Annotated in this window: 46 protein-coding genes; 20 read left to right on the forward strand and 26 right to left on the reverse strand. The window is 63.1% G+C overall.

Translation table 11 applies throughout. The features are described from left to right. Positions 1–1,007: TadE/TadG family type IV pilus assembly protein (locus VNZ93_RS12055; protein ID WP_325704911.1), on the reverse strand; the 1,007-nt coding region annotated here is incomplete at its 3' end. A 340-nt stretch (positions 1,008–1,347) separates the two neighbouring features. On the opposite strand from VNZ93_RS12055, the gene VNZ93_RS12060 reads away from it, so the two are divergent. Both VNZ93_RS12060 and VNZ93_RS12065 read left to right on the forward strand, forming a co-directional pair. Next, positions 1,348–2,319, forward strand: coding sequence for a tripartite tricarboxylate transporter substrate binding protein (locus VNZ93_RS12060; protein WP_325704914.1), 972 nt, complete (start codon positions 1,348–1,350; stop codon positions 2,317–2,319). A gap of 35 nt (positions 2,320–2,354) precedes the next feature. Continuing rightward, entirely contained in the window at positions 2,355–3,092 is a 738-nt protein-coding gene (locus VNZ93_RS12065; protein WP_325704915.1) for a cyclase family protein, read from the forward strand. 30 nt (positions 3,093–3,122) lie between these two features. Here the strand turns inward: VNZ93_RS12065 and VNZ93_RS12070 are convergent, their stop codons facing one another. Further along, positions 3,123–4,442 carry a pilus assembly protein gene (locus VNZ93_RS12070; RefSeq protein WP_325704918.1) on the reverse strand — a complete coding sequence of 440 codons (1,320 nt, stop codon included), beginning with the start codon at positions 4,440–4,442 and terminating at the stop codon, positions 3,123–3,125. 383 nt (positions 4,443–4,825) lie between these two features. Between VNZ93_RS12070 and clpS the strand changes: the two genes are divergently transcribed. Together clpS and clpA are read left to right on the forward strand one after the other, a co-directional pair. Next, entirely contained in the window at positions 4,826–5,161 is a 336-nt protein-coding gene (gene clpS, locus VNZ93_RS12075; RefSeq protein WP_325705038.1) for an ATP-dependent Clp protease adapter ClpS, read from the forward strand. A gap of 115 nt (positions 5,162–5,276) precedes the next feature. Beyond that, the gene (gene clpA / locus VNZ93_RS12080; protein ID WP_325704922.1) at positions 5,277–7,724 is read left to right on the forward strand and encodes an ATP-dependent Clp protease ATP-binding subunit ClpA; all 2,448 of its coding nucleotides are present in this window, start codon (positions 5,277–5,279) and stop codon (positions 7,722–7,724) included. Between the two features lie 166 nt (positions 7,725–7,890). On the opposite strand, the gene VNZ93_RS12085 is transcribed toward clpA, so the two are convergent. Next, positions 7,891–9,621, reverse strand: a complete 1,731-nt coding sequence (locus VNZ93_RS12085) for a B12-binding domain-containing radical SAM protein (RefSeq protein ID WP_325704925.1) — start codon at positions 9,619–9,621, stop codon at positions 7,891–7,893. A 290-nt stretch (positions 9,622–9,911) separates the two neighbouring features. Here VNZ93_RS12085 and VNZ93_RS12090 point away from each other — a divergent pair, with 290 nt between their 5' ends. The 3 genes from VNZ93_RS12090 to VNZ93_RS12100 all read left to right on the forward strand — a co-directional run bounded on the left by VNZ93_RS12090 (position 9,912) and on the right by VNZ93_RS12100 (position 13,405). Beyond that, on the forward strand, positions 9,912–11,231 hold the full coding sequence (locus VNZ93_RS12090) for a gallate dioxygenase (RefSeq protein ID WP_325704928.1): 1,320 nt from the start codon (positions 9,912–9,914) through the stop codon (positions 11,229–11,231). Positions 11,232–11,456: 225 nt separating this feature from the next. Beyond that, the gene (locus tag VNZ93_RS12095) at positions 11,457–11,639 is read left to right on the forward strand and encodes a hypothetical protein (protein WP_325704931.1); all 183 of its coding nucleotides are present in this window, start codon (positions 11,457–11,459) and stop codon (positions 11,637–11,639) included. 233 nt (positions 11,640–11,872) lie between these two features. Further along, entirely contained in the window at positions 11,873–13,405 is a 1,533-nt protein-coding gene (locus VNZ93_RS12100) for a DUF3300 domain-containing protein (RefSeq protein ID WP_325704934.1), read from the forward strand. A 54-nt stretch (positions 13,406–13,459) separates the two neighbouring features. Here VNZ93_RS12100 and VNZ93_RS12105 read toward each other — a convergent pair whose 3' ends face one another. Continuing rightward, positions 13,460–14,089 carry a glutathione S-transferase family protein gene (locus tag VNZ93_RS12105; RefSeq protein WP_325704937.1) on the reverse strand — a complete coding sequence of 210 codons (630 nt, stop codon included), beginning with the start codon at positions 14,087–14,089 and terminating at the stop codon, positions 13,460–13,462. A gap of 193 nt (positions 14,090–14,282) precedes the next feature. On the opposite strand from VNZ93_RS12105, the gene VNZ93_RS12110 reads away from it, so the two are divergent. Both VNZ93_RS12110 and VNZ93_RS12115 read left to right on the forward strand, forming a co-directional pair. Next, the gene (locus VNZ93_RS12110; protein ID WP_325704940.1) at positions 14,283–14,999 is read left to right on the forward strand and encodes an AzlC family ABC transporter permease; all 717 of its coding nucleotides are present in this window, start codon (positions 14,283–14,285) and stop codon (positions 14,997–14,999) included. Then, positions 14,996–15,346 carry an AzlD domain-containing protein gene (locus VNZ93_RS12115; RefSeq protein WP_325704943.1) on the forward strand — a complete coding sequence of 117 codons (351 nt, stop codon included), beginning with the start codon at positions 14,996–14,998 and terminating at the stop codon, positions 15,344–15,346. The genes VNZ93_RS12110 and VNZ93_RS12115 overlap by 4 nt, the downstream gene beginning before the upstream one ends. A gap of 3 nt (positions 15,347–15,349) precedes the next feature. Here VNZ93_RS12115 and VNZ93_RS12120 read toward each other — a convergent pair whose 3' ends face one another. The 4 genes from VNZ93_RS12120 to VNZ93_RS12135 all read right to left on the reverse strand — a co-directional run bounded on the left by VNZ93_RS12120 (position 15,350) and on the right by VNZ93_RS12135 (position 18,327). Then, positions 15,350–15,778, reverse strand: coding sequence for an HIT family protein (locus tag VNZ93_RS12120; protein ID WP_325705041.1), 429 nt, complete (start codon positions 15,776–15,778; stop codon positions 15,350–15,352). Between the two features lie 68 nt (positions 15,779–15,846). Next, positions 15,847–17,097, reverse strand: a complete 1,251-nt coding sequence (locus VNZ93_RS12125; RefSeq protein ID WP_325704946.1) for a GNAT family N-acetyltransferase — start codon at positions 17,095–17,097, stop codon at positions 15,847–15,849. Between the two features lie 21 nt (positions 17,098–17,118). Then, positions 17,119–17,847, reverse strand: coding sequence for a glycerophosphodiester phosphodiesterase family protein (locus VNZ93_RS12130; protein ID WP_325704949.1), 729 nt, complete (start codon positions 17,845–17,847; stop codon positions 17,119–17,121). A gap of 12 nt (positions 17,848–17,859) precedes the next feature. Beyond that, a complete protein-coding gene (locus VNZ93_RS12135; RefSeq protein ID WP_325704952.1) occupies positions 17,860–18,327 on the reverse strand; it encodes a RidA family protein in 468 nt (155 codons plus the stop codon). Between the two features lie 126 nt (positions 18,328–18,453). Here VNZ93_RS12135 and VNZ93_RS12140 point away from each other — a divergent pair, with 126 nt between their 5' ends. Then, on the forward strand, positions 18,454–19,302 hold the full coding sequence (locus VNZ93_RS12140) for a cell envelope integrity EipB family protein (protein ID WP_325704955.1): 849 nt from the start codon (positions 18,454–18,456) through the stop codon (positions 19,300–19,302). Positions 19,303–19,312: 10 nt separating this feature from the next. Here the strand turns inward: VNZ93_RS12140 and VNZ93_RS12145 are convergent, their stop codons facing one another. Beyond that, positions 19,313–20,572 (reverse strand): DNA polymerase IV, encoded by a 1,260-nt coding sequence (locus tag VNZ93_RS12145; RefSeq protein WP_325704958.1) that lies wholly within the window; start codon positions 20,570–20,572, stop codon positions 19,313–19,315. A gap of 28 nt (positions 20,573–20,600) precedes the next feature. Continuing rightward, positions 20,601–20,948: a DUF3572 domain-containing protein gene (locus VNZ93_RS12150; RefSeq protein WP_414710058.1), complete on the reverse strand. Its 348-nt coding sequence runs from the start codon at positions 20,946–20,948 to the stop codon at positions 20,601–20,603. Positions 20,949–21,034: 86 nt separating this feature from the next. On the opposite strand from VNZ93_RS12150, the gene VNZ93_RS12155 reads away from it, so the two are divergent. Continuing rightward, a complete protein-coding gene (locus VNZ93_RS12155) occupies positions 21,035–21,406 on the forward strand; it encodes a response regulator (protein WP_325704964.1) in 372 nt (123 codons plus the stop codon). A gap of 12 nt (positions 21,407–21,418) precedes the next feature. After that, positions 21,419–22,792, forward strand: coding sequence for a PleD family two-component system response regulator (locus VNZ93_RS12160; protein ID WP_325704967.1), 1,374 nt, complete (start codon positions 21,419–21,421; stop codon positions 22,790–22,792). 380 nt (positions 22,793–23,172) lie between these two features. On the opposite strand, the gene rpmG is transcribed toward VNZ93_RS12160, so the two are convergent. The 5 genes from rpmG to topA form a co-directional block, all read right to left on the reverse strand. Beyond that, positions 23,173–23,340 carry a 50S ribosomal protein L33 gene (gene rpmG, locus VNZ93_RS12165; RefSeq protein ID WP_325704970.1) on the reverse strand — a complete coding sequence of 56 codons (168 nt, stop codon included), beginning with the start codon at positions 23,338–23,340 and terminating at the stop codon, positions 23,173–23,175. Positions 23,341–23,521: 181 nt separating this feature from the next. Further along, positions 23,522–24,265: an NUDIX hydrolase gene (locus VNZ93_RS12170; RefSeq protein ID WP_325704973.1), complete on the reverse strand. Its 744-nt coding sequence runs from the start codon at positions 24,263–24,265 to the stop codon at positions 23,522–23,524. Position 24,266: 1 nt separating this feature from the next. Further along, positions 24,267–24,701: a DUF983 domain-containing protein gene (locus VNZ93_RS12175; protein ID WP_325704976.1), complete on the reverse strand. Its 435-nt coding sequence runs from the start codon at positions 24,699–24,701 to the stop codon at positions 24,267–24,269. After that, positions 24,698–26,980 carry a ribonuclease R gene (gene rnr, locus VNZ93_RS12180; protein WP_325704979.1) on the reverse strand — a complete coding sequence of 761 codons (2,283 nt, stop codon included), beginning with the start codon at positions 26,978–26,980 and terminating at the stop codon, positions 24,698–24,700. The genes VNZ93_RS12175 and rnr overlap by 4 nt, the downstream gene beginning before the upstream one ends. Positions 26,981–27,009: 29 nt before the next feature. Next, positions 27,010–29,775 (reverse strand): type I DNA topoisomerase, encoded by a 2,766-nt coding sequence (topA, locus tag VNZ93_RS12185; RefSeq protein ID WP_325704982.1) that lies wholly within the window; start codon positions 29,773–29,775, stop codon positions 27,010–27,012. A gap of 212 nt (positions 29,776–29,987) precedes the next feature. On the opposite strand from topA, the gene VNZ93_RS12190 reads away from it, so the two are divergent. Continuing rightward, positions 29,988–30,170 carry a hypothetical protein gene (locus tag VNZ93_RS12190; RefSeq protein ID WP_325704985.1) on the forward strand — a complete coding sequence of 61 codons (183 nt, stop codon included), beginning with the start codon at positions 29,988–29,990 and terminating at the stop codon, positions 30,168–30,170. A 1-nt stretch (position 30,171) separates the two neighbouring features. Here the strand turns inward: VNZ93_RS12190 and dprA are convergent, their stop codons facing one another. The 4 genes from dprA to VNZ93_RS12210 form a co-directional block, all read right to left on the reverse strand. Next, complete coding sequence (gene dprA, locus VNZ93_RS12195) at positions 30,172–31,299, reverse strand: DNA-processing protein DprA (protein ID WP_325704987.1); 1,128 nt, start codon at positions 31,297–31,299, stop codon at positions 30,172–30,174. Next, a complete protein-coding gene (gene plsY, locus VNZ93_RS12200) occupies positions 31,296–31,919 on the reverse strand; it encodes a glycerol-3-phosphate 1-O-acyltransferase PlsY (RefSeq protein ID WP_325704990.1) in 624 nt (207 codons plus the stop codon). The genes dprA and plsY overlap by 4 nt, the downstream gene beginning before the upstream one ends. A 70-nt stretch (positions 31,920–31,989) precedes the next feature. Further along, positions 31,990–33,297, reverse strand: coding sequence for a dihydroorotase (locus VNZ93_RS12205; protein WP_325704993.1), 1,308 nt, complete (start codon positions 33,295–33,297; stop codon positions 31,990–31,992). A 2-nt stretch (positions 33,298–33,299) separates the two neighbouring features. Next, positions 33,300–34,253 (reverse strand): aspartate carbamoyltransferase catalytic subunit, encoded by a 954-nt coding sequence (locus VNZ93_RS12210; protein ID WP_325704996.1) that lies wholly within the window; start codon positions 34,251–34,253, stop codon positions 33,300–33,302. A gap of 122 nt (positions 34,254–34,375) precedes the next feature. Here VNZ93_RS12210 and VNZ93_RS12215 point away from each other — a divergent pair, with 122 nt between their 5' ends. Beyond that, a complete protein-coding gene (locus VNZ93_RS12215; RefSeq protein ID WP_325704999.1) occupies positions 34,376–35,974 on the forward strand; it encodes an acyl-CoA dehydrogenase family protein in 1,599 nt (532 codons plus the stop codon). Positions 35,975–35,978: 4 nt separating this feature from the next. Here the strand turns inward: VNZ93_RS12215 and ruvX are convergent, their stop codons facing one another. Next, the gene (gene ruvX, locus VNZ93_RS12220; protein WP_325705002.1) at positions 35,979–36,467 is read right to left on the reverse strand and encodes a Holliday junction resolvase RuvX; all 489 of its coding nucleotides are present in this window, start codon (positions 36,465–36,467) and stop codon (positions 35,979–35,981) included. A gap of 97 nt (positions 36,468–36,564) precedes the next feature. On the opposite strand from ruvX, the gene VNZ93_RS12225 reads away from it, so the two are divergent. Further along, positions 36,565–37,341: a type II CAAX endopeptidase family protein gene (locus VNZ93_RS12225; RefSeq protein WP_325705005.1), complete on the forward strand. Its 777-nt coding sequence runs from the start codon at positions 36,565–36,567 to the stop codon at positions 37,339–37,341. Positions 37,342–37,351: 10 nt separating this feature from the next. On the opposite strand, the gene VNZ93_RS12230 is transcribed toward VNZ93_RS12225, so the two are convergent. Next, complete coding sequence (locus VNZ93_RS12230; protein ID WP_325705008.1) at positions 37,352–37,759, reverse strand: hypothetical protein; 408 nt, start codon at positions 37,757–37,759, stop codon at positions 37,352–37,354. A 137-nt stretch (positions 37,760–37,896) separates the two neighbouring features. On the opposite strand from VNZ93_RS12230, the gene VNZ93_RS12235 reads away from it, so the two are divergent. Then, complete coding sequence (locus tag VNZ93_RS12235) at positions 37,897–39,003, forward strand: hypothetical protein (RefSeq protein WP_325705011.1); 1,107 nt, start codon at positions 37,897–37,899, stop codon at positions 39,001–39,003. A 101-nt stretch (positions 39,004–39,104) separates the two neighbouring features. Then, complete coding sequence (locus VNZ93_RS12240; RefSeq protein ID WP_325705014.1) at positions 39,105–39,344, forward strand: hypothetical protein; 240 nt, start codon at positions 39,105–39,107, stop codon at positions 39,342–39,344. Positions 39,345–39,379: 35 nt separating this feature from the next. Here the strand turns inward: VNZ93_RS12240 and VNZ93_RS12245 are convergent, their stop codons facing one another. The 3 genes from VNZ93_RS12245 to VNZ93_RS12255 all read right to left on the reverse strand — a co-directional run bounded on the left by VNZ93_RS12245 (position 39,380) and on the right by VNZ93_RS12255 (position 41,196). Then, positions 39,380–39,679: a DUF2218 domain-containing protein gene (locus VNZ93_RS12245; RefSeq protein WP_325705017.1), complete on the reverse strand. Its 300-nt coding sequence runs from the start codon at positions 39,677–39,679 to the stop codon at positions 39,380–39,382. 89 nt (positions 39,680–39,768) lie between these two features. Further along, on the reverse strand, positions 39,769–40,266 hold the full coding sequence (locus VNZ93_RS12250; protein WP_325705020.1) for a hypothetical protein: 498 nt from the start codon (positions 40,264–40,266) through the stop codon (positions 39,769–39,771). 135 nt (positions 40,267–40,401) lie between these two features. Beyond that, positions 40,402–41,196: a DUF2189 domain-containing protein gene (locus VNZ93_RS12255; protein ID WP_325705023.1), complete on the reverse strand. Its 795-nt coding sequence runs from the start codon at positions 41,194–41,196 to the stop codon at positions 40,402–40,404. Positions 41,197–41,400: 204 nt separating this feature from the next. Here VNZ93_RS12255 and VNZ93_RS12260 point away from each other — a divergent pair, with 204 nt between their 5' ends. Next, complete coding sequence (locus VNZ93_RS12260) at positions 41,401–41,928, forward strand: hypothetical protein (RefSeq protein ID WP_325705025.1); 528 nt, start codon at positions 41,401–41,403, stop codon at positions 41,926–41,928. A 125-nt stretch (positions 41,929–42,053) separates the two neighbouring features. Continuing rightward, positions 42,054–42,632, forward strand: a complete 579-nt coding sequence (locus tag VNZ93_RS12265; RefSeq protein ID WP_325705028.1) for an NAD(P)H-dependent oxidoreductase — start codon at positions 42,054–42,056, stop codon at positions 42,630–42,632. Positions 42,633–42,640: 8 nt separating this feature from the next. Here VNZ93_RS12265 and VNZ93_RS12270 read toward each other — a convergent pair whose 3' ends face one another. After that, positions 42,641–43,498, reverse strand: a complete 858-nt coding sequence (locus VNZ93_RS12270) for an SDR family oxidoreductase (RefSeq protein WP_325705030.1) — start codon at positions 43,496–43,498, stop codon at positions 42,641–42,643. A 4-nt stretch (positions 43,499–43,502) separates the two neighbouring features. Further along, a complete protein-coding gene (locus tag VNZ93_RS12275) occupies positions 43,503–43,778 on the reverse strand; it encodes a GNAT family N-acetyltransferase (protein WP_325705033.1) in 276 nt (91 codons plus the stop codon). Between the two features lie 161 nt (positions 43,779–43,939). Here VNZ93_RS12275 and VNZ93_RS12280 point away from each other — a divergent pair. Beyond that, positions 43,940–44,601: hypothetical protein (locus VNZ93_RS12280; protein WP_325705035.1), on the forward strand; the 662-nt coding region annotated here is incomplete at its 3' end.

The following is a 44,601-nucleotide window of genomic DNA, read 5'->3' on the forward strand; positions in this document are numbered from 1 at the left end:
TTGAACGGGGCGACCGGCGACAGCATCTGGAACGCCATCTGCAGCCCGATTGTCACGTTGGTGTTGCCGGTCGGCGTCATCGCGTCGATCTTGCTGTTCAGCGAAGTCCAGCTGTTGGTCAACGTCATCATTTCGGTCGGACAATTGCTGGCCTGGTGCGCGGAATAGAGCGTCGACTTGGTGCCGACCGAGGTGGCCGTGTTGTTGACGTCGTAGTTCTGGTCGCGATCCCACACGCAGCCGTTCCAGTTATTCTTGCTGCTGGGCGTCCATGTCCGGCTCGCGTTTTCGCAGCTTGTTTTCGTCGTGTATTGCGTGCGGCTGCAGGTCCCGTTCGTCTCCTCCCATTCGTCCCAACGGATCCAGGTGGCGTTCTTGTTGCTGGTGCCGACATTGACGTCGGTTGCAAACGGCACGATGCCGACCTTGATGTCGTCGGGCTTCTTCGCTGCGTTTTGCAGCGTCTTGAGAAGGTCTTTTGCGGCGAGCTTGAGCTGCGTCATCTTGTTGGAGGACGACATCGAGCCGGTATTGTCGAGCGCGAGGATCAGTTCGAGCCGCTTCATGCCCCAGACCACTTCGGTCTTGGTTCCGATCGACATCGTGGGCTGCCACATGCCCGTAAATGTCGTCGGCACCTTCGCGGAGGCATCGATGTTGAGCTTGAAGCTGCCGCTGTCGACGGTCGTGAACGTCGTCGTCACGACAAGATCGATCGCCTGCGGGTAGTTGAAGTTGGCCTGCACCAGTGCGGTCGCCTTGCTCGCGAGTTGCGCTTCCGGCAATGTCTGCGCCTGCTTTGACAGGATCAGGCCCGCCGCGTCGATTGCGGCCTGCAGCGCGGCCTTGGCGGAATTGGCGCGGCTGTAATCGACCGCGGCGCCAACCCCTCCGATCACCGGGACGGACGCAAGTGCGAATGTCATGATCACGTTGCCGCCCTTGGCGGCGCCGAAATCGGCAACGAGTTGACGAGCCCGTTTCAGCAATGCAGCTGCGTCGATCATGGCGATGACCCTGAAAGTGGTGGCGGGCCGAGCATGACGACGTTGCGTCAAGTTGCGGTAAATTCAATGCGCGTTCTGACCAAATGACGCGTCTTGTTCCGGCCTATGTTGAATTTGCGGTGACGCGATCGCCGCGCATTGCGGCGGGCCCGTTTACGTTTCGTTAGTTGTCCATTCAGCCGCGCACGCGACCAGCCGTCGTCCGCGCCCGGCCGGGTACTAGAAATTCCGGGTAATGTACTGCGGCGGCGGGGTTGCCGAGCGGCAGGCGCCTGACCTACGCTCGCACCAAAATAACGGAATACATTTCCGATCAACGGAAAATATCAGGGAGGCCAACGTGAAGACTTTCGCGCACGCGTTGTTGCTTGTTCTGTTTTCGACACTGACGACGGTGGCGTCAGCCGATCCCACGTATCCGAACCGCGCCATTCGCTGGGTTGTCCCGTATCCCGCAGGAGGCGGGTCTGACGCACTTGCGCGGATGATCATGCCGGAATTGTCCAAGCGCCTCGGTGTACCGGTTGTAATCGAGAACAAGCCGGGGGCGGCCTCCGCTATTGCCGCGTCCGAAGTCGCGCGGTCAGCGCCCGACGGATACACGATCCTCAACGCCGACGTCGGAACGCTGGTCTACAACCCGGCGCTGTTCAAGAAACTTTCGTACGATCCGGCGAAGGACTTCAGGCCGGTATCGCTGCTCATTCGCCTGCCGACCATTCTCGTTATCGGTCCGGGCTCTCCGGCGAACTCCGTGAAAGAGCTGTTCGAACTCGTCAAGGCGCAACCCGGCAAGATCAGTTACGGCTCGGCCGGGCCGGGCAGTCCACATGCCATGGCCATGGAATTGCTGAAGGCCAAAGTCGGCCTCGACATGGTGCATGTGCCGTATCGCGGTGGTGCATTGAGCCTGCAGGATGTCGCGTCGGGTCAGATCCCGATGACGATGACCGATTTTGCCGGCGGCGGTGGGATGATCAAGAGCGGCAAGGTCCGTCCGCTTGCTGTTGCGACTGCAAAGCGGATGGAGCAGTTGCCGGATGTCCCGACCTTCGAAGAACTCGGCTATCCCGGAATTCATGCGGCTGTGTTTACCGGCATCGTCGTTCCAGCGGCCACGCCGAACGACATCGTTGTGAAGCTTCAGAAAGGACTGCAAGAGGCAGTGGCTGAACCAAGCGTAAGAGCGCGGCTCGTCGAGACCGGGCATGAGCCGATCGGAGGCACGGCCGAACAATTCGCCGCGTTTCTCCAGCAGGAGACGCCCTCCTGGCACAAGCTGATCAAGGATCTGAATCTCTCGCTTGACTGAGCGACTAAGCGACACAAAACGAAGGCATTGTCTCGATGTGTGATTGCCCCAATCCGGCCAAGCGCGCCTGGCGTGGCTGGCTGCCGCTTCCGCCTCAGAGCGGCGAGAGCGGCATCGGTCCATGGATCGATCTCACGCACAGACTGACGGAAGATCTGTCGCGGTCACCGGCATTTCCGCGACCGACTATCCGGCAGATCATCGCGATGCCAAAAGACCCCGCGAACGTCACCGAAATCCAGATGGTGTGTCACCACGGCACTCACGTGGACGCGCCGCGTCATTTCATGCTGGATGGACCTTCCTTCGACCAAATCCCGCTTGATCGTCTTTACGGTCCCGCAGTGGTCTGGCGGATCGAGAAGGGACCGTTCGCAGTGATCACCCCGGAAGATTTCGAGGAGGCGCATCCGAAGGTGAGGGCGGGCGACATGGTGCTGCTCGACACCGGCTGGGCGCAACACGTTAATTCAGACATATACGAAGATCACGCTTCACTATCGCCCGAGGCGGCGGAGTGGCTCGTCGATCATCAGGTAAAGCTGCTCGGAATCGACTGCAGTACACCGGACCTGACCTCTCACAAGCGACCGGCGAGTTTTACATGGCCCGTCCATCAGATCCTGCTGTCGCAGGGCGTGCTGATTGCGGAGCACCTTACGAACCTGCGGGCGCTCGCAAACAGCCGCGTTGAAGCGATGTTCCTTGCGCTGCCAGTCGCGGGATCGGACGGCGGTCTGTCGCGTGCGGTGGCGCGGCCGATGACCGGCTAGACGGCCGCGCGCAAGTGCCGTTCCCGAACGCTATTTCGCGATCCGGAGATTGGCGAGGTTCTGCGCGATCGATGCGAACACGGCGTTGAGTTCTTCCGCCTTGTCCACGTCGTAGAACCAGTCCGGCTTGGTCGCGCAGTTGCGCAGGAGGTTCGCGTTCCCGTCGATCACGCGGACCGTATAGATCTTGATATTGGCGGCCTTGGCATTTGCGCACGCCTTCTCGGTCCGCGAGTCAATCGACGATGTCGAGGTGGTGAACCGGTTCTGCGTGTTCTGCCCGTCGGTCAGGAGGACGATGACCTTGTCGAGATCCGGGGCCGGGCTCGGCGCATTCATCGGCTCGACCGGCGAGATCGCTTGCCACGCCCACGCCAAGCCGATGGTCACGTTGGTATTGCCGGACGGCTGCATCGCATCGATCTTTGCGTGCAGCGCGCTCCACTCGCTGGTCAGCGGCATCATCGCTGTCGGACAATTGCTCGCCTGATGCGCGCGGAATTTGGTTGCCTGTCCGCTACCGGGTGCAGAGTTCTGCACATCGAAGTTCTGATCGCGGTCCCAGACGCAGCCATTCCAGGTGTCGTGGGAGGCGACAGTCCAGGTCCTGCCGGCGTTTCGGCATGCCGTCCTCGACTTGTAGGACGTGCTGGAACAGGTGCCGTTTGCGTCTTCCCACTGTTCCCAGTCGATCCAGGACTCATTCTTGTTGGCCGTGCCGACATTGACGTCGGTTGCAAACGGGATGATCGAAACCTTGACGTCGTCCGGCTTTTTGGCCGCGGCCTGCAACGTGTTAAGGAGATTGTGCGCCGCGGTCTTAAGCGCCGTCATCTTGCCGTTCGATGACATCGATCCGGTATTGTCGAGCGCCAGCGCAATGTTGAGCTTCTTGATGCCCCAGATGATTTCCGATGTCGCCGAGACCGTGAGTTCCGAGGTCCCGAGCAGGGTTGCAAAGCGGGTCGGAACCGTCGCGGTGCTGGTCAGTTTCAACGTGAAGCTGCCCTGCTGCGCGCTGAAGTGGTGATCGAGCGTGACATTCTGCGCTTCCGGCCGATTGAACTGCGCATTGAAGATTGATGTCGCGGAGGGCCCGATGGTGTCGGATGCCATGCCGTCAACGCTCTTGGAGAGGATGAGGCCCGTGGAGTCGAGTGCGGCCTGCATCGCGACCTTGGTCGCGTTGGCGCGGGCATAGTCGACCGCGGCGCCGGTGAAACCCATCAGCGGGATCAACGACAGGGCCAGGAATGGCGCGGCGCCGCCGTCACAGTTCTTGAGAAATTGTCCAAGAAAGCGTTCCGGAAGGCGACCACGCAGATATTCACGCAAACGTCCACGTACCATAAGGCCGGGCTCCGAGCCGTCGGGTGGATTCACAGGAACTCCATTGTCCGACCGCAGAACTTGAGAATCGGTGCTGTGAATTGGGACGATTTGGGTCGGATTCGCCGCGAATTGTCCGTATTTGGCGCGATGATTGTGTGGACGCTGGCCCCGGAAGGCCGCGCGCCCGGCCGCCAAGTCGTTTGCGGGCCTTGCGTTTTTGTGAGAGCCGCCTATTTCCGCCGGTCTGGCACAGCGCTTGCTCAATCACTATTATCTGTAAGTGGCTGCGACCTGGCCAAGAAACGACCGAGACGCTCGAAGCTCTGCGAATGCCCGACTGTGCCATGCCTCTTACCCATTCTGGTCTGATGCCCGGACCGTCGTGGCGGCTCGAACCGCGCATGGCGGATGACGACCGCAGGAAGCGGCAGGATTCGAACGGGCCGGGGACCTCGGTCATCACCAAGACCCGGCCTCAGACCAAGCGCCCGAGCATGTATCGGGTGCTGCTGCTCAATGACGACTACACGCCGATGGAGTTCGTCGTGCTTGTGCTGGAGCGGTTCTTCAACAAGGACCGCGAGGCGGCCACCCAGATCATGCTGCACGTGCATCATCACGGCATCGGCGAATGTGGCATCTACACGTACGAGGTCGCTGAAACAAAAGTGACACAGGTGATGGACTTTGCCCGCAAACATCACCATCCTTTGCAGTGCGTGATGGAGAAGAAGTAGACTGAGACACACGTCGTCGATGAGGGGACGCAAGGCCGGGGGCGGCCAAATTCCAGGACCTCTTGAAACGGGTCCTCTCGAAACGGGAAGTTTTGGGGACCTTTAGGGACATCGAATGCCAAGTTTTTCGCGCAGCCTCGAACAGTCACTTCATCGGGCGCTTGCGCTCGCGAATGAGCGGCACCACGAATATGCCACTCTCGAACATCTGCTCCTGGCGCTCCTCGACGACTCCGATGCCGCCGCGGTGATGCGGGCCTGCAACGTCGATCTCGACAAGCTCCGCCGTTCTCTCACCGCGTATCTCGAAGCGGAACTGGAAAATCTCGTTACCGACGGCGGCGAAGACTCGAAGCCGACCGCCGGGTTCCAGCGCGTCATCCAGCGCGCGGTCATTCACGTGCAGTCGTCCGGCCGCGAGGAAGTGACCGGCGCCAATGTGCTGGTCGCGATCTTTGCCGAGCGCGAGAGCCACGCCGCGTATTTCCTGCAAGAGCAGGACATGACGCGGTACGACGCTGTCAATTACATCAGCCACGGCATCGCCAAGCGGCCGGGTCTGACCGAGTCGCGCCCGGTGCGCGGCGCCGACGAGGACACCGAATCCAAGGGCAACGACGAGCCGAAGAAGAAGGGCGACGCGCTCGAAGCGTATTGTGTCAACCTCAACAAGAAGGCGAAGGAAGGCAAGATCGATCCGCTGATCGGCCGTGACGCCGAGATCAATCGAACCATCCAGGTGCTGTGCCGCCGCCAGAAGAACAACCCGCTGTTTGTCGGCGATGCCGGCGTCGGCAAGACCGCGATCGCCGAGGGTCTCGCGCGCCGCATCGTGCATGGAGAAGTTCCCGACGTTCTCAAGAACGCCACGGTGTTCTCGCTCGACATGGGTACGCTGCTTGCCGGCACCCGTTACCGCGGCGATTTCGAAGAGCGTCTCAAGCAGGTGATCAAGGAGATCGAGGCCACGCCCGGCGCGATCATGTTCATCGATGAGATCCACACCGTGATCGGTGCGGGCGCCACCTCCGGGGGCGCGATGGATGCCTCGAACCTGCTGAAGCCGGCGCTGGCCTCCGGCACGATCCGCTGTGTCGGCTCGACCACCTATAAGGAATACCGGCAGTATTTCGAGAAGGATCGCGCCTTGGTCCGCCGCTTCCAGAAGATCGACGTGAACGAGCCGTCGGTGCCGGACGCGATCGAGATCCTGAAGGGGCTGAAGCCATATTTCGAGGAATACCACAAGCTCAAATACACCAACGAGGCCATCAAGGCAGCGGTGGAACTGTCCGCCCGCTACATCCATGACCGCAAGTTGCCGGACAAGGCGATCGACGTGATCGACGAGTCGGGTGCGGCCCAGATGCTGCTGCCGGATTCCAAGCGCAAGAAGACGATCGGTCTGAAGGAAGTCGAGTTGACGATCTCGACCATGGCGCGCATTCCGCCCAAGACCGTGTCGAAGGACGATGCCGAGGTGCTCCAGCATCTTGAGCAGACGCTCAAGACCGTGGTCTACGGCCAGGACAAGGCGGTGGAGTCGCTGTCGGCTTCGATCAAGCTCGCGCGGGCAGGGCTCCGCGAGCCGGAAAAGCCGATCGGCTCTTACCTGTTCTCCGGCCCGACCGGCGTCGGCAAGACCGAAGTGGCCAAGCAGCTTGCAGCCTCGCTCGGCGTCGAGTTGATCCGCTTCGACATGTCCGAATACATGGAGCGCCACACCGTCTCGCGGCTGATCGGCGCGCCTCCCGGCTATGTCGGCTTCGATCAGGGTGGGCTCCTGACCGACAGCGTCGATCAGCATCCGCATTGCGTGCTGCTGCTCGACGAAATCGAGAAGGCGCATCCGGACCTGTTCAACGTGCTCTTGCAGATCATGGATCACGGCAAGCTGACCGACCATAACGGCAAGCAGGTCGACTTCCGCAACGTGATCCTGATCATGACCACGAATGCGGGCGCCGCCGATCTCGCCAAGGGCACCTACGGCTTCACCCGTAACAAGCGGGAAGGCGACGACGTAGAAGCGATCAACCGGCTGTTCGCGCCGGAATTCCGCAACCGTCTCGACGCCATCATCGCCTTCGGCCATCTCTCGCAGGAGGTCATCGCCAAGGTTGTCGAGAAGTTCGTGCTGCAGCTTGAGGCGCAGCTCGCCGACCGTAACGTCACGATCGAGCTGTCGGACGAAGCGTCGCGCTGGCTGATCGCCAACGGCTATGACGAACTCATGGGCGCACGCCCGATGGCGCGTGTGATCCAGGAAAGCATCAAGAAGCCGCTCGCCGACGAGGTGCTGTTCGGCAAGCTCAAGGATGGCGGCCACGTCAAGGTGGTCGTGGTCAAGGAAGAAGGGCGCGACGCGCTCGGCTTCGAGTATCTCGAAGGGCCGGTTACGCCCAAGCCCGAGAAGCTACCGGCTGCGCGCGTCAAGGCCAAGCGCAAGCCGCCGCAGCGGAAGCCGAAGCCGCCGTCATCGGGCGGTGGTGGCGGCAAGGGCAATGGCGGCTCGGATCCGTCCGGCCGGGGCTCGGTGCCGAAAGTGCCGCTGAAGGTCTAGATCGAAAATGAAAACGCCCGGTCACAAGCCGGGCGTTTTCCCTTCAGGCGCCTCCGTCATTGCGAGCAAAGCGAAGCAATCCGGCGCTACCGATCAAAATGGATTGCTTCAGCGCTGACGCGCCCTCGCAATGACAGTCACGGATTTGCGTTCGATCCGTCGCGCCTCAGGCGCGCACTGCCGCGCTCTCCCGGATGTCCTGCAAACGCTGCGCGTTGCTGACATAGGCGCGGGCGGCCTCGGTGCCGAGCAGTTGCGGCGTTTCCACCTCGCCGTCGGTTGCCATGCTAAGCGCTGCGTCGGTATAGGCAAAGCGCTGCGGATCGCGCTTGATGCGCAGATAGATGCGCCGCAGCCGCACATAGAGCGCGACCCAGCGCGTCAGCTTCACCGCCGTCTCGGTCCAGTATCGCGGATAGAAGCGCCAGACCGGCTCGCGCGCGAATGTGGGCCTTCGGTCGCGTCGATATTTGAGCCGCAGGAAGCCGCTCTCGAGCGGATGAATCTGCTCGTAGTCGATGCTGCCCTTGAACCAGGTGATCAGGAACAGCGCGTTGCTCGCATTCGCCCCGGCCGCAGCGACGCGGCGCAGGACCGTCTCGATATGCTCGATCGTATAATAGCGCTGCCAGGCCAGCCGGTAGGCGTGTTCCCATTCGGCGCGGGCCATGCGCGGATGCGTCGTGCAGACATGGTTGAGGTCATACCGGTTCAGGTCCGGATCGAGCGGAGCGCCCGCGCGCTGCAGCTTGAGATGATCCTCGGAGCCGGGCAGGGGCGTCAGATAGAAAAACTCCAGCAGATCGACCGGCAGTTCCTGCTTGATGACGTCGATGTCGCGAAGGATCGACTCCACATTGTCGTTCGGGAAGCCGAGGATGTAGCCGGCATAGGTGATGACCCGCGCTTTCTTCCACGCCAGCAGCATCGCACGATATTCGGTGATCTTGTTCTGGCGCTTCTTGGCGCCCATCAGATTGTCGGGATTGATGTTCTCCAGTCCGATGAACACGCGGCGCACGCCGGCCAGCGCGCATTTCTCGATGAAGTTGGGCAGCTTGTGGCAGAGCGTGTCGACCTGGATGATGAAGCCGAGATTGAGCTTCTCCACCTGCCGCAGGTGGATCAGCCGGTCGAGAATCTGCTCCCAGTCCTTGTTGCGTGCAAAGTTGTCGTCAGTGATGAAGAAGCTGCGCAGCCCCTGGGCATAATTCACGCGGACGATCTGCTCGATGTCGTCGGGTGAGCGCCGCCGCGACACGCGCCCCTGCACATTGATGATGGTGCAGAACGAACACTGGTAAGGACAGCCGCGTCCGGCGTCGAAGCTCGTGACGCTCCCGGCCGTCCGTTGCGCGCGCTCTGCCGCCATCAGCGGGATCGGCGTGCCCTGGATGTTGGGAAGCTCGCTCATGAAATTGTAGAGCGGCTTGAGCGCGCTGGCGGATGCGTCGATCAGCACTTCGTCGAGCCGTCCTTCCGCTTCACCAGCAAACAGGGACAGGCCCATCGCCCGCGCGCGGTCGAGATCGGCATCAACGCCGTTCAGCATCGACAGCACGCCGGACACATGGAATCCGCCGATCGCCACCTTGATGCCGCGTGCGCGCAGCGGCTGCGCAATGTCGAGCGCACGCGGAAACTGGTTCGATTGCACGCCGGTCAGCATGACCATGCCGTCGCCAGCGTCCTCGATCATGCGCGCAAGACGCTCCGGACGGACGCGCGTGTTGGTCTCGTCGAGTGCGTGAATATCGATGACGACGTCATCGCCCAGGATACGGCGCTCGGCGCAATCCTTGGCGAGACCATAGAGCGAAGCCAGCGAGTTCGAGGGAATCGGGGAGCGCAGCCACTGAATGACGTAGCCCGCTTCGTCGTAATGCGACGGCTTCACCAGTATCAGGCAGAAATGCCGGGGCCGCCGCGTGTGAAACGAATCCCGCCCGTCCATGTGGCAGGCAGCGTACCACCTCCAGTAGCGGTTACCAGCGCAAACGGCTGACTTGGCGTGCAGTGCGGTGCGAAAGAGCGGCCCCTGCGGCGCTTTCTCCGAGCGCCGCGTCCGGTAGCCCGCTCCGGTTGATCATTGCGAATACTAATGTTTTCGGTGCTTGCGCCAGATCAAGGTCGTGGGCAGCGCGGCCCCTCAGCGTGTCGGAAAGAAAAGTTGTCCGGAGACGCAACATGGCCAGGATCATCGGCGCGATCGCAACCTCGCATACCCCCACCATCGGCTTCGCCTATGATCGCAACAAGGGCGACGATCCGGTCTGGGCGCCGATCTTCGAAGCCTACAGGCCGATCCAGCAATGGCTCGCGGACAGGAAGCCCGACGTCCTGTTCATGGTCTACAACGACCACGTCACGTCATTCTTCTTCGATCATTATTCGGCTTTCACGCTCGGGATCGACGACCGCTACGAGGTCGCGGACGAGGGTGGCGGAGCGCGTGCGCTGCCGCCGGTGAAAGGGCACGCTGCGCTCTCGCATCACATCGGCACGGCACTGATGGCCGATGAGTTCGACATGTCCTTCTTTCAGGATCGCGCGCTCGACCACGGCTGCTTCTCGCCGCTGTCGATGATGTGTCCGCATGAGCCCGAATGGCCGGTCTCGATCGTGCCGCTGCAGGTCGGCGTCCTGCAATTTCCCATTCCCTCGGCGCTGCGCTGCTGGAAACTTGGTCAATCGCTGAGGCGCGCGATCGAAAGCTACCCCGAGGACCTCAAGGTTGCACTGGTCGCGACCGGCGGCCTGTCGCATCAGGTCCATGGCGAGCGTGCCGGCTTCAACAATACTGAATGGGATGCGCAGTTTCTTGACCTGATCGAACGCGATCCGATCAAGCTCACGCAGATGACGCACGCGGACTTTGCGCGGCTCGGCGGCCTCGAGGGCGCGGAGGTCATCATGTGGCTTGTGATGCGCGGTGCGATGTCGGCAAATGTCCGCAAGATCCATCAGAGTTATTATTTGCCATCCGTCACCGGGATCGCGACTGCGATCTACGAGAACGAGGCGATGGAGGTGCCGGCCGGGACGGCGGAGCGGCATCGCGCCCATATCGGCGCGCAGCTGCAGGGCGCCGACGCGCTCACCGGGACCTATCCGTTCACGCATGCGCGGTCGCTGAAAGGCTATCGCATCAACCGGTTCCTGCATCGTCTGGTCGAGCCAGAGCATCGGGCGCTCTTCCTCGCCGAGTCGGAGAGGGCCTTCGCCGAGGCGCGATTGAGCGAGGAGGAGCGTGACATGATCCGCCGGAGGGATTGGCGTTCACTCATCCATTACGGTGCGAATTTCTTCATGCTGGAGAAGCTCGCGGCGGTAACAGGGTCATCCAACCTGCACATCTATGCGGGGATGCGGGGTGAATCGCTCGACGAATTCATGAAGACACGCAACGCGCCCGGCGCGATCTACTCGGTCGCGGGCAAGGAGGCGAAGAGCTTCTCCTGGGACAATGCCAAGGATACGCGTGTGAAGGCGAAAGCCGACGCCTGACGCCGCTTGTCTTGATAGCAGGTCGATAGAATCCCGCGGCTCCTTCGTCGCGTCGCGCTGTTGCGACGATAGCAATGCGCCACAAGATCGTGTTGTGCTGCACCACGATACCCGAGTGCGTTGCACACCAATGGCTTTTTCCTGGGGAGGAACTGCCACTCGCTGCTTTTGTTGATTTGTTGCCGCATTTTTGCGGGCAACAATGATGGGGTGGGGTGAGTGGAAATGTCGGCAACTGACGCACGCGTTATCAAGGGCAAGGTGAGAGAGTTCCGCGCGCGCGCGGAGCGGGCCAAGCTGAAGGCGGAGGCGACGTCCGAAGTGATCGCCAAGCGCCTGTTCGAGGACGCCGCGCGGCAGTTCGACGATATGGCCGACAAGCTGGAGAAGCACGGCCGACCCTACTGACGAGCGCAGCGGCCCGCGCGGGAGACGTCTGCCAGCATCGCGAACGCGGCGGGCTGACGAAGCGACATGCGATGTCGCTGACGATACTCTTATCGACAATGAGAACTATACCTAAGCGTGCCGTGGTGACGCATTGATTGAGGTCGAAAGTCTTCACTGTCCGACCCGTCTATGGCACGTTTTGCCTTCGAATTGTGACTTGAAAGCCTGCGCCGAAAAACCGGGAGGCGCCGATGACGTCAACACTTCGAACCTTTGTCGCGATCCTGATCTTGTTGCTGGTGTCGCCGCTCCCCGCAACCGCGCAGGATAGCACTCCACCTGCGGCTCCGGCCGAGGAGCTATTGAAGCCTGCAGAGGTCGAGGCGCTCGTCGCGCCGATTGCGCTTTATCCGGACAGTCTGCTCTCGCTCGTGCTGATGGCGTCCACCTATCCGCTCGAGGTGGTGGAGGCGCAAAGATGGTTCGAAGCCAACAAGAAGCTGAGCGAAGACCAGCGCAAGGCGGCGGCCGAAAAACAGGACTGGGATCAAAGCGTCAAATCGCTGATCGCAACGCCGTCCGTGCTCGAGATGATGAGCACGCAACTGCAATGGACCCGCAAGCTTGGAGACACGGTGCTTGCGCAGGAAGCGGACGTCATGGACGCGATCCAGAGGTTGCGCGGGAAGGCCCATGCGAGGGACAAGCTCGTCACCAACAAGCAGCAGAAGGTCACCGTCAGCAATGTCGGAACGCGGCAATACATCGCCATCGAGCCGGTCGATCCGGGTGTGATCTATGTGCCGTATTACGAGCCCGCTGTTGTGTTCGGTGACTGGCTCTACCCGGATTACCCGCCGTACTTTTTCGGGGTGCCGGGGTATATCGCGGGCGGCGTGATCGCGGCCGGCATCGCATTCGGCGTCGGTTATGCGCTCGGACGTTGGGGCCGCGGCTATTGGGGCGGGGGCGTAAACTGGAACAACAACTTCATAAGCGACGGTCGCGGCCAGCGCTGGGATCATCGCCCCGAGCACAGGCGCGGCGTGAAATACAGCAGCGACCGCATGCAGCAACGCTTCGGCGAAAAGGGCGGCGGCAGGGATCAGTTGAACTTCCGCGGCAAGGATGGCCGTCAGGTGATCAAGCCCGGCGGCGACCGTGGCAAGATTGGCGATGGCAAGGTCGGCGATCGCACAAAGGCGGGCGATCGCGCTGCCAAGGGTGTGCGTGAAAAAGGCGCGCGCGACGCCAACCGCGCCCGATCGGCCCAGCGCCCAGCGCAACGCACCGGAAACCGCAACCGTGCCGCACCGCGGCATCAGGCCCAGCGCGGCCGGGCGGCTGCACGCCAGCCGAGCCGTGCCCGGGTGAGCGCGGGAGGCGGTCGCGGGTCGATCAGCCGCGGCGGTGGCGGTGGTCGCGCCGCATTCAGGGGCGGTGGTGGCGGCGGGATCCGTGCCGGCGGTGGAGGAGGCTTCCGCGGCGGTGGCGGTCGCGGCGGTGGCGGACGTGGCGGCGGGCGGCGGTCCGATATCCGGCTGAAGCAGGACATTGCGCTGGTCGGGCGGCTTGACAGCGGCCTCGGCCTGTATCGCTTCCGTTACCGTGGAGATCCGCAGACCTATGTCGGGGTCATGGCGCAGGATGCGCAACTGGTTCGGCCGGACGCGGTGACGCGCGGACGCGACGGTTATCTACGTGTCCGATACGAAAGGATCGGCTTCGAGCTGCAGCCTTATGAGTCGTGGGAGGCGCGCGTCCGGGGCGCGCAACATCGCTAGCCGATTTCGCCGCGCACAGCAGAGAGCAGGCGACTGCTCTCTGCACGCCTAGTCTCACGCGCCGGCAGCCTGCTTCGGCATCAGCGCATCATCGAGTTGCGCTGCACGCTTCGCCGCCGGTCGATCCGCGATCTTCGCATAATAGGCCTGGAAGGCCGGCCGCTTTTCGACCGTGCCGAACTGCATGCCGAAGCCAAGGTGCGAGCCGACATAGAGGTCCGCGGCGGTGAAGCGGGCACCGGCAATGAACGGCATCCGTGTGACCGCGTATTCCAGCGTATCGAGCGCAGACTTCAGGTTGCCGTAGCCGATGGCAGCCGCGCGATCGGCGGGCGGCGTCATGCCGAAGGCGTTATTGGTGACCGCATATTCGAAGGGACCTGCGGCGAAGAACATCCAGCGATAAAAATCTGCGCGTTCGGACGGCTTCGGTGCGAGACCCGCATCCGGAAAAGCTTCCGCGAGATAGACGCATATCGCGGCGTTCTCCGTGACGACCTTGCCGTTGTGCGTGATCGCGGGAACCTTGCCCATTGGATTGATCGCGAGATAGGCGGGCGCCTTCATGGTGGTTGCGTAGTCGAGAATTTCGGCGCGATAGGGGGCGCCAACCTCTTCCAGCATCCAGCGAGCAACACGACCGCGCGACATCGGGTTGGTGTAGAGAACGATTTCGTCTGACATGGGCACTCCTCAAAGAAAAGAACATGACAGGAACATTGGTGTCGTGTCCAGCGGCAGCCTGGACTTGGCCGGTGGCGCGGGGATGGCGGTTCATCCAGCTAAATGACCGGAGAAATCGACCGAGCTTGGCCGTTAGCCGTTGTTCTTGTGCGCGGCCTTCAGCATTGTGCGGCCGATGCCGGACTTCTACAAAATGGACTTCGCGACCTACTCCGCCGCCTTTTTCGGCGGCTTTCGTTCGGCATGGCTTTCGGTCTTCGCCTATGTGCTGTTCGGGACCTATGTCGGCATCGGCGCGCTGGCCTATGATTTCAATTTCAGCCTCACATGGGTGACATTGTCGACATTGGTGGTCTGGGCCGGTCCGGCTCAGGTCATCCTGATCTCGACTCTCGGCGGCGGGGCGCAACTCATTGAAGTTGCAGTGGCTGTCGGGCTCAGCGGCGTGCGGCTCCTGCCGATGGTCGTGTCGCTCATGCCCTTGCTGCGCGGTCCGCAGACGAAGTCCTATCAGCTGCTGCTGCCGGCGCATTTCACCGCGGTCAGCATGTGGGTCGAGTCGATGCGGCTTGCGCCGCTGATGCCGGTCGAGCGCCGCATTCCGTTCTGCAACGGAATCGCTTTCGGCTACATGACCTCGGCGATGATCGCGACCGTCATCGGCTATTATCTCGCCGCGCAACTGCCCGATCTTCTCACCGCGGCGTTGCTGTTTCTCACGCCGATGTCGTTTCTGGTTTCGATCGCGCGCAATTCCAGCATGCTGGTCGACCGGCTGGCGCTCGTGCTCGGGCTCGTTCTCGGCCCCGTTCTCGCGTACAGGAATATCGAGCTCGACGTGATGTGGGCAGGGATCGCCGCCGGCACGATCGCGTATGTCGCTCATCGCATCCGGGAGAGCCTGCGATGAGCCTCATGACGTCGGAGCTCTGGCCCTATGTGGTTCTGATCCTCGTCGGCTTTCTGCCGAATGAAATCTGGCGCTTGCTGGGCTTCGCGGTCGCGCGCGGCATCGACGAGGGGTCGGAACTGTTTGTCTGGGTGCGGGCGGTGGCGACCGGAGTGCTCGCCGCGGTCATCGCCAAGCTGATTTTCTTTGCGCCGGGAGCCCTCGCAACGGTACCGCTGTCGGTGCGGCTCGTCGCAATGGTGGCGGGCTTTGCCGGATTTATCGCATTCCGCCGCTCGGTCTTCGCCGGTGTCGCTACCGGTGAAGCGGTTCTGATCCTCGGCGCGTTCCTGCTCCCGAAGCTGTAGCGGTCACACCGATTGCATGGCCTCGGCGAGCTTTTTCGCCTGATCGGCAAGCACCTCGGGCTTTTCCTTTTCGCTGGCCGGCGGCTTCATCGGCACGCCTTCCTTGCGCGGGATCACATGCACGTGGAGGTGAAACACGACCTGGCCGCCGGCATTCTCGTTGAATTGCTGCACTGTCACGCCGTCCGCCTGGAAAACCTTCATGCCTGCTCTGGCGACGCGCTGTGCCACCTTTGCGACGTGGGCGAGGTCATCCGGATTCACATCGAGAAGGTTGCGCGCCGGGCTTTTCGGGATCACGAGCGCATGCCCGGGCGCGCGGGGCATGATATCCAGAAAGACCAGCGCGCGATCGTCTTCGTAAATCTTGTGGCAGGGCAACTCGCCGCGGATGATCTTGGCGAAGATATTATTCGGGTCGTAATCCGGCATCGTCCTCACTCCATAGGCAATCGTATTGACGCAATCGTTGCGGAAAACCGGTGCCCACTTTTTCGGGATCATGCGTCAGTCTTGCGGAAAGGCGTCAAGCCTTCAAGCTCGCGGCCGGCCGCATCCACATAGGCGCGCTCGTGCGTGAGATAGTCGGCGATGGCGCGTCGCAGCGCCGGATCGTCGATGTAATGGGACGAATAGGTGGTCACTGGCACATAGCCGCGGGCGAGCTTGTGTTCGCCTTGTGCTCCAGCCTCGACGGTGGCGAGCTTGTTGGCGATCGCGAAATCGATGGCCTGATAATAGCAGAGCTCGAAATGCAGGAGGGGATGGTGCTCGATCGCGCCCCAATGCCGGCCGAACAGCGAGTTTGCGCCGATGAAGTTGATCGCGCCGGCAATATGGCGGCCATTGCGCTTCGCCATCACCAGCAGGATGCGATCCGCCATCGATTGCCCGATGAGCGAATAGAAGGCGCGCGTGAGGTACGGACGCCCCCATTTCCGCGATCCCGTATCCATGTAGAAGGCGAAGAAATCGTCCCACACGGCCTCGGTCAGGTCGGTACCGGTCAGGTGTTCGATGGTGATGCCGCTGTCGATCGCATCGCGACGCTCGCGGCGGATCGCCTTGCGCTTGCGTGATGCAAGCGCAGACAGAAAATCATCGAACGTCCCGTAGCCTTCGTTCTGCCAATGGAATTGCTGATCGGTGCGCTTCAGGAAGCCCTTTGCGCCCAGCATGTCCCAATCCTGTTTCGGCAGAAATGTGACATGCACCGACGATGCCTGCCGTCGCTCGCAGAGCGCGACGAGGCCGCGCGACAGTGCGTCCTTCACCACGCCCGCATGCGGCGAAGGTTTGACCAGCAGGCGAGGGCCTGTGGCCGGCGTGAAGGGGACCGACGCCTGAAGCTTCGGGTAATAGCTGCCGCCGGCACGCTCATAGGCGTCCGCCCATCCGGCGTCGAAGACATACTCGCCGCGAGAATGCGACTTGAGATAGCAGGGAACCGCTCCGAGCAGTTCTCCGTCCTCGGTTTCGGCGAGCAGGTGCTGCGGCGCCCAGCCGGTGCGCGGGGTCGCGGACTCCGATCGCTCAAGTGCCGACAGGAAAGCGTGAGAGACGAACGGGTTGCCGGCCGCCGCAGGAGCGGTCGATGCACCATCAGGTACTACATGAGATTGTTCATCCGAAACCTGAGAAGCGTTCGCGCACGCGTCCCAGGCGTCGGCCCGCACGTCGCGGAGATCCGACACGACGCGGAGCTGAAGTTTGAGCGGGTGATCAGCGTGCGCGGCTGCAGTTTCGGACATCTGAGCCATGCTAACCCAGCTTTATGGCCGAAATCCTTCGAAAATCATCTGGTCCGCCCAGCGCCCGGCGCGGACCCGGTCGGCCTCGCTCCGGACCGTCCAGGTCAGGAGCGGCAGGCCAAAGCCCCATCGCCCGAGTAGGGGCCAGAAACCGGGCAGGTCGCCGACCGACCAGGCGAGGAAATGCGGGCGCGACTGGAAGGCTTTGCTGGCGTATCGCAAGCTGCTCCCGCTCGGGACTTCGGGGTCCGGGCGGCTCTGGGTCACAAGACCGCGCGGCAGGCCGGGCGCCGTAGCCCGCAGGCTGCGGACGACAGACGGATCGAACGACATGGCGGCGACCGGACCCGCATAGCCCTCCACGACTCTCGCGACGCGCTCCGTGAGGCGCATGTCGCCGGTGAAGTGGCTCTTCACCTCAAGGACGAGCGTCACCCGGCCGGACACCAGATCGCACAGCTCTCCGAGCGTCAGCATGCGTTCCGCTGTGCCTCTGAAAGCGATGGCCTTCAACTCCGCAGCGGTGAGACTGGCCATCAGGCCACTGCGTTCGGTCAGCCGGTCGAGCTCGTCGTCATGGAAGACCATCGCCTCGCCATCGGCCGACAGCTGAAGGTCGCACTCGATGGCGTATTGCCCGGCAATCGCGGCCGAAAATGCCGATGCGGTATTCTCGACGATGCCGCTTTCCTCGTCGTGCAATCCGCGGTGCGCGACCGGACGAGCGGTGAGCCAGTCGAGACCAGGCATGTGTTGTCGCCGTCAGGAGACCTCGAACATGCCTTCGACCTCGACCGCGGCATCAAGCGGGAGCACCGACACGCCGATGGTCGTACGGGCATGGCGACCCTTGTCCGCGAAGGCCGTCACCATCAGGTCGGAGGCGCCGTTCATCACCTTGGGCCCGTCCAGGAAGGCCGGGACTGAACTGATGAAGCCGCCGAGACGCACCACGCGCGTGACCTTGTCGAGATCGCCGAGCGCGGCCTTCGCCTGCGCCAGCACGTTGATTGCGCAGACCCGCGCCGCCTTCTGGCCGTCCTCGACCGAAACCTCGGCGCCGAGCTTGCCCTTGGCGACGAGCTTACCCTCCGCATCGAGGCACAACTGGCCCGATACGACGAGGAGATTTCCGGTGCGCACAAAACCGACATAGTTGGCGATCGGGGCTGCGGGCGTCGGCAACACGATTCCGAGATCGGCCAGCTTCTTCTCGACGACACCCGCCATATTCAATCCTCCTATCGCCAATGCGCCTCACAATGGTCGCATTCTCTTCGCCGATTGAAGCCGCCTTCGCAAGTGGTCCGGTTGCAGCGAACCGGTGGCAACTTTATCTTCTTTCGCGAGGATTCGATGTCCATGAGAGATGCCCGGTTTCCGAGCGTGATCGCGGGTCTGGTGCTTTTGACGGGCGCCGGCGTTGCCGCGCCCGCACAGAATTCGGACGTCGAGTTTGCGTCGCATCGCGCGGTTTACGAACTCAAGCTGGCGTCGGCGCGCGGCAATCGTCCGGTCGAGGCGGTGCGCGGGCGAATCCTCTACGATTTCTCCGGCAGTCAATGCGAAGGCTACGCCTTGCAGTTTCGGCAGGTTTCCGAGATCGACGCGGGCGAAGGCGTCCGGATGATGACCGATATGCGCGCGACGACGTGGGAAGACGCTGCCGCCAAATCGTTCCGGTTCAATTCGCAAAACTTCGTCGACCAGAAACTGAAAAACGCCGTTGACGGCCATGCCGAGCGCGAAGCGGCCCGGGCCGTTGTCGATCTCAAGAAGCCGGCAACGAAAGAGTTCGGGATCGACCCGGCGATCATGTTCCCGACAGATCACATGCGCAGGATCATTGCCTCGGCCCGCGAAGGCAAGACGTTGCTGCAGGGGCCGGTTTTCGACGGCTCCGATTCCGGCGAGAAGGTTTACGAGACCATGACCGTGATCGGTCAGGCGATCGAGCCCGACACTCAGAAGCCCGACGACGCGGCCGGCAAGGACGAGCATCTGTCGAAGCTGCGACGCTGGCCGGTGAGCATCAGCTATTTCGACCGGTCGAAGGAGGGCGGGGACCAGCTCCCAGTCTACGGTATCAAGTTCGAGCTTTACGAAAACGGCATCTCGCGGGCGTTGGCGCTCGACTATAACGACTTTGTCGTCGCCGGCACCATGACGGCGCTGGAAACGCGGCCAAGCAAGCCCTGCAATTGACGATCCGGCGCTATCCGCCGTCATCGAGCGCGAGACCCCGCTTGATGGCATCGCGCCCGTATTTTGCGCGCAGCGCATCGACCGCGCGTTCGCTGGTGGCGGCCTTTCGCGCGCCCTGATTGAGAAGATCGTCCGGATCGGCTGCTTCAGCGGTCTGCAGGTTCGAAACGCCGATGCCGATCAGCCGGAACTTCGTGCCGTCGATTTCCTTTTCCAGCAATTCTCGTCCGCAATCGAAGATGCGACGCGCGAGCTGGGTCGGATTGCCGAGCGAGCGTGCGCGCGTGCGCGTCTGGAAATCCGCCGTCTTGAGCTTGAGCGTCACGGTGCTGCCGCTCACGCCGCTGGCCTTGAGCCGCGCGGAGACGCGTTCGCTCAGATCCCACAGGGTCTTCTCCAGCGGTCGAAACGCGGCGACATCGGTGTCGAAGGTGGTTTCGGCGGAGACACTTTTCGCGTCGCGGTCCGGCACGACCTTGCGGTGGTCGATGCCGCGGGCGAGCCGGCTTAGCCTCTGACCTTCCGCACCGAGGCGGCGCATCAGTTCGACCTCATCGCATTTCTGAATGTCGGCAATCGTGCGGAGGCCGTCGCGGGCAAGCCGCTCTTGCGAAACCTTTCCGACGCCAAAGATGATCGAGATCGGCTTGTCGGCCAGGAACGTCGGCGCCTCGGCGCGTCCGAGCATTGCAAAGCCGCGCGGCTTGTCGAGATCGGAGGCAATCTTGGCCAGGAACTTGTTGTAGGATAACCCGATCGAGACCGTGATCCCGATCTCGCGTTCGATGCTCGATGCGAACCGCGCCAGCGACTGCGCGGCCGTGCGGCCATGCAGCCGTTCCGTCCCGGTGAGATCCAGAAAGGCCTCGTCGATCGACACCGGCTCGACCAGCGGCGTGAGCTCGCGCATCCGTTCGCGGACCTGACGGGCGACCGCGACGTATTTCGCCATGTTGGGCTTGATCACGACCGCGTCCGGACACAGGCGCCGCGCCTTGAACATCGGCATGGCGGAATGAACGCCGTAGGTGCGCGCGATGTAGCAGGCGGTCGACACCACGCCGCGGGTGCCGCCGCCAACGATCAGCGGCTTGTCCGCAATCGAGGGGTCGTCGCGCTTCTCGATCGTGGCGTAGAAGGCATCGCAGTCGACATGCGCAACCGTAAGTGTATCGATTTCGGGATGGCGGGCGAGGCGGGGTGAGCCGCAGGCCGCGCATCGCGGACCGGACGCTGCATCGGCGAGGCAGTCGCGGCAAAAGGCACCCATTCGTAATCCCTGCGCCGAGCGCCTCGCGTCACGGAATGTCGCGTTCGACGGGCGGCCCCGAAAGCACGATTCCCGAGCGGGCAATATACTCCGCGGCAAGGCCGGTTTCCCGAGCGAACGCGAGCAGGGTCGATTCGTCCGCAGCAATATGTTCGAGTACGCCGGCAAGAAACCCTGGATCGCGCGCAGCCTGGCGGATATCGGCCGGCCCGATGCCGGTCACGGCGAGGAACCGGCCCAGTCGCGCCGGATCTGCGGCAAGGAACGAAAGCGCCTGTATGGCCACGCTTTCGGCGTCTCGGCGATCCAGCTTTGACTTGTTAACCATCGGTTTCCGTTTGCCTTTCTGTAAGGAATGGAGGCTACCTTGTACCATATTGCCCGGGCCTGCATTTTGGCGTTGCAGCGCCCCAAGCCTCGGGAAGCTGGGCGCATGACAACTGGCCCAGGAGGGGGCGGGGAATGGCCAAAACTGTCCTGATCGTGGAGGACAACGAGCTCAATATGAAGCTCTTCCACGACCTGTTGGAGGCGCACGGCTATCAGACCGTCGGTACCCGCAATGGCATCGACGCGATGGAGCTTGCGCGCCGGCACCGTCCGGACCTGATCCTGATGGACATTCAATTGCCCGAAGTTTCCGGTCTTGAAGTGACCAAATGGATCAAGGACGACGCTGAGCTCAAGGCGATCCCTGTGGTCGCCGTTACGGCTTTTGCAATGAAGGGTGATGAAGAACGTATCCGAGCCGGGGGTTGTGAAGCCTATCTGTCGAAGCCGATCTCGGTCGGCAAGTTCATTGAAACGATTCGTCACTTTCTCGGAAATGCGTAGGGTCTCTGCGTCATGACTGCGCGTGTTCTTGTTGTCGACGACGTTCCCGCCAACTTGAAGCTGCTCGAAGCGCGGCTGTCGGCGGAATATTTCGATGTCACGACCGCCAATAGCGGCGCCGAAGCGCTGGCAGCCTGCGAGCGGGCGGAATGCGATATCGTGCTGCTGGACGTCATGATGCCTGATCTCGACGGCTTCGAGGTCTGCCGCAGGCTCAAGAGCAATCCGGCGACGCATCATATCCCGGTGGTGATGGTGACCGCGCTCGACCAGCCGTCGGACCGTGTCGCTGGCTTACGGGCTGGCGCCGACGACTTCCTGACCAAGCCGGTCTCCGATGTCGCCCTGATCGCGCGGGTGCGTTCCCTGACGCGCCTGAAGATGATGACGGACGAGCTTCGCATGCGCGCGGCAACCTCGCGCGAGATCGGCATCGAGAGCGCCGAGCGTGAAGCCATCATGGAGCAGGGCACGCACGGCCGGATCCTGCTCGTCGACGATCGCCGCTCGTCCTACGAGCGCATCGTGGCGATGCTTGGTGACGAGCACATGGTCGATGTCGAGCCGGATCCCAGCGCCGCTTTGTTCCGGGCCGCCGAGGGCAATTACGAGCTTCTGATCGTCTCGCTCAGCCTCGAGAATTTCGACGGCCTGCGGCTCTGCAGCCAGCTCCGCTCGCTCGATCGCACCCGCAATCTGCCGATCCTGTCGATCTGCGAGCCGGATGACACGGCCCGGCTGATGCGCGGGCTCGAGATCGGCGTGAATGATTATCTGTTGCGGCCGATCGAGAGCAACGAATTGCATGCGCGGGTCCGCACCCAGATCCGGCGCAAGCGTTACACCGAACGGCTGCGCGACAACGTGCAGATGTCGATCGAGGCCGCAATCACTGATGCGCTGACCGGACTGCATAACCGGCGCTACATGGAAAGCCACCTGAACAAGCTGGTCGAACAGGCCGGCTCGCGGGGCAAGCAGCTCGCGGTGCTCGTGCTCGATATCGATTTTTTCAAGTCGATCAACGACACCTACGGGCACGATTGCGGTGACGACGTGCTGCGCGAATTCGCGATCCGGGTGCGGAAATCGATCCGCGGCATCGATCTCGCCTGCCGCATCGGTGGCGAGGAGTTCGTTGTGGTCATGCCGGAGACCGACATGGCGGTCGCCTCGACTGTCGCCGAGCGGCTGCGCCGCAAGATCGCCTCAGAGCCGTTCCCGATAGAGCAGGGACGCCGCAGCATCGATGTCACCATCTCGATCGGCATCGCATCGCTAGAATCGGCTCAGGACACCGCCGCGCAGCTTCTGAAGCGGGCCGATCAGGCGCTGTATCGCGCCAAGCGGGACGGACGAAATCGCGTGGTCGCAGACGCGGCCTAGCGAACCTCCGGCCCGGCAGGCCGGCTGGAAACCCTAATCCTTTACGTTGACGACAGGTTGCCCGGCCTGGCCGGGACTTCGTCTTTGATTTCCGAGGGATGTGGGGCTAGCCTCACATCTGCGATGAAACGGGCGGCTCAGGGCCGCGAGAGGCCGGCATGCCAAGCATGCCTTACGTTTCAAACCTTTGAAAACCCTACGGAATGCTCAGGTCCGCCGCATCTCCTGGGTCCGTGGGGTTCGGCCGGTTCGGGGGCGGTGACGAGTGGCCTCCTCATGACACCGCTTCCGGCCGGCCACCCTTTATGGCCAGTCCGCAAACCTGCAATTGAAGGTTGTAAAACCGTGCGTGCAGTCGGCGGGTGTTCCCGCCGGCGCGCTTACTTGATCTTCGCTTCGCGGAATTCGACGTGCTTCTTCGCGATCGGGTCGTATTTCTTCTTCGCGAGCTTGTCGGTCATCGTCCGCGAGTTCTTCTTGCTGACGTAGTAGTAGCCGGTGTCGGCAGTCGACACGAGCTTAACCTTGATGGTGACGGCCTTGGCCATGATCGTCCTCGATGTGCGGAATTTGCGCGGAAACTAGCGGCAAAGCCGCCAAAGTCAAGGAAACGTGGGAGCGTGCCGGCATTTCGAGCCGGGGTACACCGGTTGATCGAGACGGACGGCCGAAACGGCGGGAAAATCGGGGCTTTGCCCGCAGAATGCGTTCCGCGGGGCGCTCCCCGGCCTAGGAGATCAGATCGCGATAAAAGACCGTCCGCGGCATCCGGTAGAAGGGCACCGGCAGGTCATGCCCGAAACCGGCAGCGACCCGTGCTTCCAGTTCCTGAAGCACGACGCTGGTGATGGTCGGCATGTCCAGGCTGCGCGCCTCGGAGATCGGCATCCAGACCAGTTCGACGAGTTCCGCATCCGGATGCACGACATTGTCGATCTTGTGCGCGATGGTGGACGCATCGACCGCAAAGAACCGCGTATCGAAACGGCGCGGCCGCCGCGACGGCGTAATCGCGCGCGCGATGAAATGCAGCGATGACAGGTCGGGATAGAACCCGGCTTTCGCGAAATCGGCCCAGGGCCCCTCGGGGACGGGCGCGGCGTTGTTCATCGGTGTGCCGAGGATAAGCCCGGTCTCCTCGAAAGTTTCGCGAATGGCGGCCAAGGCGAGACCCTTTGCCCGCGCGGCGCTCGGCCGCTTCACCTTCTGCATCAGGTATTTTTCGGCGTATGGATTGAGTGGCGTCGCGCTCGGCATGAGCCGATCATTTGATTCGAGGCGCCCGCCCGGAAACACGAATTTGCCCGGCATGAACTTGTGCGCGTGATGGCGCTTGCCGAGCAGCACCTTCGGCGTCGGGCCAGAGCGGTCGACGATCATCAGCGTGGCGGCATCCTTGGGACGCACATTCGCCGACGAGCGCTCGCGCTCGGCGGCCGTCAGTCGTTTCTCGAGATCTGTCAGTTCGCGCATTTTATTTTGATGTCGTCACTGTCGGATGCGGATCGTTGTGGTCGCCTGCCGGATCGAAGCCGTGCATGCGCATCGCCCATTGCCAGCCGATAATGGCACCTTTGATCGGATGCATGAGCGTGAAGGCGAGGGTGAGCGTGAGCGGCAGCCAGATCACGCCGTGCACCCAATAGGGCGGGGAAAACGCCATCTCGACCGCGAGCACCAGCGGCACCACGATATGCCCGACCAGCACGATGTTGAGGTAGGCCGGAAAGTCGTCGGCGCGGTGGTGATGCAGGGCCTCGTTGCAGGCCGGGCAATGATCGTTGACCTTCAGCAGCGCGCGGAATATCCGCCCGCGTCCACAAGCGGGGCACATGCCAATGAGCCCGCGCCTGACCGCGAGCCAGCCGTCGCGAGGCGGCATCACAGTATGTTCGGTCGTGTCGTTCATCCCCGCCTCTTGCGCGGCATCCGATCCTCGCGTCGTGCGTCGCGTCCGGGACGCGAGCGCGTGGATCGGAGGGCCACCCGCTTTCCGGCTTTACCCGCCGACATCAACTCGAACCGGAGCGCACCTGCGACCGGAATCGCTTCCACGAGCTTGACCGTGACGCTGTCGCCCAGCCGATAGGTCTCCCCGGTGGAGCGTCCGATCATGGCGTGGCGGTCCTCGTGGTACTGGAAATAATCGTCGCCAATGGTGCGGGCGGGAATGAATCCGTCGGCGCCGGTTTCGTCAAGCTTGACGAACAGCCCGGCGCGCGTGACGCCGGCAATGCGCCCTTCGAAGATCGCACCGATGCGATCGGCGAGATGATGCGCGATCAGGCGATCCGTGGTTTCGCGCTCGGCGGCCATGGCGCGCCGTTCGGCCGCGGAAATACGGGCGGAAATCTCGTTCAGACCCTTGATGTCGGCAGCGTCCGGGAGCGCGCCGTCCTTGAGTTTCAGCGCGCGCAGCAATCCACGATGCACGATCAGGTCTGCGTACCGGCGGATCGGCGATGTGAAATGCGCATAGCGACGGAGCGCGAGACCGAAATGCCCGTAATTCTCCGCCGAATATTCGGCCTGGGCCTGGCTGCGCAGCACCACCTCGTTGACCAACGTTTCGGTTTCGGTGCCCGTTACGCGGTCGAGCACATTGTTGAACAGGGATGGCTGCAGCACCGAGCCCTTCGGAAATGACATGTCCAGCGTGCGCAGCAGATCGCGGAGCGCTTCGACTTTCTCCAGCGAAGGTTCATCGTGCACGCGGTAGATCAGCGGCACACCCGCGCGTTCCAGCGTCTCGGCGGCGGCGACATTGGCGAGGATCATGAATTCCTCGATCAGCCGGTGCGCGTCGAGCCGCTGCGGAATGATGACGCGATCGAGCGTGCCGTCCGGTTTGAGCAGGATCTTGCGTTCGGGCAAGTCGAGGTCGAGCGGGGCGCGTTGATCGCGCGCTTTCTTCACAGCGCGATAGGCAGCGTAGAGTGGATCGAGGACGGGCACCTTGATCGGGCCGGTGATGTCATCGGTCCGTCCGTCGAACGCATCCTGCGCCTGCGCGTAATGCAGCTTCGCTGCGGAGCGGATCAGGACGCGATGGAAGCTGTGCGAACGCTTGCGTCCATCCGGCGCGATCACCATGCGAACGGCCAGTGCTGCCCGGTCGACATTCGGCTTCAGGGAACACAGGTCGTTGGAGATGCGCTCGGGAAGCATCGGCACAACGCGGTCCGGGAAATAGACCGAGTTGCCGCGATCGAGCGCCTCGCGATCGAGCGCCGAGCCCGGCCGCACGTAATGCGCAACGTCGGCGATCGCCACCGTCACCACATGTCCGCCGCGATTGTCGGGATTCGCATCCGGCTCGGCATGGACCGCGTCGTCGTGATCCTTGGCGTCGGCCGGATCTATCGTCACCAGCGGCAGTTGACGCCAATCCTCGCGGCCGCCCGACAGGTCGGCGGGCTTTGCCGCATCGGCCTCGGCCAGTACGTCGCGCGAGAAGACATGCGGGATGCCGTGCGCGTGAATTGCGATCAGGCTGACCGCGCGTTCGTTCTTGAGCGAGCCAAGCCGTTCCTTGACCTTGCCGGTCGGAAGCCCGAAGCGGCCTTCCTTCGACACATCGGCGGCGACAAGCTCGCCATCCTGCGCATCCATGGTGGCGTGCGGAGGGATCGAAAGTTCGCGGCCGAGCGATTTTTTGTCGACCGGGATCAGCCGTCCGCCGCCGCCCGGAAGCGCGCGGAAAATGCCGAGCATGCGCTTCTTGGCGCGGTCGAGCACCTTGATGACGCGACCGCTATAGATGATGCGGCCTTCGCGCTCGGTAAGTTTCTCGACGCGCAGCAGGGCCCGATCGCCGATACCGGCGGCCTCGCCAGGCCTGGCCTTGCGAAGGGTCGCAACCAGGATGCGCGGACTTTCGCCATGCGCCTCCTCGTCCCACTCGCTCGGCACCGCGACGAGTTCGCCGTCGCGGTCGCGCTCGATGATGTCGGCCAGCGTGACGGAGGGCAGGGTACCGGGCTTGTGGTGCTTCTTGCGGCGGCTTTCGACCGCGCCGTCGTCGGTGAGTTCGCGCAGCACGCGCTTCAGCTGGACGCGATCGGCGTTCTTCAGCCCGAAGGCGCGCGCAATCTCGCGCGTGCCAGCCTTGCCGGCATTATCCTTGATGAATGCAAGCAGTTGCTCCCGCGTCGGGAACGGGACGGAGGTTTGTTTCGATCGGGCCAAGACGACCTCGTCCCTCCGGCAGGGGAGTTCTAGTTTGCGACCTTGCGTTTTCGTTGTGCCGGAGCAACTTCGCCGGCCGCTTTGTCGGCAGCTGTCGGACCCGCGGTCTTCGAGCGTGACTTGGCTGCGGCCGTTTTCGAAGATGCCTTGCGGGCTATGGTTTTCTTTGCCGTCGGCTTCCCGTCGGCGTCGGCTTTCGCAGCCTTTGCCTTCTTCGCCTTGGCAGGCTTTTCGGCCGCGGCTTTTGCTGCTTTCGGCGCGGCCTTTTTCTTCTTGCCGCCACCGGCAGCGATGCGCGCATCGATCAGGCCGACGGCTTCTTCCAGCGTGATGCTGTCAGGCGTCTTGTCGGCCGGCAGGGTGGCGTTCACACCGTCATGGCTGACATAGGCGCCGTAACGTCCGTTCTTGACGATGATCGGGCCACCCTTGTCGGGATGATCGCCGAGCGAGCGGCCGGGATCGGCGCCGAAGCGCCGGCTCTTGCCGGGATTGGCCTTCTTCTCGGCGATCAGCGTGACCGCGCGGTTCAGACCGATATTGAGCACGTCGTCGCCGGGTTCGAGATTGGCGTAAGTCTTGCCCAGCTTCACGTAGGAGCCGAACCGGCCGATGCCGGCGATGATCATCTCACCGCTCTCGGGATCCTTGCCGACATCGCGCGGCAATGAAAGCAGACCGAGCGCAACCTGCAGGTCGACGTCATCGGGCGCGAGGCCCTTCGGCAGACCGGAGCGCTTCGGCTTCTCCTTGGTCTCCTTGTTGCCTTCGCCAAGCTGCACATACGGACCGAAACGGCCACCGCGCAGCGTCACGTCTTCGCCGGTAACCGGATCCTTGCCGAGAATCTTGGTCGCGGTATCGCCACCCGAGCCGGGAGACAGCTGCCGCGTGAAGTTGCATTCCGGATAGCGCGAGCAGCCGACGAAGGCGCCGAAGCGGCCGACCTTCAGGGAGAGCTGGCCTTCGCCGCAATTGGGGCATTGGCGCGGATCGCCGCCGTCTTCCTTCTTCGGAAAGACATGCGGGCCAAGCAATTCGTTGAGTGCATCGAGAACCTGGGTGATGCGCAGGTCCTTGATCTCGCCGACAGCGCCGATGAAATCGTCCCAGAAGTCGCGCAACAGCTGGTGCCATTCCAGCTCGTTGTTGGAGACCTTGTCGAGCTGCTCCTCGAGCGACGCGGTGAAGTCGTATTCGATATATTTCTGGAAGAAGCTCTCGAGGAAGCCGACCACGAGCCGGCCCTTGTCCTCCGGAACGAGGCGCTTCTTGTCGAGCCGCGTATAGCCTCGATCCTTCAATACCGCGAGGATCGAGGCATAGGTTGACGGCCGGCCGATGCCGAGCTCTTCCATCCGCTTCACGAGCGAGGCTTCGGTGAAACGCGGCGGCGGCTCGGTGAAATGCTGGGTCGCGCTGATGGACTGTTTCTTCAGCGGTTCGCCTTCCGACATCGCGGGAAGACGCTTTGCATCTTCGTCCTCGGCGTCGTCGTCCTGTCCCTCCTGATAGAGCGTCAGGAAGCCGTCGAACTTGATCACCTGTCCGGTCGCGCGCAGCTCGAGATTGCGTCCGGCAACCTTGGCGGCGATATCGATCGTGGTCCGCTCGAGTTCGGCGGACTGCATCTGGCTTGCGACGGCGCGGTTCCAGATCAGTTCATAAAGCCTGGCCTGATCGGCATCGAGCGCGCGCGCGACGTCGCGCGGCGTACGGGACGCATCGGTCGGGCGAATGGCCTCGTGGGCCTCCTGCGCATTCTTCGACTTGTTCTGATAGCGGCGCGGCGCGTCCGGCACATAATCGCGACCGTAATTCTTGCCGATCATCGAGCGGATGCCGGCGATGGCCTCGGGCGCCATGTCGATGCCGTCGGTTCGCATATAAGTAATGAGACCGACCGTCTCGCCCGAGATGTCGACGCCCTCGTAGAGCCGCTGCGCGACGCGCATGGTATGCGCGGGAGCGAAGCCAAGCTTGCGGCTCGCCTCCTGCTGCAGCGTCGATGTGGTGAAGGGGGGCGGGGGATTACGGCGTGCCGGCTTTGCTTCGACCGAAGCGACAGTGAAAGAGGAACTCTCCAGCGCTTTCTTGAAGTCTTCGGCTTCCTTGCCCGAGCCGATATCGAGACGCGTGATCTTCTGTCCGTCGGCGCCGACGAGCCGTGCTTCAAAGCTCTCGTTGCGCGGCGTCGCAAGTGTGGCGATCAGCGACCAGTATTCGCGCGCAACGAATTTCTCGATTTCGAGCTCGCGGTCGCAGACGAGGCGGAGGGCGACCGACTGCACACGGCCGGCCGAGCGGGCGCCGGGCAATTTGCGCCACAGCACAGGGGAAAGGGTGAAGCCGACGAGATAGTCGAGCGCGCGACGCGCGAGATAGGCATCAACCAGCGCATGATCGATCTTGCGCGGGTTCTTCATCGCCTCGCTGACCGCCTGCTTGGTGATGGCGTTGAACACCACCCGCTCGATCGCCTGGTCCTTGAGGGCCTTCTTCTCCTTCAGTACTTCGAGCACGTGCCAGGAGATCGCTTCGCCCTCGCGATCCGGGTCGGTCGCGAGGATCAGCTTGTCGGCGCCTTTAACGGCCTTGGCGATGTCGTTGATCCGCTTCTGGGCGCGCTCATCGACCTCCCAGATCATCTTGAAGTTGTGGTCGGGATCCACCGAGCCATCCTTGGCGGGTAGATCGCGGATATGGCCGAACGAAGCCAGAACCTCGTAGCCGGGCCCGAGGTACTTGTTGATGGTCTTGGCCTTGGCCGGCGATTCGACAACCACGATATTCATGAAATTCCAACAGGTTAGGTCCGAACTTCAGACCTAGAGGCGCGAGTCAGGCGCTTAGGTGGGGCCGGACCATGGGTAAATCGACCCCTTGAGTCAAATAAGGGCCGTGCGCTGGGGGCAGAACTTGGGGTTTTTCAGCTTGGATATTGCAACTTATGCGAGATAATATTACAATCTACAATCAGATGAGGATGCCCGGACAGCGCCAAGAGATGACTGACGAAGCGCGTCCTGCTGCCGACGACCGGGTCGCTGCGGCAACCTACATCGCAGACCTGACAGGGGGGCTTGCGCAGATGGCGCGCCGTCATGGTCTCGGTACGCTCGCCTATCTGCTCGACATGGCGAAACTGGAAGCCGAGAGCGTGAAGCGGATCGACAGGCTGCGGTCGTAGCTCAGATCAATGCGACCCGGCCTCCGGCCTGCCGTTCGAGCCGGCCGGCAATTTCCAGTTCAAGCAGCACCGTCCGGACAACAGCCGGATGGGCGCCGGACTGGCGGATCAATTCGTCGATCTCGACCGGCGTTGGTCCGAGCAGCGATACGATGCGGCGGCGCTCGTCGGCGGCGGGCTCGGCCGCCGGGTCTGCGGGATCGTGACCGGGTTCGCTGGCCGGAAGAGCGACAGTCCGGCCAAGAATCGGATCGAGAACCGACAGAACATCGTTCGTCTCGGTCACGAGCGTTGCGCCCTGTTTGAGAAGACCGTTTGTGCCTTCGCAGCGCGGGTCGAGCGGTGAGCCCGGGACGGCAAACACCTCGCGTCCCTGTTCGAGTGCGAGACGTGCGGTGATCAGGGAGCCCGATCGTCGTGCGGCCTCGATGACAATGACACCCAGCGACAGTCCGGCGATGAGACGATTGCGGCGTGGAAAGTCGCGGGCGCGGGGCTCCCAGCCGAACGGCATCTCGGAGATCGCGACGCCGTGCTCAAGGATCTGCTCGAGCAGAGGGAGATGCTCCGACGGATAGATGCGATCCTGACCGCCGGCGAGGCACGCCACGGTGCCGGTGTCGATCGTTGCGCGATGCGCAGCCGCATCGATGCCGCGCGCGAGGCCGGAGACTGTGACGAAGCCTGCGTCACCGAGTTCGCGTGCGATCTGGGCTGCGAATTTCGCACCGGCCGCCGACGCATTGCGCGAACCAACCATGGCGATCATTGGGGACTTCAGGGCGTCGATATGACCGCGTACGGAGACGAGGGGCGGCGCATCGTCGATCATGCGCAGGCGCGCCGGATAGCCGGGCTCACCGAGCGCGATAAAGGTCGAGCCCATGCGCTCCGCAATTTCGATCTCGCGACGCGCGTCCTCAATCGAGCAGATGCGGCCCGGCGCCTGTGCGCCGCCGCGTCTCGCAAGCATCGGAAGCGCTTCAAGGGCCGCACGCGCCCCGCCATAGTGGTTCACCAGCGCGCGAAAGGTGCGGGGGCCGATATTCTCGCTCCGGATCAGACGCAGCCAATCGAGCCGCTGGCCGTCGGAAAGCTTCACGCCATCCGCGGCCTCGGGCCGGCTCACGGCTTCACCGCCGATTGTCCGATCTTGGTTTCGGTGCCGGCGATCAAGCGCGCGATGTTTGCGCGATGCATGATGAACACGAGGAGCGCCATGACAACAAAGAGGGCCGCTTCCGTTGGCTTGTTGAGAGCCCACAATATGCCAGGCGTGACCGCGCAGGCGATCAGTCCCGAAAGCGAGGAGTAACGTGTGACGGCAGCGATGCCGATCCAGACCGCGCAGTAGATGAGAGCCGCGATCCACGAAAAGCCGAGCAGCACACCGATAAAGGTCGCGACCCCCTTGCCACCCTTGAAGCCGAGCCAGACCGGAAAGAGGTGACCGAGAAATGCGCCAAGGCCGGCGGCGATCGCCACACCTGAGCCAAAGAGATAACGGGCCAGCAGAACTGCCGCCGTCCCCTTGAGCATGTCGGCGAGGAGGGTCGCCGCGGCGAGACCCTTGCGGCCGGTGCGCAAGACGTTGGTCGCGCCGATATTGCCCGATCCGATGCCGCGGATGTCGGGACCGCCCGTAAGGCGGGTGAAAATCAGCCCGAACGGAATCGATCCAAGCAGGTAGCCGAGCGCGAGCGCCGCGATCGATGGCCAGCCAGAAAATATGTTCGACCAGTCCGACATGCCCAGCGCCCCCGCCGCCAGTGTCCCGCTTCCGATCCTTGCCTCAACGCGGCAGATGTAGCGGATTGTGTCAGGCGGAAGCGTACTCGTAGGCGGTGCGCCCGGCAACGATGGTCCGGATCACGCGGCCTTCCAGACGGGCTTCGTCGAACGGCGTGTTCTTGCACTTCGACTTAAGCTCCGCCGGATCGAGGATCCAGGATGTATCCGGATCGATCACGATCACGTCTCCAGGCGCGCCGTTACGCAGGTTTCCGCCGGGAAGGCCAAGGAGCTCGGCAGGCTTCGTCGACATCGCCGCGATCAGCTGGATCAGCGAGAGGTGCCCGCCATGTACCAGGCGAAGACCAGCGACGAGCATGGTCTCCAGACCAATAGCGCCCGGCGCCGCTTCGGCGAAGGGCAGGCGCTTCGTTTCGACGTCCTGCGGGTTGTGGTCCGACATGACAATATCGATGAGACCCGAAGCAACCGCCTCGACCAGAGCCTTGCGGTCGTCTTCGCCGCGCAGCGGTGGCGTCAGCTTGAAGAAGGTGCGGTAGGGCCCGATGTCGATCTCGTTCAGCGTGAGATGATTGATCGAGGCGGCGGCGCTCACCGGCAGACCCGCATCCTTGGCGCGTCGCAAGATCTCGAGCGACTCGCGGCATGTCAGGGATGCGGCGTGGTATCGGCAGCCGGTCAGCGCGACGAGCCGCATATCGCGTTCCAGCATGACCGCTTCTGCCGCGGTCGGAATGCCGTGAAGGCCGAGCCGCGTTGCCAGCTCGCCTTCATTCATCACGCCTTCGCCGATCAGATCGGGGTCTTCGGTGTGATGGACGATGAGGGCGTCGAAGTCTCGCCCGTATGTCATCGTCCGACGCATCACTTGCGCGTTGGTGACGCTTCTGGTGCCATCGGTGAACGCGACTGCACCGGCGGCTTTCAGGAGACCGATCTCCGTCATCTCCTTGCCTTCGAGGCCTTTGGTCAGCGCGGCCATCGGTTGCACGTGCACGATCGCAGTATCGCGGGCGCGGCGCATGATGAAGTCGACGATTGCGGGATCGTCGATCGCCGGAGACGTATCGGGCTGGCAAATGATCGTCGTCACGCCGCCGGCCGCCGCTGCCTGGCTCGCGGATGCAAGCGTGTCGCGATATTCGGCGCCCGGCTCGCCCACGAACGCGCGCATGTCGACGAGGCCAGGAGCGACGATGCGACCCTTGCAGTCGATGACCTCGGTACCTTCCGGCACGCCGGCTGCCCCGATCCCTCGTTTGGTATCCCGGATCACGCCGTCTGCGATGAGCAGATCGCCCGGGAAGTCGAGATCGCGCGACGGATCGATGATCCGGGCGTTTGCGAGCAGGATCGGGCGACGGTCGGACAGCATGCTTATGCGTTCGGCAGGTTGCGGGACAGGGCTTCGAGCACGGCCATTCGCACGGCGACGCCCATTTCGACCTGTTCGCGGATCAGCGACTGGGCGCCATCGGCGACGCTGGATGCGATTTCGACGCCTCGGTTCATCGGACCGGGATGCATTACGAGCGCGTCCGGCTTGGCATAGGCCAGCTTCTTCTGGTCGAGGCCGAAATAAGCGAAGTATTCCTGGGTGGAGGGGACGAACGATCCGTTCATGCGCTCGCGCTGCAGGCGCAGCATCATGACGATGTCGGCATCGTGCAGCGCTTCGCGCATGTCGCGCGTGACCTCGACGCCAAGACGTTCGATGTGCGGCGGCAGCAGCGTCGAGGGGCCGACCACGCGAACCCGCGCCCCCAGCGCGTTGAGAAGAATGATGTTGGAGCGCGCGACCCGCGAATGCAGCACGTCTCCGCAGATCGCGACAATGAGGCCTTCGATGCGGCCCTTGTTGCGGCGGATGGTGAGCGCATCGAGGAGCGCCTGTGTCGGATGTTCGTGCGCGCCGTCGCCGGCATTGATGACCGATCCGTCGACCTTCTGCGCGAGGAGTTCCACGGCGCCCGACGCATGATGGCGCACCACCAGGATGTCCGGATGCATGGCGTTCAGCGTCATCGCGGTGTCGATGAGCGTTTCGCCCTTTTTCATGGCCGAGGAACTGACTGCCATGTTCATCACGTCCGCGCCAAGACGCTTGCCCGCAAGTTCGAACGAAGACTGCGTGCGGGTCGAGGATTCGAAGAATAGATTGATCTGGGTCCGGCCGCGCAGTGAGGTGCGCTTCTTCTCGATCTGCCGGTTGAGTTCGACGAATTCCTCGGCGAGATCGAGAAGGCCTACGATCTCGTCGCGCGAGAGCCCTTCGATCCCCAACAAATGGCGCCGGTTGAGGACGAAAGACGATGTGGCGGCGATGTTCATTAAAGCCGGCTCTATAGGCTCATCGCGGGGCCGCCGCAAGGCGCGTCTGCGGCCATCCCCAGCACATGCTGAATCCGCGGTATCGGGCAGCGTGCTACCATGGCGGGTGTCGGGAGTGCGCCATGCCTGAAACGCGCGACGAGATGGCCAATCAGCCGCCGCCCTTCGTGAATGTCGATCTGTTCGGAACCGATCGGCCGCTGCGGGAAGCAGCGGCGGCCAACGGCGCGGGCGGCGAAGCCGATGCGCTGGCGGCGTTCGGACGGCAATGGGGCCGGGCGGAGATGTTCGAATTGGCGGCCCTCGCGAATAAGCATCCGCCGCGGCTGCATGGTGAAGCCGTTCGATTTCATCCGGCTTATCACCGCTTCATGTCGGAGAGCACGCTGGCGGGGCTGCATTGCTCGACCTGGAACGCGGACGGCTCCGCAGTGTCCGCTCCGGCGGAGGTCGCGCGCGCGGCGCGCTTCTATATCGTGGCTCAGGTCGAGAACGGACATATGTGTCCGATCACCATGACCCGCGCTTCGGTGGCTGCGCTCGCCGCGCAACCCGATCTTCGTTCGCAACTCATGCCGAAAATCGTGTCGCGCGATTACGACCGGACGTTTCGGCCGTGGTCGCATAAAGCGGCGATGACGCTGGGCATGGGGATGACCGAGAAGCAGGGCGGCACGGACGTGCGCACGAACACGACGGCCGCTACGCGCGACGGGGATGCCTATCGGATCGACGGGCACAAATGGTTCATGTCTGCGCCGATGTCGGACGCCTTCCTCGTGCTGGCGCAGGCGGAAGGCGGATTGACCTGTTTCTTCATGCCGCGTTTCCGTCCGGACGGCAGTGTCAACGGCCTGCATTTCGAAAGACTGAAAGACAAGCTCGGCAACCGTTCGAATGCATCCAGCGAAGTCGCGTTTCGCGATGCCTTCGCTCTTCGTGTAGGAGAGGAGGGCGCGGGTATCCGCACCATAATCCAGATGGTGCAATTGACGCGTCTTGATTGCGCGATCTCGTCCGCCGGCATCATGCGTGCGGCGCTCTCGCGCGCTCTCCATCATGCCCGCCGCCGCATCGTATTCCAGAAGCGGCTGATCGATCAGCCGATGATGCATGCGGTCCTCGCCGATCTCGCTCTCGAGTCCGAGGCGGCTGTCGCGGTGATCATGCGGCTATGTCGCTCTTTCGATCTTGCCCCGAGCAATCCTCGCGAGGCCGCGCGCGCGCGCATCCTGACGCCGGCGATCAAGTACTGGATTTGCAAGACGGCGCCGGCGTTTGTTTACGAAGCAATGGAATGCCTTGGCGGCAATGGCTATGTCGAGGATTACGCGCTTGCGCGGCTATACCGCGAAGCGCCGGTCAACGCGATCTGGGAGGGTTCCGGGAACGTGATGGCTCTGGACCTCTTGCGCTCGATGCGGCGTGTCGACGAGGCACGCGATGTCCTCGCCTCCTTGAGTGAAGAGACGCGCGATCTGCCCGAAATGCGATCCGCGCTTGCGCAGATCGAACGCCTGCTCGTGGCGACCGACGTGGAAGCAAACGGGCGCCGGATCACGGAAATGCTGGCGGTTGTTGCCGCGGCGGCCGCGCTGCAGGCCACCGTTCCGGACATCGCTGCAGCGTTCGTCCGCATGCGCCTTGCCGGCGGCACGCGGCTCTACGGCGCATCGTACCCCGACGCGGAGCGTCTGCTGGAGCGGGCGTCGCCGGCCTGACCGGCTATGGCGTTGCTCTTGCCTTGGCGTTACGCAGAAAGTCGAGCGCGCCCTGAAGAATGAAGGCCGCTGCATGCTGATCGATGATCGCAGCGCGCTTGGCGCGGCTGGCGTCGGCGGCGATGAGGTCGCGTTCGACGGCAGCGGTTGATAGCCGCTCGTCCCAGAACGCGATCGGCAATTCCGTCAGCTTTGCGAAATTGCGGGCGAATGCACGCGTCGATTGCGCGCGGGGACCTTCGGTGCCGTCCATGTTCAGTGGAAGCCCCAGCACGAAGCCGACGGCATTGCGTTCGCTGGCAAGCGCCAGGACGCGCGCGGCGTCGGCCTGAAACGCCTTGCGGCCAACCGTCTCGACACCGGCTGCAAGCATGCGATCCGGATCCGATGCAGCGACTCCGATCGTTTTCGTTCCGAGATCGAGACCGATCAAGGCTCCGCGCGCAGGCAGCACGGATTGGGCTTGGGCGAGGGGGCAGACGAGTGCGGGCATGTCTCATCCTTAGCACGTGTGCGGCGCCGTGTTGCAGTCTGTGCTAAGCCCCCTTGAACATGGGCGGCGCCGCGCCGACCACTAACTCTGGACTGTCATGACCGAAATCGCGCCGAAGCCGCACGAGGGATCAGGCCTGTCTCCCTGTCAGCCGTGGGGCTTCTGGGCCACGACAGCCATCGGACTGGCGGCGACCGCAGCGTGGTTCGCGGCCCAGCTCATGGCGGCATTCGTGGCGCTGGCATTTCTGGGTGTCGATCGCAACGCGTCGGACTTCGAAGTTCAGACGCTGACGGCGCATGCACTCACGATCGCGGTCGTTACGATCCTGTCGATGCCGGCGCCGATTGCCGTGATCGCCATGGCCGCGCGATACGCGCGATGCTCGGCCGTCGACTATCTGGCCCTGTACTGGCCCAGACGCGCGGACCTGATCGTCGGCATCGTCATCATCGCGGTCTTGCTGCCGCTGGGCGACCTGACGTCGTATTTGTCCGGTCGCGATCTCGTGCCGCCGGCTGTGGTCGACGCTTATCGGAGCGCGCGAAGCTCCGGAACGCTGGTGTTGTTTGCGGTTGCGCTGATCGTGGCTGCGCCATTGATGGAAGAGTTGCTGTTCCGTGGATTTATCTTTCCCGGCTACGCGCGATCAAGGCTCGGACCATGGGGCGCAATCCTGCTGACGTCGGCGGGCTGGGCCGTGATGCATGTTCAGTACGAGACATTCTACATCGTGCAGATCTTTGTGCTGGGTTGCGTGCTCGGATGGTTGCGCTGGAGCAGCGGCTCGACGCTTCTCACCGTGATCCTGCACGCCATCGTCAACACTGTCGCGCTCGTTCAGGTCGCGTTCGTTGTCGAGCGCGCGGGATGAGCAGGGCCTTCTAGCGCCTGGACACGAAGGCGCCGCGGATCGCTTCAAGCCGCGACTGGGATGTCTGGGCGCCGCCGCCGCGGTCAGGTTGCCACGACACTGTGGAATCGCATTGCACACTGCCATTCGCACGAATGCGCCAGGTCGCGTTGTCGATGATGCGATGCTCGCAGATGTTGCCATCCCTCGGCGTGATCAGGATCGAGCCGGTCCTGAGATCGTCCGTGATGCGCTCCGGTTCGGCCGATGGCTGCGGCGCGACATCCCCGGTCAGGAAACCCGGAAGCAGCTTGCCGTCGGACAGACTCGCCGCGCCGACGAAGATCAGCATCAGGGCGGCCAATACAGCGCGGCGGCCGTCGCGGATCGCCCAGCGATGCTGTTCAGACGACCTGACGCGTTTCAGACGCTTCGCCATGGAGACCCCAAGTTTGCGCGATCGTATCGCGGATATCGTTTACGATTCATGATCAAGTCCGAAAACCGCGGAAAGTCAGTGGCTTAGGGGCGGCCAGCTACGGTCATTGCGCCGGCGTCGGGCGAGGACCACATTTGGTGGGTTCCGACACGCTGCTAAGCTCGCTCCCCATGACTGGTCTGACCCAGATCCCGATTGTCGACATTCGTGACGGCGGGCCGCTTCGGCAAGCCCAGGAAGGCGCTGCGCGCGCCCGGGCGCTACGCGATGATTGCCTGTCGTTTTTTCCCCGTCCTGTTGCGGCCGCGCTGCCTCTGCTGGACGGAATGGCGCGACGCTGGCTGTCCCGGTCGCAGTCTCCGTATGTTCGCGAAATCGAAGGCATCGCCGCCGCTCTCGGCTTCAGCGGTGTCTGGTTTTTGAACGGTTCCTATTCGTGGGGCTGCACGACGATGAGCCGCGATGAGGATAGGGAACCGTGGCTCGCCCGGACCTTGGACTGGCCGTTTCCCGGCCTCGGCCGCCACACCGAAGTCGCGCATAAATGGGGAGAGGCAGGCGAGTTCTATAGCGTCACGTGGCCGGGCTATGTCGGCACGCTGACCGCCATGGCGCCCGGCCGTTTCGGCGCGGCCATCAACCAGGCGCCGATGTGGCGCCGCACACGGCATCCCTGGCTGCGGCCGTACGACCTCGGCGCCAATGCTCTGAAGACGTGGGGTATCCGTCACATCCCGCCCGATCAGCTGCTGCGTCAGGTGTTCGAGACCTGCCGCGATTTCTCTGCTGCGCGATCCATGCTCGAGCGCACGCCCGTGGCGCGCCCGGTCATCTATTCGCTCGCCGGTATTCATCCCGGGGAGCGTTGCGTCATCGAGCGCACGGAAGATGACTTCGAAACGCGGTCCACCGCGACTGTTGCCGCGAACGACTGGCACACGTGCCGGGAGCCCTGGGAGGCCAGGGTAGGCGGCGATCTGATATTGACCTGCCGTTACGAAGAAGCCGGCGAAAACAGCCGTTGTCGCCGTGAAACCATGGAGAATTTCTCCGGGTCGCTGCTGCACGAGCCGTTTGGATGGCTCTCCGAACCCGTCAATAACCGTTTCACGCGCCTCGCGGTTGAAATGTGCCCTGCGCGCGGTTTGCTACGCGTGATGGGACTGGAGCAGGTCGAGGAGCAGGCATTCGCAAGCCCGGTGACGGATATCCGGGAAATTATCTCGCCCGCGATGGCTGCCTGAATGCACGTTTATCGTACCGCCATAGTCACGACATACCGGGTTTCATAGAGTCGTCGCGGTCGACTCGTTCGGCCGTACGAATTTGTCCCAAGGAGGGAACAATGAGGGCTCTGTTAATTGCCGCAGCTTTGGTTTTCGCTGCCGGTCACGCGCACGCGGCGGCTTGCAAGGTTGAGGCGTCCAACAAGAAGCTCGCCGGCGCCGCGCTCAACAGTTTCATGACGAAGTGCGGAAAAGATGCACAGGCGATGTGCGACAAGTCCGCGGCCGACAAGAAGCTCGCCGGCGCGGCGAAGGAGAGCCATATCAAGAAGTGCGTGAACGACGCGGTCGGTAACTGACCTGTATGGCGGGCCTGCGATGAGCGGGCCCGCATCTAGTCGGCGGTGACGCGCGTCCAGCGGATATCGCCCAGGTCTTCGCGGAAGGCGAAACGCTTCAGGTGGTCGAGGACCACTTGCTGGGTTCGTTCGAGCGTCGCTTCATCGGCGGCATGGATCCGCATCGTGAGCGTGTCGGCACTGGCCGAGAAGTCGCACCGGCGATCCTCAGAAAACGGCACGCAGCCCGCTTCCGGTGTGAACTCGACCGCAAACTTGTGGCTCCAGTGCTTGCAGATCTGCTGCAGATAGCGGCTGGCGGATGCGGTAGGGACGTGCGCTTCCGACACGTGCATCAGGTTGTCCTGTGAATTGAAGAGTTGCCAATGCCGCACAGGTAGGCCGTCGTCGGCGCGCGCGCAAGCGAGCCGGTGACGCCTCAGACCTATTCCACCTTGCCGGGGGCGCGGGTCTGGAAGGTCTCGCGAATGGCGCCTATCCGCCGTTCGACTTTGTGCTCCCTGATAGGAGCATTCACATGCCAGCCGGCAGCTTCTTCGCAATCGACCTGGCCGCCGTCGCGCAGCGACCAGGTGGTGTTGTCGATCCAGCGGCGCCGGCAGACCGCGCCGTATTCGGGAACGAACAGCACGGCCACGTTGTTCAATGCGGCTCCGGTTTCGATTGCTATCTGCATGTCACGGGCCGCAGCACGCGCTTCCGCCTGCGCCATATGCGCGTGGAGGCCGTATCCGCTCATCAAAGCCACGAACACGAGGCAAATCACGGCCGCCGCAATTGCGCCGCGCCGACGCTCCTTGCGCCAGCTCCTGGGTTCCGCGCCGCCACCGCGCACCTGCACAGGAGCGCGCGCTGCCGCCGCAGGCGCGGCGGGGCGGCGCGCACGTGCGGACGGACGCGAGGATCGGCGGTCCATGCTCATGCGCGCAATGTGCACGAGGCGCGTTCGGAACCCTTAAAGGGCTGGCCACCAATTTGCGTCGAATTGTCTGAACTTGTAGCCGACTTCAATCCCGCGCGCGGCGCCAGCGTTGGACGCCGCGCCCGGATAAGGCCGTTACACAACAAGCTTGCGGTAGAGATGCCAGGTCGCGTGACCGAGCACCGGCATCACGACAGCCAGGCCCAGGAACACGGGAAGCGAACCGAGCACCAGCAGCGCCGCAACGATCAGGCCCCACGCGGCCATGACGACCGGATTGACCGCGATCGCCCGTATCGAGGTTATGACGGCTGTCGCTGCTCCGACGTCCCGGTCGAGCAGCATCGGAAACGAGATGACGGTGAGACAGAACGCCACCAGCGCGAACACAAAGCCGATGGCATTTCCGTAAACCATCAGCTTCCAGCCGGCGTCTGTCGTGAACACCTCGCGCACGAACGGTCCAACCGCATCGGGCGCGGCATAGATTCCGAATAAAGTCTGATAGAGCTCGCGCGCGATCCCGAGCCACAGCAGGAACAGCCCCATCAACATCAGGCCGATCGCGACGATCGCGGGAAAGCCGGGCGAGTGGATGACCGAAAGCGCCGACCGGAGCGAGGGCGGTTCGCCGAGTTCCAGCCGGCGGCTGATCTCGTACATCATCAGCGCGGCAATCGGGCCGAGCAGGGCAAAGCCGGCCGCGAGCGGAAACAAAAGAGGCAGCACGCTGTAGCCCAGCGCCATCCCGCCGAGCACGAGACCGACGATCGGATAGATGATGCAGAGAAAAACCGCGTGGCTCGGCCAGACCTTGAAGTCCTCCCAGCCCTGCCGGAGTGCCTCGCCAAGATCGGCGAAACCGATGCGGCGAATCACCGGTCCTTCGGTCCGGTCGTCGGCCGGGTTGAGAACGTGGAATTGCGCCATGGCCAAGTCTCCCTGTTCCGCAGTACGTGCGGCCGGGCCGACGTGGAACGCCAAACAAGCCGGTCACGTCTGCCACGGCCTGTCACAACATGCTAAACACCATTGGCATCCGGCGCATTCACGCTTTCGTGCGCCGTGGCATAACGTGCCCCTTGAGCGCCGCAAACGCGCCCTAGGGAACTTCGCTGCTGCTGAGACTGACGAATGAAGCTTCGCACCGTCGCAATCGTGCTGACCGGTCTTGCCGCACTGGCCGTCATCGGTGCGATTGGCGCGCCGTTGGCGTTGACGGCGTCGATATTCGGACCCGGGCCCGCCGCGCCGTCCGATGCAGCGATGATCGCGCATTGGGAAAAGCACCGTGCCACGCTTGATCAGATCACCGACATGTTGCGGCGTGATCCCGCGCTGAACCGGCTTGGCCTGAACTGGAGCGATCCTGCGGATCCCGAGCGGGCGCACGTGCCCGCAGCCCGCATCGCCGATTACCGCGATCTGATGCGCGAGGCCTCCATCATCAGCGTCAGCCGGGGACACCGTTCGGTGCAATTCCTATTCTATGCGAGCGGCCTTTCGGTCAGCGGGTTCGGAAAGAGCTTCGTGCGCGGCGAGGCGTCGCGTTATGCCGAGATCGTCGACGGCGACCTCGACAAGGCCGCGGCGGGACGAAACAAGGTGTTGTTGCAGCGTCCGATCAGCGAAGGCTGGTGGCTGCAACGCGATGGTAGCTGATCCAGCGCCGCCTGCCGGCGTTCTCGTTTCCTGTTCGCGCGCGGGTTTGCGCCATCGCAAAGCGCAGGTAACGTATCGTGTGACATGAGACGGATCGAAATGCCCCAACTGGGCAGGTGGGCATCATGGCAAGTGTCACGATCATTGTCGGACATCCGCAGCGCACGACCTTCTGCGAGGCGCTGGCCGAAGCGTATCGGCGCGGTGCGGAGAGCAGTGGGCACACGGTGCGGGTCTTCAAACTCGCGGAGATGAGTTTCGAGCCGATCCTGCGCGAAGGCTATCGGCGCGAACAGCCGCTCGAGCCGGACCTGAAGACGGCCTATGACGCCCTCGCGGCCAGCGACCACTGGGTGCTGATCTTTCCGCTCTGGTGCGGCGACATGCCGGCGATCCTGAAGGGCTTCATCGAGCGCATCCTGCAGCCCGATCTCATCAAGCGGCAGGGCACCCCGAACGCGATGAACTGGCGCATCTTCGAGAAGAAGTCCGCGCGCATCATCATGACGATGGCGATGCCGGTCTCGATCTATCGCTACTGGTACGGGCCGCATGCGCTGAAACTGCTCAGGAAGAACATCCTGAACTTCATTGGCGTCAAGCCGGTGCGCGATACCCTGTTCGGAATGATCGCGGACTCCTCAAGCGAGAAGCGCAACGGCTGGCTCAAGACCGTGGAGACCCTCGGCCGCGGCGCCGAATAGCCGCGCGACTATTTGCGCTCGCGGTCGTGCGGGATCTCCCGCGACATCCACCAGTCGACGACGCGGTCGCCGGCAAGGTAACGTCCCACCGGACCGAAATTGGCCCAGAAGCCGACATTGTACCTGGGTCGCGGTCGTGAGGTCGTCGCTGCCTTGAACACAACGCCTGCGACCTTCTCGACCGGCATGGTGCCGAACGTCTTCGGATCGAGAAAGTGCAGCATGTAGGCGCCGATGTTGCGCTTGTAGATGCGATACGGTGAATCTGGGCCGGTGTCGGGAATGCTGGCAATGACCTTGTCGCGATAGGGCGACACGAACGGTCCCGGCAACACGCTGACGAGGTCAATTCCGAACGGTTTGACCTCCGGCCGCATTGCGTCGGCGATGGCCTCCACCGCATATTTGGTCATGTGATAGACGCCGCCGCCTTGCGCGGTCACGCGGCCTGCGAGCGACGAGATGTTGACGATGCGGCCGCGGCGCGCGTTCCGCATCCCGGGTATGACGAGCTGCGACATGCGCAGAAGTCCGAACACGTTCGTCTCGAATGCGCGATGCAAGGCTTGCGGCGAGATTTCCTCAAGCGGTCCGTATTGACCGTAACCGGCATTGTTCACCAGCACCCCCACCGGACCGTGGCGGCGCTCGACCTCCGCGACCGCAGCCGTGCGCGAGGCCTCGTCGGTAACATCGAGCTGAAGCGTGTCGCAACCGAGCGCCGCGAGCGGCGCGAGCGTCGATGGATCGCGTGCGGTCGCGACCGTGAGATAGCCGGCCTTCCGGCACAGCATTGCGGTGGCCTTGCCCAGGCCGCTGGAACAACCGGTGATCAGGACCGGCGACGTTGTCGACGGCGCGGACATGGGCTTACGCCAGCAGATCGGAAAATTCGGCGTTCTTTGCCATGAACGCCGCAATGAACGGGCATTTCGGTACCACCTTCAGTCCGCGGGCACGCACGTTTTCGAGTGCTCCTCGCGCCAGCTTCGAGCCGATGCCCTGACCCGACAACGCGGTCGGCACCTCGGTATGCGTGAATGTGATGATGCCGGGCCTCAGCGTGTAATAGGCAACGGCCACATGGTCCCCGGCTTTGAGTTCGAAGCGGTGTTCGGCCGGATTGTCGGTAACGGTGGAGGACATGGTTGCTTCCTGACGGAGAAATGAACGGTCAATCTGTTTCAACTCTTTGCAAAGATATGACGATTGTAGCATGACGGCCGTGCGCGACAGCGTCCGCCAGGACGATTGTCCGTGATTTTGCCTCACCTGATACTGCCCGGTTCGTTCGAACGGAGTGTGTGATGATATTGCGGATCGTTGCCGGCGTGGCGATGCTTTGCCTTGCGGCAGGGGCTGGCGGCCTTCGGGCGGAGACAGCCGAGGACCGTTATCTTGCGGCACGCGACGCAGCGATCGACCGCTTCACACCCGAGCGTGTCCCGAATATCGGGGAGACGGAGCTCGACGCGGAAGCCAAGGCGAGAGTGGAACTGGAGGGCCTGATGCGCGCGGTCCTCGGGTCGGACACGCCGCCCGGATTCGAGGCCGGCCAGTTTAATCTCACCACATTGTTTTCGGGCGATATCGATTTCGGCAAGCTCGATGGATTCATGTTCGAGGCCGATGGCGGCGATACACAGATGGTGGTGACGACCCGCTCGCTGCTGACGAAGTGGCTGCAGGCCAAATGGCAGGATCCGAAGGATCGGCTCCCGCCGGACGCCGCGATGAAGAGCGAGACCTTTTATCTCAGGTCGCTCGGCAGCGACGCGGCGGTGCTGAGCTATGCTGATATCCCGCTTGATATGCCCGACACGTTTGCGATCCTCGCGGCGCGTACGCAGGACGCGCCTCCGAACGAGGCTAATGAGGTGTTCCTGACGGCGATCCGTGGCGACCGCGTTTTCGTGATTGGCGCCAATGTCGAGCCGCCACTTGCGATCCCGGCCTGCACAAAGCCGCG

This window comes from Pseudorhodoplanes sp., from assembly GCF_035565795.1.
In the GTDB taxonomy this organism is placed as follows: Bacteria; Pseudomonadota; Alphaproteobacteria; order Rhizobiales; family Xanthobacteraceae; genus Pseudorhodoplanes.

What these genes read in the sequence shown, in the direction of transcription:
- VNZ93_RS12065 (WP_325704915.1), top strand. Translation starts at nt 2,355, where the DNA reads ATGTGTGATTGCCCCAATCCGGCCAAGCGCGCCTGGCGTGGCTGGCTG.
- VNZ93_RS12070 (WP_325704918.1), bottom strand. Translation starts at nt 4,442, where the DNA reads ATGGTACGTGGACGTTTGCGTGAATATCTGCGTGGTCGCCTTCCGGAA.
- clpS (WP_325705038.1), top strand. Translation starts at nt 4,826, where the DNA reads ATGGCGGATGACGACCGCAGGAAGCGGCAGGATTCGAACGGGCCGGGG.
- clpA (WP_325704922.1), top strand. Translation starts at nt 5,277, where the DNA reads ATGCCAAGTTTTTCGCGCAGCCTCGAACAGTCACTTCATCGGGCGCTT.
- VNZ93_RS12090 (WP_325704928.1), top strand. Translation starts at nt 9,912, where the DNA reads ATGGCCAGGATCATCGGCGCGATCGCAACCTCGCATACCCCCACCATC.
- VNZ93_RS12095 (WP_325704931.1), top strand. Translation starts at nt 11,457, where the DNA reads ATGTCGGCAACTGACGCACGCGTTATCAAGGGCAAGGTGAGAGAGTTC.
- VNZ93_RS12100 (WP_325704934.1), top strand. Translation starts at nt 11,873, where the DNA reads ATGACGTCAACACTTCGAACCTTTGTCGCGATCCTGATCTTGTTGCTG.
- VNZ93_RS12105 (WP_325704937.1), bottom strand. Translation starts at nt 14,089, where the DNA reads ATGTCAGACGAAATCGTTCTCTACACCAACCCGATGTCGCGCGGTCGT.
- VNZ93_RS12110 (WP_325704940.1), top strand. Translation starts at nt 14,283, where the DNA reads ATGGACTTCGCGACCTACTCCGCCGCCTTTTTCGGCGGCTTTCGTTCG.
- VNZ93_RS12115 (WP_325704943.1), top strand. Translation starts at nt 14,996, where the DNA reads ATGAGCCTCATGACGTCGGAGCTCTGGCCCTATGTGGTTCTGATCCTC.
- VNZ93_RS12120 (WP_325705041.1), bottom strand. Translation starts at nt 15,778, where the DNA reads ATGCCGGATTACGACCCGAATAATATCTTCGCCAAGATCATCCGCGGC.
- VNZ93_RS12125 (WP_325704946.1), bottom strand. Translation starts at nt 17,097, where the DNA reads ATGTCCGAAACTGCAGCCGCGCACGCTGATCACCCGCTCAAACTTCAG.
- VNZ93_RS12130 (WP_325704949.1), bottom strand. Translation starts at nt 17,847, where the DNA reads ATGCCTGGTCTCGACTGGCTCACCGCTCGTCCGGTCGCGCACCGCGGA.
- VNZ93_RS12135 (WP_325704952.1), bottom strand. Translation starts at nt 18,327, where the DNA reads ATGGCGGGTGTCGTCGAGAAGAAGCTGGCCGATCTCGGAATCGTGTTG.
- VNZ93_RS12140 (WP_325704955.1), top strand. Translation starts at nt 18,454, where the DNA reads ATGTCCATGAGAGATGCCCGGTTTCCGAGCGTGATCGCGGGTCTGGTG.
- VNZ93_RS12145 (WP_325704958.1), bottom strand. Translation starts at nt 20,572, where the DNA reads ATGGGTGCCTTTTGCCGCGACTGCCTCGCCGATGCAGCGTCCGGTCCG.
- VNZ93_RS12150 (WP_414710058.1), bottom strand. Translation starts at nt 20,948, where the DNA reads ATGGTACAAGGTAGCCTCCATTCCTTACAGAAAGGCAAACGGAAACCG.
- VNZ93_RS12155 (WP_325704964.1), top strand. Translation starts at nt 21,035, where the DNA reads ATGGCCAAAACTGTCCTGATCGTGGAGGACAACGAGCTCAATATGAAG.
- VNZ93_RS12160 (WP_325704967.1), top strand. Translation starts at nt 21,419, where the DNA reads ATGACTGCGCGTGTTCTTGTTGTCGACGACGTTCCCGCCAACTTGAAG.
- rpmG (WP_325704970.1), bottom strand. Translation starts at nt 23,340, where the DNA reads ATGGCCAAGGCCGTCACCATCAAGGTTAAGCTCGTGTCGACTGCCGAC.
- VNZ93_RS12170 (WP_325704973.1), bottom strand. Translation starts at nt 24,265, where the DNA reads ATGCGCGAACTGACAGATCTCGAGAAACGACTGACGGCCGCCGAGCGC.
- VNZ93_RS12175 (WP_325704976.1), bottom strand. Translation starts at nt 24,701, where the DNA reads ATGAACGACACGACCGAACATACTGTGATGCCGCCTCGCGACGGCTGG.
- topA (WP_325704982.1), bottom strand. Translation starts at nt 29,775, where the DNA reads ATGAATATCGTGGTTGTCGAATCGCCGGCCAAGGCCAAGACCATCAAC.
- VNZ93_RS12190 (WP_325704985.1), top strand. Translation starts at nt 29,988, where the DNA reads ATGACTGACGAAGCGCGTCCTGCTGCCGACGACCGGGTCGCTGCGGCA.
- plsY (WP_325704990.1), bottom strand. Translation starts at nt 31,919, where the DNA reads ATGTCGGACTGGTCGAACATATTTTCTGGCTGGCCATCGATCGCGGCG.
- VNZ93_RS12205 (WP_325704993.1), bottom strand. Translation starts at nt 33,297, where the DNA reads ATGCTGTCCGACCGTCGCCCGATCCTGCTCGCAAACGCCCGGATCATC.
- VNZ93_RS12210 (WP_325704996.1), bottom strand. Translation starts at nt 34,253, where the DNA reads ATGAACATCGCCGCCACATCGTCTTTCGTCCTCAACCGGCGCCATTTG.
- VNZ93_RS12215 (WP_325704999.1), top strand. Translation starts at nt 34,376, where the DNA reads ATGCCTGAAACGCGCGACGAGATGGCCAATCAGCCGCCGCCCTTCGTG.
- ruvX (WP_325705002.1), bottom strand. Translation starts at nt 36,467, where the DNA reads ATGCCCGCACTCGTCTGCCCCCTCGCCCAAGCCCAATCCGTGCTGCCT.
- VNZ93_RS12225 (WP_325705005.1), top strand. Translation starts at nt 36,565, where the DNA reads ATGACCGAAATCGCGCCGAAGCCGCACGAGGGATCAGGCCTGTCTCCC.
- VNZ93_RS12230 (WP_325705008.1), bottom strand. Translation starts at nt 37,759, where the DNA reads ATGGCGAAGCGTCTGAAACGCGTCAGGTCGTCTGAACAGCATCGCTGG.
- VNZ93_RS12240 (WP_325705014.1), top strand. Translation starts at nt 39,105, where the DNA reads ATGAGGGCTCTGTTAATTGCCGCAGCTTTGGTTTTCGCTGCCGGTCAC.
- VNZ93_RS12245 (WP_325705017.1), bottom strand. Translation starts at nt 39,679, where the DNA reads ATGCACGTGTCGGAAGCGCACGTCCCTACCGCATCCGCCAGCCGCTAT.
- VNZ93_RS12250 (WP_325705020.1), bottom strand. Translation starts at nt 40,266, where the DNA reads ATGAGCATGGACCGCCGATCCTCGCGTCCGTCCGCACGTGCGCGCCGC.
- VNZ93_RS12255 (WP_325705023.1), bottom strand. Translation starts at nt 41,196, where the DNA reads ATGGCGCAATTCCACGTTCTCAACCCGGCCGACGACCGGACCGAAGGA.
- VNZ93_RS12260 (WP_325705025.1), top strand. Translation starts at nt 41,401, where the DNA reads ATGAAGCTTCGCACCGTCGCAATCGTGCTGACCGGTCTTGCCGCACTG.
- VNZ93_RS12265 (WP_325705028.1), top strand. Translation starts at nt 42,054, where the DNA reads ATGGCAAGTGTCACGATCATTGTCGGACATCCGCAGCGCACGACCTTC.
- VNZ93_RS12270 (WP_325705030.1), bottom strand. Translation starts at nt 43,498, where the DNA reads ATGTCCGCGCCGTCGACAACGTCGCCGGTCCTGATCACCGGTTGTTCC.
- VNZ93_RS12275 (WP_325705033.1), bottom strand. Translation starts at nt 43,778, where the DNA reads ATGTCCTCCACCGTTACCGACAATCCGGCCGAACACCGCTTCGAACTC.